Annotated in this window: 50 protein-coding genes, 2 tRNA genes and 1 other RNA gene (1 of these 53 running past the window's edge); 31 read left to right on the forward strand and 22 right to left on the reverse strand. The window is 43.9% G+C overall.

The genetic code is table 11. The annotated features are described in order from the left end of the window. Positions 1–42 precede the first annotated feature (42 nt). Positions 43–127 (reverse strand) — tRNA-Tyr (locus tag ELZ11_RS02525). Between the two features lie 90 nt (positions 128–217). After that, positions 218–302: transfer RNA gene (locus tag ELZ11_RS02530), tRNA-Tyr, on the reverse strand. Positions 303–624: 322 nt separating this feature from the next. Between ELZ11_RS02530 and ELZ11_RS02535 the strand changes: the two genes are divergently transcribed. The 3 genes from ELZ11_RS02535 to ELZ11_RS02545 all read left to right on the forward strand — a co-directional run bounded on the left by ELZ11_RS02535 (position 625) and on the right by ELZ11_RS02545 (position 5,247). After that, positions 625–1,698 carry an efflux RND transporter periplasmic adaptor subunit gene (locus tag ELZ11_RS02535; RefSeq protein ID WP_137355791.1) on the forward strand — a complete coding sequence of 358 codons (1,074 nt, stop codon included), beginning with the start codon at positions 625–627 and terminating at the stop codon, positions 1,696–1,698. After that, positions 1,698–4,811, forward strand: a complete 3,114-nt coding sequence (gene vexH, locus ELZ11_RS02540) for a vibriobactin export RND transporter permease subunit VexH (RefSeq protein ID WP_137355792.1) — start codon at positions 1,698–1,700, stop codon at positions 4,809–4,811. The genes ELZ11_RS02535 and vexH overlap by 1 nt, the downstream gene beginning before the upstream one ends. Positions 4,812–4,926: 115 nt before the next feature. After that, positions 4,927–5,247 carry a DUF1244 domain-containing protein gene (locus ELZ11_RS02545; protein WP_137355793.1) on the forward strand — a complete coding sequence of 107 codons (321 nt, stop codon included), beginning with the start codon at positions 4,927–4,929 and terminating at the stop codon, positions 5,245–5,247. Between the two features lie 60 nt (positions 5,248–5,307). Here the strand turns inward: ELZ11_RS02545 and ELZ11_RS02550 are convergent, their stop codons facing one another. Continuing rightward, positions 5,308–6,378, reverse strand: coding sequence for a PLP-dependent cysteine synthase family protein (locus ELZ11_RS02550; protein ID WP_137355794.1), 1,071 nt, complete (start codon positions 6,376–6,378; stop codon positions 5,308–5,310). 152 nt (positions 6,379–6,530) lie between these two features. Here ELZ11_RS02550 and ELZ11_RS02555 point away from each other — a divergent pair, with 152 nt between their 5' ends. The 3 genes from ELZ11_RS02555 (at position 6,531) to ELZ11_RS02565 (ending at position 8,819) form a co-directional block, all read left to right on the forward strand. Further along, a complete protein-coding gene (locus ELZ11_RS02555) occupies positions 6,531–6,986 on the forward strand; it encodes an Lrp/AsnC family transcriptional regulator (RefSeq protein ID WP_137355795.1) in 456 nt (151 codons plus the stop codon). Between the two features lie 17 nt (positions 6,987–7,003). Then, the gene (locus tag ELZ11_RS02560; RefSeq protein WP_137355796.1) at positions 7,004–7,678 is read left to right on the forward strand and encodes a hypothetical protein; all 675 of its coding nucleotides are present in this window, start codon (positions 7,004–7,006) and stop codon (positions 7,676–7,678) included. 97 nt (positions 7,679–7,775) lie between these two features. Further along, on the forward strand, positions 7,776–8,819 hold the full coding sequence (locus ELZ11_RS02565) for a YHYH protein (RefSeq protein ID WP_137355797.1): 1,044 nt from the start codon (positions 7,776–7,778) through the stop codon (positions 8,817–8,819). Positions 8,820–8,933: 114 nt separating this feature from the next. Here the strand turns inward: ELZ11_RS02565 and tesB are convergent, their stop codons facing one another. Further along, positions 8,934–9,797 (reverse strand): acyl-CoA thioesterase II, encoded by an 864-nt coding sequence (gene tesB, locus ELZ11_RS02570; RefSeq protein WP_137355798.1) that lies wholly within the window; start codon positions 9,795–9,797, stop codon positions 8,934–8,936. A gap of 166 nt (positions 9,798–9,963) precedes the next feature. Here tesB and ELZ11_RS02575 point away from each other — a divergent pair, with 166 nt between their 5' ends. After that, positions 9,964–10,395, forward strand: coding sequence for a YbaY family lipoprotein (locus ELZ11_RS02575; RefSeq protein ID WP_137355799.1), 432 nt, complete (start codon positions 9,964–9,966; stop codon positions 10,393–10,395). A 48-nt stretch (positions 10,396–10,443) separates the two neighbouring features. On the opposite strand, the gene ELZ11_RS02580 is transcribed toward ELZ11_RS02575, so the two are convergent. Beyond that, complete coding sequence (locus ELZ11_RS02580) at positions 10,444–10,746, reverse strand: MGMT family protein (RefSeq protein WP_137355800.1); 303 nt, start codon at positions 10,744–10,746, stop codon at positions 10,444–10,446. A 51-nt stretch (positions 10,747–10,797) separates the two neighbouring features. Here ELZ11_RS02580 and ELZ11_RS02585 point away from each other — a divergent pair, with 51 nt between their 5' ends. From ELZ11_RS02585 to ahpF, 6 genes are all read left to right on the forward strand, one after another. Further along, on the forward strand, positions 10,798–11,538 hold the full coding sequence (locus ELZ11_RS02585) for a VP0952 family biofilm-associated protein (RefSeq protein ID WP_137355801.1): 741 nt from the start codon (positions 10,798–10,800) through the stop codon (positions 11,536–11,538). Between the two features lie 85 nt (positions 11,539–11,623). Then, a complete protein-coding gene (locus ELZ11_RS02590; protein WP_137355802.1) occupies positions 11,624–13,675 on the forward strand; it encodes a GGDEF domain-containing protein in 2,052 nt (683 codons plus the stop codon). A 153-nt stretch (positions 13,676–13,828) separates the two neighbouring features. Further along, positions 13,829–13,925, forward strand: an RNA gene (gene ffs, locus ELZ11_RS02595) — signal recognition particle sRNA small type. A gap of 521 nt (positions 13,926–14,446) precedes the next feature. Then, on the forward strand, positions 14,447–15,994 hold the full coding sequence (locus tag ELZ11_RS02600; RefSeq protein ID WP_137355803.1) for a methyl-accepting chemotaxis protein: 1,548 nt from the start codon (positions 14,447–14,449) through the stop codon (positions 15,992–15,994). A 462-nt stretch (positions 15,995–16,456) separates the two neighbouring features. Next, positions 16,457–17,014: an alkyl hydroperoxide reductase subunit C gene (gene ahpC / locus ELZ11_RS02605; protein ID WP_008220943.1), complete on the forward strand. Its 558-nt coding sequence runs from the start codon at positions 16,457–16,459 to the stop codon at positions 17,012–17,014. 201 nt (positions 17,015–17,215) lie between these two features. Then, a complete protein-coding gene (gene ahpF, locus ELZ11_RS02610) occupies positions 17,216–18,808 on the forward strand; it encodes an alkyl hydroperoxide reductase subunit F (RefSeq protein WP_137355804.1) in 1,593 nt (530 codons plus the stop codon). 197 nt (positions 18,809–19,005) lie between these two features. Here the strand turns inward: ahpF and ELZ11_RS02615 are convergent, their stop codons facing one another. The 8 genes from ELZ11_RS02615 to ELZ11_RS02650 all read right to left on the reverse strand — a co-directional run bounded on the left by ELZ11_RS02615 (position 19,006) and on the right by ELZ11_RS02650 (position 27,524). After that, positions 19,006–20,934: a sensor histidine kinase gene (locus ELZ11_RS02615; RefSeq protein WP_137355805.1), complete on the reverse strand. Its 1,929-nt coding sequence runs from the start codon at positions 20,932–20,934 to the stop codon at positions 19,006–19,008. 6 nt (positions 20,935–20,940) lie between these two features. Beyond that, positions 20,941–21,915, reverse strand: coding sequence for a substrate-binding domain-containing protein (locus tag ELZ11_RS02620; protein WP_137355806.1), 975 nt, complete (start codon positions 21,913–21,915; stop codon positions 20,941–20,943). A gap of 118 nt (positions 21,916–22,033) precedes the next feature. Then, positions 22,034–23,143, reverse strand: a complete 1,110-nt coding sequence (locus tag ELZ11_RS02625) for a protein kinase family protein (RefSeq protein ID WP_137355807.1) — start codon at positions 23,141–23,143, stop codon at positions 22,034–22,036. A gap of 138 nt (positions 23,144–23,281) precedes the next feature. Further along, a complete protein-coding gene (locus tag ELZ11_RS02630; RefSeq protein ID WP_137355808.1) occupies positions 23,282–24,202 on the reverse strand; it encodes a DMT family transporter in 921 nt (306 codons plus the stop codon). Between the two features lie 225 nt (positions 24,203–24,427). After that, on the reverse strand, positions 24,428–25,561 hold the full coding sequence (locus ELZ11_RS02635; protein WP_137355809.1) for a BamA/TamA family outer membrane protein: 1,134 nt from the start codon (positions 25,559–25,561) through the stop codon (positions 24,428–24,430). Positions 25,562–25,765: 204 nt separating this feature from the next. Further along, on the reverse strand, positions 25,766–26,365 hold the full coding sequence (locus tag ELZ11_RS02640; RefSeq protein ID WP_137355810.1) for a thiol:disulfide interchange protein DsbA/DsbL: 600 nt from the start codon (positions 26,363–26,365) through the stop codon (positions 25,766–25,768). Between the two features lie 85 nt (positions 26,366–26,450). Next, positions 26,451–26,807, reverse strand: coding sequence for a hypothetical protein (locus tag ELZ11_RS02645; RefSeq protein WP_137355811.1), 357 nt, complete (start codon positions 26,805–26,807; stop codon positions 26,451–26,453). A 105-nt stretch (positions 26,808–26,912) separates the two neighbouring features. After that, positions 26,913–27,524 carry a TetR/AcrR family transcriptional regulator gene (locus tag ELZ11_RS02650; RefSeq protein ID WP_137355812.1) on the reverse strand — a complete coding sequence of 204 codons (612 nt, stop codon included), beginning with the start codon at positions 27,522–27,524 and terminating at the stop codon, positions 26,913–26,915. Positions 27,525–27,675: 151 nt separating this feature from the next. On the opposite strand from ELZ11_RS02650, the gene ELZ11_RS02655 reads away from it, so the two are divergent. Both ELZ11_RS02655 and ELZ11_RS02660 read left to right on the forward strand, forming a co-directional pair. Next, positions 27,676–28,158: a GNAT family N-acetyltransferase gene (locus tag ELZ11_RS02655; RefSeq protein WP_137355813.1), complete on the forward strand. Its 483-nt coding sequence runs from the start codon at positions 27,676–27,678 to the stop codon at positions 28,156–28,158. A 136-nt stretch (positions 28,159–28,294) separates the two neighbouring features. Then, on the forward strand, positions 28,295–28,645 hold the full coding sequence (locus tag ELZ11_RS02660; protein WP_137355814.1) for a helix-turn-helix domain-containing protein: 351 nt from the start codon (positions 28,295–28,297) through the stop codon (positions 28,643–28,645). A 53-nt stretch (positions 28,646–28,698) separates the two neighbouring features. Here ELZ11_RS02660 and ELZ11_RS02665 read toward each other — a convergent pair whose 3' ends face one another. After that, positions 28,699–29,694 (reverse strand): sensor domain-containing diguanylate cyclase, encoded by a 996-nt coding sequence (locus ELZ11_RS02665; RefSeq protein WP_137355815.1) that lies wholly within the window; start codon positions 29,692–29,694, stop codon positions 28,699–28,701. A gap of 261 nt (positions 29,695–29,955) precedes the next feature. On the opposite strand from ELZ11_RS02665, the gene ELZ11_RS02670 reads away from it, so the two are divergent. Continuing rightward, the gene (locus ELZ11_RS02670; RefSeq protein WP_137355816.1) at positions 29,956–30,915 is read left to right on the forward strand and encodes a glycosyl transferase family protein; all 960 of its coding nucleotides are present in this window, start codon (positions 29,956–29,958) and stop codon (positions 30,913–30,915) included. Positions 30,916–31,032: 117 nt separating this feature from the next. Continuing rightward, positions 31,033–31,248 (forward strand): nitrate/nitrite transporter NrtS, encoded by a 216-nt coding sequence (gene nrtS, locus ELZ11_RS02675; protein WP_137355817.1) that lies wholly within the window; start codon positions 31,033–31,035, stop codon positions 31,246–31,248. A gap of 42 nt (positions 31,249–31,290) precedes the next feature. Here the strand turns inward: nrtS and ELZ11_RS02680 are convergent, their stop codons facing one another. After that, a complete protein-coding gene (locus ELZ11_RS02680; RefSeq protein ID WP_137355818.1) occupies positions 31,291–32,910 on the reverse strand; it encodes a hypothetical protein in 1,620 nt (539 codons plus the stop codon). A gap of 406 nt (positions 32,911–33,316) precedes the next feature. Then, a complete protein-coding gene (locus ELZ11_RS02685) occupies positions 33,317–33,550 on the reverse strand; it encodes a hypothetical protein (RefSeq protein ID WP_137355819.1) in 234 nt (77 codons plus the stop codon). Between the two features lie 590 nt (positions 33,551–34,140). Between ELZ11_RS02685 and ELZ11_RS02690 the strand changes: the two genes are divergently transcribed. The 4 genes from ELZ11_RS02690 to udp all read left to right on the forward strand — a co-directional run bounded on the left by ELZ11_RS02690 (position 34,141) and on the right by udp (position 39,653). Beyond that, positions 34,141–34,557: a CBS domain-containing protein gene (locus ELZ11_RS02690; protein ID WP_137355820.1), complete on the forward strand. Its 417-nt coding sequence runs from the start codon at positions 34,141–34,143 to the stop codon at positions 34,555–34,557. 99 nt (positions 34,558–34,656) lie between these two features. After that, positions 34,657–36,117, forward strand: coding sequence for an MATE family efflux transporter (locus ELZ11_RS02695; protein WP_137355821.1), 1,461 nt, complete (start codon positions 34,657–34,659; stop codon positions 36,115–36,117). A 127-nt stretch (positions 36,118–36,244) separates the two neighbouring features. Further along, positions 36,245–38,560 carry a zinc/cadmium/mercury/lead-transporting ATPase gene (locus tag ELZ11_RS02700; protein ID WP_137355822.1) on the forward strand — a complete coding sequence of 772 codons (2,316 nt, stop codon included), beginning with the start codon at positions 36,245–36,247 and terminating at the stop codon, positions 38,558–38,560. Between the two features lie 334 nt (positions 38,561–38,894). After that, complete coding sequence (gene udp / locus ELZ11_RS02705; RefSeq protein WP_137355823.1) at positions 38,895–39,653, forward strand: uridine phosphorylase; 759 nt, start codon at positions 38,895–38,897, stop codon at positions 39,651–39,653. Between the two features lie 135 nt (positions 39,654–39,788). Here udp and ELZ11_RS02710 read toward each other — a convergent pair whose 3' ends face one another. Both ELZ11_RS02710 and ELZ11_RS02715 read right to left on the reverse strand, forming a co-directional pair. Continuing rightward, a complete protein-coding gene (locus tag ELZ11_RS02710) occupies positions 39,789–40,949 on the reverse strand; it encodes a DUF1887 family protein (RefSeq protein ID WP_137355824.1) in 1,161 nt (386 codons plus the stop codon). A gap of 170 nt (positions 40,950–41,119) precedes the next feature. After that, entirely contained in the window at positions 41,120–43,111 is a 1,992-nt protein-coding gene (locus tag ELZ11_RS02715) for a methyl-accepting chemotaxis protein (protein WP_137355825.1), read from the reverse strand. Between the two features lie 230 nt (positions 43,112–43,341). Between ELZ11_RS02715 and hinT the strand changes: the two genes are divergently transcribed. The 7 genes from hinT to ELZ11_RS02750 all read left to right on the forward strand — a co-directional run bounded on the left by hinT (position 43,342) and on the right by ELZ11_RS02750 (position 49,538). Beyond that, on the forward strand, positions 43,342–43,692 hold the full coding sequence (hinT, locus tag ELZ11_RS02720) for a purine nucleoside phosphoramidase (protein ID WP_137355826.1): 351 nt from the start codon (positions 43,342–43,344) through the stop codon (positions 43,690–43,692). A 139-nt stretch (positions 43,693–43,831) separates the two neighbouring features. Further along, the gene (locus ELZ11_RS02725) at positions 43,832–45,223 is read left to right on the forward strand and encodes a COG3014 family protein (protein WP_137355827.1); all 1,392 of its coding nucleotides are present in this window, start codon (positions 43,832–43,834) and stop codon (positions 45,221–45,223) included. Continuing rightward, positions 45,223–45,606, forward strand: coding sequence for a YcfL family putative periplasmic lipoprotein (locus ELZ11_RS02730; RefSeq protein WP_137355828.1), 384 nt, complete (start codon positions 45,223–45,225; stop codon positions 45,604–45,606). Before ELZ11_RS02725 ends, ELZ11_RS02730 begins: the two co-directional genes overlap by 1 nt. A gap of 105 nt (positions 45,607–45,711) precedes the next feature. Beyond that, the gene (gene lpoB, locus ELZ11_RS02735; protein WP_137355829.1) at positions 45,712–46,302 is read left to right on the forward strand and encodes a penicillin-binding protein activator LpoB; all 591 of its coding nucleotides are present in this window, start codon (positions 45,712–45,714) and stop codon (positions 46,300–46,302) included. A gap of 44 nt (positions 46,303–46,346) precedes the next feature. Next, complete coding sequence (locus ELZ11_RS02740) at positions 46,347–47,201, forward strand: phosphotransferase (protein WP_137355830.1); 855 nt, start codon at positions 46,347–46,349, stop codon at positions 47,199–47,201. Positions 47,202–47,311: 110 nt separating this feature from the next. Continuing rightward, the gene (gene ycfP, locus ELZ11_RS02745) at positions 47,312–47,851 is read left to right on the forward strand and encodes an alpha/beta hydrolase YcfP (protein WP_137355831.1); all 540 of its coding nucleotides are present in this window, start codon (positions 47,312–47,314) and stop codon (positions 47,849–47,851) included. A 397-nt stretch (positions 47,852–48,248) separates the two neighbouring features. After that, on the forward strand, positions 48,249–49,538 hold the full coding sequence (locus ELZ11_RS02750; protein WP_137355832.1) for an NAD(P)/FAD-dependent oxidoreductase: 1,290 nt from the start codon (positions 48,249–48,251) through the stop codon (positions 49,536–49,538). Positions 49,539–49,598: 60 nt separating this feature from the next. Here the strand turns inward: ELZ11_RS02750 and ELZ11_RS02755 are convergent, their stop codons facing one another. The 4 genes from ELZ11_RS02755 to ELZ11_RS02770 form a co-directional block, all read right to left on the reverse strand. After that, on the reverse strand, positions 49,599–50,135 hold the full coding sequence (locus ELZ11_RS02755) for a GNAT family N-acetyltransferase (protein WP_137355833.1): 537 nt from the start codon (positions 50,133–50,135) through the stop codon (positions 49,599–49,601). 57 nt (positions 50,136–50,192) lie between these two features. Continuing rightward, positions 50,193–50,966, reverse strand: a complete 774-nt coding sequence (locus ELZ11_RS02760; RefSeq protein ID WP_137355834.1) for a peptidoglycan binding protein CsiV — start codon at positions 50,964–50,966, stop codon at positions 50,193–50,195. Positions 50,967–51,028: 62 nt separating this feature from the next. Then, positions 51,029–54,490, reverse strand: a complete 3,462-nt coding sequence (gene mfd, locus ELZ11_RS02765) for a transcription-repair coupling factor (protein WP_137355835.1) — start codon at positions 54,488–54,490, stop codon at positions 51,029–51,031. Between the two features lie 6 nt (positions 54,491–54,496). Then, positions 54,497–55,066 carry a PilZ domain-containing protein gene (locus ELZ11_RS02770; protein WP_137355836.1) on the reverse strand — a complete coding sequence of 190 codons (570 nt, stop codon included), beginning with the start codon at positions 55,064–55,066 and terminating at the stop codon, positions 54,497–54,499. A gap of 164 nt (positions 55,067–55,230) precedes the next feature. Here ELZ11_RS02770 and lolC point away from each other — a divergent pair, with 164 nt between their 5' ends. The 3 genes in view from lolC to lolE are tightly spaced (each overlapping or abutting the next) and all read left to right on the forward strand, a layout consistent with a single transcriptional unit that may run on beyond the window. Continuing rightward, the gene (gene lolC, locus ELZ11_RS02775) at positions 55,231–56,439 is read left to right on the forward strand and encodes a lipoprotein-releasing ABC transporter permease subunit LolC (RefSeq protein ID WP_137355837.1); all 1,209 of its coding nucleotides are present in this window, start codon (positions 55,231–55,233) and stop codon (positions 56,437–56,439) included. Beyond that, complete coding sequence (lolD, locus tag ELZ11_RS02780) at positions 56,432–57,124, forward strand: lipoprotein-releasing ABC transporter ATP-binding protein LolD (RefSeq protein ID WP_137355838.1); 693 nt, start codon at positions 56,432–56,434, stop codon at positions 57,122–57,124. The genes lolC and lolD overlap by 8 nt, the downstream gene beginning before the upstream one ends. Then, positions 57,125–57,671, forward strand: the start of a protein-coding gene (lolE, locus tag ELZ11_RS02785) for a lipoprotein-releasing ABC transporter permease subunit LolE (protein WP_137355839.1). The gene runs 698 nt beyond the window's last position; only the first 547 of its 1,245 coding nucleotides appear in the window; it begins with the start codon at positions 57,125–57,127; the stop codon falls past the right edge of the window.

Below are 57,671 nucleotides of genomic sequence, written 5' to 3' on the forward strand. Positions count from 1 at the left end.
TCACTCAAGGTTTCTCATTACTCTATTGAGTAAGAGAGAATATGGTGGAGGGGGACGGATTCGAACCATCGAAGGCGGAGCCGGCAGATTTACAGTCTGCTCCCTTTGGCCACTCGGGAACCCCTCCAGGGTTTTTCCTATCTAAAATAGGCTTGAATGAAGTTTTCCCAACGATTCAATCAAGGTTTCTCATTACTCTTTTGAGTAAGAGAGAATATGGTGGAGGGGGACGGATTCGAACCATCGAAGGCGGAGCCGGCAGATTTACAGTCTGCTCCCTTTGGCCACTCGGGAACCCCTCCAGGGGTGTTTTCCTATCTCATAATGGATAGGCTTAAGAAATGTTTTTCCCAACGCATCTCTCAAGTGCGGAGCGCATCATAGCAAACCCGTTTAACCTGTAAAGCGTTTTTCTTATGATTTTGTGTTGGATGCTGCCTTTTTGGGCAAAGATGGTAGAAAGTGTGCATTTTGCGTGGTTCATAACCAGCTTTTTAATCCTTTGTTCTTACAAAAGAACTATGCTGTAGCTTATTGATTCCATTTACTCATATTTACACTTCTTGACGTTACGATGCCTCTCAATTGGTAGAATATGGCCAATTTCACTAGTAGATGTTTACCATGAAAAATAAAACAATAATCTCCTTCCTTAGTTTGTCTATTCTTATGGCTACTCCAGCGGCATTTGCTAAGCGCCAAGGACCAACGTCAGTCACTGTTGTCACAGAGCAAGTCGATATTCACCATGTTAACCAGTCTCTTTCGCTTATTGGTAAGTTAGAGGCCGAGCAATCGGTGGTTATCTCGTCAGAAGTTGCTGGGAAAGTTGACGTTATATCGGTAAAAGCCAATCAGAAAGTAGAAGAAGGCCAAGTTATCGTTCAGTTAAATGACGATAAGGCCAAAGCGTCACTTGCAGAAGCTAAAGCCTATTTAAGAGATGAAGAACGTAAATTGGCTGAGTTTGAGCGTTTAGTTAAGCGTAATGCAATTACTCAAACAGAAATCGACGCACAAAAAACCAATGTTGATATTGCTAAAGCACGTTTAGATGCAGCCAACGCTAACCTAAAAGATCTTCATATCGCAGCACCGTTTTCTGGCACGGTCGGCTTCATTGATTTTAGCCGCGGAAAAATGGTGAGTGCGGGGACTGAGTTAGTCACGCTAGATGACTTATCTGTTATGCAACTCGACCTGAAAATTCCGGAACGCTACCTTTCAAAACTATCGACAGGTATGACTGTATCTGCGCGCACTACTGCATGGGGTGAAAAAGAATTTACCGGTACGGTAGTAGGTATCGATTCTCGTATTAATGAAGAGACGCTGAACCTTAGAGTCCGCATTCATTTTGATAATGAGAGTAATCAACTGAAACCAGGCATGCTGATCGCTGCCAATATGTTATTCCCTGCGATTGAAGCGCCAATCATTCCGGTACAAGCATTGGAATACTCGGGAACTAAGCGATATGTCTATGTGGTTGGTGAAGATAACAAAGCCACACGTACAGAAGTCTTCTTAGGTGCTCGTATTGATAACCAAGTGGTGATTGATAAAGGTATTGAGATTGGGCAAAAAATTGTTGTGCAAGGGATCGTGAATATGCGCGATGGTGTGACGGTTCAAGAGCTAGATACACAAATTGCGTCAGGCAACGACAAGCAGCCGAAAGCAAAAGGTGCTAACTAATGTGGTTGTCTGATGTTTCGGTAAAAAGGCCAGTTGCAGCACTGGTATTAAGCTTGCTGTTGGTTGTTTTCGGTATTGTATCGTTCAATAAGCTTTCTGTTCGTGAAATGCCGGACATAGAAAGCCCTGTCGTTTCAATCAGTACCCGTTATGAAGGGGCATCCGCTACCATCATCGAAAGCCAAATCACTTCCGCATTGGAAGATCAGCTTTCGGGTATCAGTGGTATTGATGAAATCGAATCGACGACCCGTAATAGTATGTCGCGAATCACGATTACCTTTGAGCTCGGATACGACTTGAACACCGGTGTGAGTGATGTTCGTGACGCGGTCGCACGTGCTCAACGCTCATTGCCCGATGAAGCAGACGATCCTATCGTTTATAAGAATAACGGTAGCGGCGAAGCGTCGGTTTACATCAACTTGAGCTCGTCTGAAATGGATAGAACTCAGCTAACCGATTACACCGAACGCGTCTTAGTTGACCGTTTTAGCTTGATTACCGGTGTAAGTTCAGTAGATATCTCCGGCGGCCTATATAAAGTGATGTATGTGAAGCTGAAACCAGCCCTCATGGCAGGGCGCGGAGTTACAGCTTCAGATATCACTGACGCTTTGCAAAAAGAAAATATAGAAAGCCCTGGTGGTGAAGTTCGAAACGATGCGATTGTAATGTCAGTGCGTACGGCTCGTTCTTACAACGAAGCGGGCGACTTTGAATACTTAGTCGTGAAACGCGCGGCGGATAACACTCCAATTTACTTAAAAGATGTCGCAGATGTTTACATCGGCGCTGAGAATGAAAATTCAACTTTTAAGAGCGATGGCATTGTTAACGTCAGCATGGGGATCGTACCTCAATCAGACGCTAATCCACTTGAAGTCGCGGCTTTAGTTCATGATGAAGTTGAAAAAATTCAGAAGTTTTTGCCAGATGGCACTCGATTAGCGATCGATTATGACTCTACTGTTTTTATCGACCGTTCTATTGCAGAAGTTTATAGCACCTTATTCATTACTGGCGGCTTAGTTATTTTGGTGTTGTATGTCTTCATTGGGCAAGCTCGTGCCACTTTGATTCCGGCGGTTACGGTTCCAGTATCGTTAATTTCTTCATTCATTGCAGCTTACTACTTTGGCTTTTCGATCAACTTGATCACCTTGATGGCGTTGATCTTGTCTATTGGCCTAGTGGTCGATGATGCGATTGTGGTAGTAGAGAATATCTTCCACCACATTGAACGTGGTGAATCTCCTCTGCTTGCAGCTTATAAAGGTACACGTGAAGTTGGCTTTGCGGTTGTAGCGACCACTCTGGTACTGGTGATGGTATTCCTGCCAATTTCCTTTATGGATGGCATGGTTGGCCTGTTGTTTACAGAGTTTTCGGTGCTCCTCGCGATGTCGGTCATTTTCTCTTCGTTAGTTGCGCTTACGCTTACGCCTGTTTTAGGCAGTAAGATCTTAAAAGCGAATGTTAAGCCAAATGGTTTCAATCGTTTTGTCGAGAAAGTGTTTGGTAAGTTGGAAGGCGGTTATCGTAACGTTTTACGCCGAGCGATTTCTTGGCGCTGGGCGGCGCCGATCATCATTGTGGCGTGTATGGGCGGAAGCTATGGTCTAATGCAACAAGTTCCTGCACAGCTTACTCCTCAGGAAGACCGTGGTGTTATTTTTGCTTTTGTCCGTGGTGCTGATGCAACCAGTTATAACCGCATGTCAGCGAACATGGACATTGTCGAAGAGCGTCTGATGCCGTTACTCGGTCAAGGCTTCTTAAAATCATTTAGTATTCAATCACCTGCATTTGGTGGTAATGCGGGAGACCAAACTGGTTTTGTGATCATGATTTTGGAAGACTGGGATGAGCGTGATGTCACTGCTCAGCAAGCGTTAGGGCAAGTTCGTCAATCATTAGCGGGCATCCCTGATGTACGTGTCTTCCCATTCATGCCTGGTTTCCGAGGTGGTTCGAGCGAACCTGTTCAGTTTGTACTTGGTGGTTCAGATTACCCTGAGTTGAAGAAGTGGGCTGAAGTCTTAGAGCAAGCAGCTGAAGAGTCCCCAATGATGGAAGGCGCTGACATCAACTACTCTGAAAAAACACCTGAGCTAGTTGTAACAGTAGACAAGCAACGAGCAGCTGAACTTGGCGTGAGCGTTTCGGATATTTCAGACACACTTGAAATTATGTTAGGCGGTAAAAGTGAAACGACATTCGTTGAGCGTGGTGAAGAATACGATGTTTACCTGCGCGGTGATGAGAACAGCTTTAATAACGCTAACGATTTAAGCCAAATCTACATGCGTACTCAGTCTGGAGAATTAGTGACTTTAGATGCGCTAACTAAGATTGAAGAAGTCGCGTCATCGATTCGTTTGTCTCACTACAACAAGCAAAAGTCAGTAACGATCACAGCGAACTTGTCTGATGGATATACCTTAGGTCAAGCACTTGATTTCCTTGATCAACAAGCCATTGATCAACTTCCGGGTGATATATCGGTGAGCTACTCTGGTGAGTCGAAAGACTACAAAGAGAACCAATCCAGTATTCTGATTGTGTTTGCTTTGGCGATGTTGGTGGCATACTTGGTATTGGCCGCTCAGTTTGAAAGCTTCATTAACCCATTAGTCGTGATGTTTACCGTTCCAATGGGTGTATTTGGTGGCTTCCTAGGCTTAGTAGTGATGAGCCAAGGTCTTAACGTATATAGCCAGATCGGTATGATCATGTTGATTGGTATGGTGACGAAAAACGGTATTCTCATCGTAGAATTCGCCAACCAACTTCGTGATCGAGGTATCGAGTTCGAGAAAGCGATCATTGATGCATCGGCACGACGTTTACGTCCTATTATGATGACAGCGTTCACCACATTGGCTGGCGCGATTCCTCTCATCACTTCGACAGGTGCTGGCTACGAAAGCCGCGTAGCGGTGGGTACAGTTATCTTCTTCGGTATGGGCTTCGCTACTCTGGTTACCTTGTTCGTAATTCCAGCGATGTATCGATTGATTTCAGCGACAACACGCGCGCCAGGACATGTTGAAGCGGAACTGAATAAAGCACTGAGCCACGATACTGTGGGTCGAACGACTCATGGCTAGTTACATTTAATAATAAAAGCCTGCATTTGCTGATAGCGAATGGCAGGCTTTTTTTGTTATAAATGCTTCTATAACAAATGATTGTTAGCTTTAAGAATCAGATAAGGAAAGTAAAGTGGCTGAATTTAAATACAAAAACCTGTCTCAAGAAGAACAAGATAAGTTGGATGCAGCAACGTTTCGTCGTTTGCTTACACATCTAGATGACAATAAAGATGTGCAAAATATTGATTTAATGATCCTAGCGGGTTTCTGTCGTAACTGTTTTAGTAAGTGGTACAAAGCGGAAGCTGAAGAGCAAGGCTTAGATTTGGATATCGATGATGCACGTGAACGTGTTTACGGCATGACTTATGATGAGTGGAAACAAAACCATCAGCCTAAAGCGACACCAGAGCAATTGGCCGCTTTTGAAGCACGTCAGAAAGCCAAATAAAAGTTAGAATGCAAAATGCCCTCATTTAGGAGGGCATTTTTAATTGAGGCTTTCGATTAGCTACACCTGTAATACTCCCGTTTTTTCAAAGTCGGCAAGCTTAGATTTATACGGTTGTAAGTCACCAATATTCTCTTGGATCCAAGCGTCATCGTAGTAGGTGTCTAGGTAACGCTCTCCACTGTCACATAATAAAGTGACGATAGATCCCGTTTCCCCACGAGCCTTCATTTCACTGGCTAATTGTATTACACCATACATATTGGTACCTGTAGATGCTCCCACTTTTCTTCCCAGCACGCTTTCTAACCAGTGAGCGGTTGCTACGCTGGCTGCATCTGGAATGGTACGCATTTCATCGATCACTCCGGGTATAAAGCTCGGCTCTACGCGTGGGCGACCGATGCCTTCGATTCTGCTCCCGTTGTCGCCAGTAATATCAGGGTTACGAGTATTGAAAAACTCATGGAATACTGAATTTTCAGGGTCGACAACACACAGCTTGGTTGAGTATTGCTGGTAGCGAATAAAGCGTCCTATTGTCGCGGAAGTGCCGCCAGTTCCCGGACTCATTACGACCCAGTTTGGCTCGCAATGATCTTCCATTTTCATTTGGCTAAAGATGGAATTTGCAATGTTGTTGTTACCACGCCAATCGGTCGCTCGTTCGGCATAGGTAAATTGGTCCATGTAGTGGCCATTAAGCTCTTTCGCTAAGCGGTGAGATTCGGCGTAAATTTGATCCGAGCGATCGACCAAGTGCGCTTTACCGCCATAGAACTCAATTTGATCTATTTTGGTTTGAGCAGTCGATTTCGGCATTACGGCAATGAAGGGCAAGCCAATTAAGCGAGCAAAGTAGGCCTCTGAAACCGCTGTACTGCCTGATGAAGATTCGATCACCGTTGTTTCGGGACCAATCCAGCCATTACAAATGGCATATAAAAACAGCGAGCGCGCAAGGCGGTGTTTTAAAGAGCCCGTAGGATGGGTACTTTCATCTTTTAGATAAACATCAATGCCTTTAATAGAGGGTAAGTCTAGTTTGATGAGATGCGTATCGGCTGAGCGTTGGAAGTCTGCTTCGATTTTGCGGATGGCGTTGTTTATCCAGTGATGATCAGTACACATAGTTAGCTCCATTTTATTTATGGGTTGGCTGAATCGGCACGTTTTGTCGATATACCTATAATTTATCTATCTCGACTGAGAAAAACTTTGCTAAATTTGCTCTTCTTTACATATATTGTAGAAAAATTTTCTACGTAAGTTCAGGTGAAAGCGTGCTCGATTCAACCGATAAAAAAATTCTCAGCTTGTTGCAACAAGACAGCACCGTGTCACTTAACGACATCGCAGAAGCAGTCAACTTAACCACAACGCCTTGCTGGAAAAGGCTTAAACGGCTTGAAGAGACAGGGATCATTGAAAAACGTGTCGCATTACTTAATCCTGAAAAGCTAGAGCTATCGTTCACTGCTTTTGTAATGATTAAGACTAGCGACCATTCTCATGAATGGTATAGCCATTTTGTGGATACGGTTTCTGAGTTTCCTGAAGTGATGGAGTTTTATCGAATGGCTGGCGAATACGATTACATGATGAAAGTATTGGTTAAAGACATGAAATGTTTCGACGAGTTTTACAAGCGGTTGGTGAATAGCGTTGATGGTATTTCTAACGTTACTTCAACGTTTGCCATGGAACCACTTAAATACACGACTGCTCTTCCTATTTAACAAGATAAGGATTATCTATGTTTGCTCGAATTTCAGCAGGGATTCAACTTACGCTCGCTGTCGCTATTTTCTATTTGGGCTATAGCATTCACACGTTTACGTCGAAGGTTGGTGAGGTAGTCGACACTTATCCTCAAGTTATCGCCGATTTCGCCACGTTAACTGACGATCTTAAAGTTGAAGAGTGGTTGGTGTTTGCAGCAACGATAGAAGAACTCGCTCCTCAGATGCTCAACTCAGTAGAGGAAGTGCGTAAGACGGTAGAACAGGTGAACCAAACGGTCGCATCTGTTGACCAAAAAATCCCGCGATTTCTTGATGAGGTCGAAGGGATTAGAACGGTGACCTTACCTGAGTTACTAGACGAGGTTGAGAAAGTCAGAACAGGTGTCATTCCTCCGACACTTGCTGAAATGAAGCGCTACCGTTTAGATGTTATCCCTCCAACTCTCGTAGAAAGTAAGGCATATCGAACTCAAGTCATTCCAGCAGCATTACAAGAATCTGCTCATTTAAGAGAAGATGTACCGGTCATTTTGGCAAAAGCAGATCAGGTTGTTGAAAAGAGTAAAGTGCTAGCTCAACAAGCGACGCAAGGAGCGGTAGAAGGAACGGTCAAAGGGGTCGTACTGTCGCCTATCAACCTCTTACGCGATGCTGGAAATGAGCTGAAATCAAAAGTACAAGAATAAGTTGATTGAACTGGTGAATGTAAAACTAGGTAAATCGTCTGATATGTGAATGAAATGTTTCTATGATTAGTGGAAACACAAAACATGGATGATTCAAATGCAGCGGACTCTCATTGGTTCAAATACCGTCAAGTTTAGTATGTTGGTGGCTATTCTTTCCCTTGTAGGCTGCAATAGCAGCTCTGAAGACACGACGAGTACTGATACCAGTAGCTCTGATATTACCGGTACAATGTTGACCAATACGTCGGGTGACTGCGAGGAGTATCTTGGAAGCTTCACGGCGTCTGCAAACGATGTCCAGCGTGATTTACTGTTTACAGGGCAGCTTACTGTGACGTCGAGTGGTTTCAAGTGCGTTATCGAGTCTAATGCGATTCCGAACCATGACTTTAACGATAACAGTGCTTCGTTTGCGACTAATGTGACAGAACAAACAACTTACTATGAGTTTGACGCCACCCCTTCGCAAGCGGCTTCGAATACAGAACTGAGTTTAAGTGTTTCGGAAGTCATACTTCTGAATGGAGTAAAAATCGATCTCTTGGCTGCGGCCTGCTATGGCGTTGGTTCTGAACCATTAGGGCAGGAAAAAATAGGGTGTGGCGAGGATCAAATTAATAACCCTTGGCGCTATGACCCGATGTCTTCCCTGAATACTTTTGGTACTGACCAACACAATGCTCATGTTCAGCCGACGGGTGAATACCACTACCACGGCAATCCTATGGCTTTGTTTATCCAAAATTGTGCCGGCAATGAAGCTTCGCCAGTGATTGGCTTTGCGGCTGATGGCTTTCCGGTTTATGGGAGTTGCTACTTAGATCCTGCAGATGGCGTGGTAAAAGAAGCGACATCTAGTTATCAGCTTAAAACGGGGGCTAGGCAAAGTGTTACTGGCTATACGACGCCTGTAAGTGGCGTAGGTACGGTAGCGAGTACTAACTACGATGGTCAGTTCCGAGGTGATTGGGAGTATACGGTCGCGCTAGGAACCTTGGACGAATGTAATGGTATGACCGTTAGTGGACAATATGGCTATTACGTGACGAATCAATTCCCTTGGGTGGTGAATTGCTTTAAAGGAGAGGTCGATACTTCTTTTAGCGCGTTGTCAGCGACGCGCTCGCATAGTCATTAGTTGTGTTACTCGGTCCTCCCAATAAAAAAGGCTCTGCATGACAGAGCCTTTTTTATTCAATGTTTCTTACCTATGCTAATGACCTTAAGGCCACTGAAGGTACGCTAATTTCGCCTATTTGTTGGTGTAGCGCATTACCCCTTCTTGGACTGCAGAAGCCACCATCTCGCCTTTTTGATTGAATATCTCCCCGCGGACTAGCCCCCGAGTGTTACTGGCGGTTGGGCTTTCTATTGCGTAAAGCAACCACTCATCCATACGAAACGGGCGATGGAACCAAATAGAGTGATCTATCGTCGCGACTTGGAAGTTTGGCGTCATGATCGAGACTTCATGTGGATGCAAAGCGGTCACTAAGAACCCCCAATCAGAAGCGTACGCTAATAGGTATTGGTGGATGAGTTGGTTATCCGGCATTTCACCGTTTGCGCGTACCCACAAGTACTGTTTAGGCTCGGCTTTCTTCGGTTTTAAAGGATTTACCACCGTCACTGGGCGCATTTCTATCGACTTCTCTCCACAAAAGGTTTTTCGCAACTTTTCGGGTAGAAATTCAGCAATATGACTAGCAAGTTCGGTCTCTGAAGCGAAGTTTTCGGGGCCTGGGATATCTGGCATTACATTCTGATGTTCAAAACCTGGCGAGCCGCCGTGATAAGAGGCAGTTAAGTAGAAGATTGGACGACCATTTTGAATCGCCTTGACTCGACGGGTACTAAAGCTTTTCCCATCACGCAAGTTTTCCACATCGTAGATGATGGCTTTTTCAGGATCGCCCGGGTACAGAAAATAGCTGTGGAATGAGTGCACACTGCGGTCTTCATCTACGGTATACCTTGCAGCTGATAGTGCTTGCCCGAGCACTTGTCCGCCATACACTTGCGGCAATCCTAGGTTTTCGCTTTGCCCTCTAAAGAGGCCTTCTTCAAGCTTTTCGAGTTGCAGTAAACTTAATAATTCTTGTAATGGCTTACTCATTGCCTGACCCTCTGATGAAAAAATAAGTATAGATTAAATTGTCGTTTTTCTAACTTAGTCAAAGATTTGTCAATAAATCATAGGGTTTCAAGACAGATTAATAAAGCGCTCTTATACTTAGCGTGAATTATTCACATGACTTGAATTACTATTGAAGAGAGATTTTATGAGAAAGGCACTGATCTTAATGATGTCCGCTATTATCGGCAGTATTGCACTCGTTGGATGTCAATCGGCCCCAGAGCCACAGCTTCAAGTAAACAGCACTCAGTCTATTTCGGGTACCGTTAGTTATCGTGAGCGTATTGCCCTACCTGAGGGTGCGATGGTGACAATTGTATTGGAAGATGTGTCTTTAGCTGATGCTCCTGCCAAAGTGATTGCGAAACACCGCTTCGAAACGAATGGTCAGCAGGTTCCGCTATCTTTTGACCTGGCTTATGATTCAAGAAAGATTCAAGAGCGTCATCGCTACAATGTTCGAGCAAAGATTGAAGTGAATGGAAGACTTCGTTTTACTACAGACACCATTGTGCCTGTAGTGACTGATAGCGATGCAACTCAACATGTCGATTTGCGCTTAGTCGGTGTTCGCTAAACCCTCATTCTTGCTTTTAAAATCAATGAAGATCTTCAAATGGCAGCATTATGGCTGCCATTTGTACATTTTTAGCTTAATCTTTCCTGCATCACTTACCACTATTTCTTCTTTTTCTAATAGGCGCTTTTGTCTGTCAAACGCTTCGCCTTTTAATGAAATCTCCCCTTTACTGTTAATAACGCGAAACCAGGGTAATTTGCTGCCTTCAGGTAAGTTTCCTAACGCTTTACCTACGTGTCGCGCATAGCCAGGAAAACCTGAAAAACGTGCGATATCTCCATAGGTTGAGACTTTTCCATATGGAATTTGGTGAATTACAGCAAAGATTTGAGACAGAAATTGGTCCATACTAAAACGTCCTAGTTCATAAGTGCCAAGGAATGGTAGAAGGAGAGAGCTATGGTATTTTCAACATTTCAGTTTCTGATCACAACTCTCTTAGCGGTGGTTTGTGCTCGAGCTATTAGTTTAAGCGAAGGGGATATCCCGGTGCTTGCACTTGTTATTCCTGCATTATGGATTCTTCCGCAAGGGGGGATTGCAGGGTTAGCACTACTTGCCGCAATGACAGTGTATGGACTCACGCTGCCTTTGCAACCTATCACTCTGTCTGTCAGCGTTTGGGTGTTATTCCCATTATTGATGGTGGTCTTTTCAAAGCGCAGTAGTGTTAGCGTGCTGCTCATTTCTAGTTTGATCGTATTGACGTTACAAGTTGGAATTATGGTCACGCAATCGGCAGGAAAACTCGGAGGCACGCCTTGGGTTACGATTTTGCAAATTGTTGCTGTCGTCGCTATTTGGTGGTCAGCCACTCACTTAAAACCGACAAGTCGCCATAGCTGGTGGTCGTTGGGTTTGATTCTCCCGTTGTGGATTGCGGACTTGCCTTATGCGGCTTTGATCGCCTTGAGTATCACGGGGATCATGGCGTCTATGGAAGCGCTGACTAAGCTTAAGACTTTTCGATGGAATAAATTATTGTGTTGGACGTTGCCAACCGTGGCGTTTGCTGCACTTGTCGTCACCCCAAGCATTGAAGTGCCGAGCCCTGTATTTGTAGTCTGGTTATGTTTACTTGGTACAGCATGGATGACAGACTACATAATTCGTGCAGAAGATGAACAAAACACGAATTAAAAAATACGAATAAATGCGTAGTAGTGGTGGTGCCGGCTTAGCACCGAGTTCGTTGACCGATAAATACAATTAAAGAGAGTCACCCTTGCGTCAAATAGTTAGGCTAATCTGGCTGGCAATCAGTGTTATTGCTTGTAGCGCTGTTTTTGCAGCCAGTAATAAAAATGAGTCCTATATCGTTGCCACCGAAGCTGACGATATAGTGACTAGAGTTCTTTTCGATTCCATTTCGAAAAAGTTTAACGTAGATATTGTTTACCGAGAGTTTGACAGCTTCGACGCGATTCTACGTTCTGTTGAACTTGGGCAAAGCGATTTTGCGGCGAATGTTACACATACCAAAGACCGTGAAAAACGCTTTGACTATTCTCACCCTACCAATATCGAATATACCTTTCTTTTTAGCTATTCAGGTGCTCAGTTATCTCAAGTGGATACCGTTGGTGTTCCTAAAAACACCATTTATGGAGGACTGATTAAAGCGCTATACCCTAATATCACTCTAGTTTCTTACCAAGGTCACGAAGAAGCCAAAGCATTGCTTGAGTCACGAAAAGTTGATGGTGTCGTTGATGCGATCAACCAATTGAAGCCGATGCTGATGTCCGGGCTAAGTTCCCAGCTGCTCAACGATACGATTGCGATAAAACCGGTCTCAATTGTTGCACCGAAAGGAAAGTATGCACGACAGCTAAAAGAGTTTACCGATTATATTCATACGGAAGATATTCAACGATTATTACGTGAAAGCGTGAGCGAGTATCAGTATGAATTAAGAAGAGATGCTCTGCGAACGACAGTGGTTGAAAGTGGTTTGAATCTCGATGCACCAGTGACGGTAAAGTTGGAGCATAATTTCCCTTATGTTCAATACGATGCCGACGGAAAGCCTTATGGGTTAAGCGCCGAAACGGTTTTTGAAGCTTGTGAATTACTGACGATCAATTGTCAACTCGTCAGTACCGAGAATGAAACTTGGGAGAGTATGTTCCATGAATTTGTCGTTCAAAATGTCGATATTATCGCGCCATTAGTGGTTTCTGAGCCGAGAAAAGCGATCGCGTATTTTACACCTCCTCACTTTGTCTCCGAGTCGATTTTGGTGAAACGCGTCGGTTACAAGGATAATGTCTACAAAAACATTTCGGAATTGATCGCGGAGCGAATTGGTGTCGTAAAAGACGATTTCTTTGATGAATTGCTCAGCCAACTGCTGCCCAATAAAAAGCTGGTGTATTTTGATAGTCGTCAGCAATTGATAGCGGGCTTGCTCAACCATGAGATTGATTACTTCCCAATTGGTACTTCTGGTTTGAGTAATACATTTCAGGAGAAAGGCTTGCTGCCAATCACCCAAGATTATGCGATAGGCAGTATTCACAAATCCGATATAGCGATAGGAATTGTAAAGAATGAACGTGGAGCGATACTAGCGCCGCTGTTTGAGCGTGCGTTACAAATGATTGATACGCAAAGAATTAATAATAAGTACGTTCAACTGCCAGATTGGCGGGAAACGTTGGAAGTGGAGCAAAGATTCGCCAAACGAATTCAAAGTATCTTGATGTTAGTTCTAGGGTTTCTTGTGGTTGTGGCGATGTTCCTTAACACTCAATCCAGAACGGACAGTCTGACCAAATTGCGTAACCGACGTAGCTTGCAGCACAAATATCGACGTAAGATCAAACCTTGGCATACGGTTATTTCCTTGGATATGAATCACTTTAAGCAGATCAATGATACTTATGGCCATGAAGTCGGGGATTTAGTTTTACAGCGTTATGCGTCTCGAATTTCTGCGTTATGGAGAGGAAGAAGCTATCGAGTCGGGGGCGATGAATTTGTTCTGATTGGTGAAGTTAGTGAAAAAGCTTTAGCCAATATTGTGGAACAGTTGAGCCAATTTACGTTTGTTAGCGAACAGCATCAGCTCTATCTAACGATTACCGTGTCGGTTGGTGTGTCGACGGATAGAAAAGTCGAGCGACACCTAAGAGATGTTCTTTCCAACACCGATTACGCCATGTATCAATCGAAAAAAGATATGGGACGAATATGTACTTTTGTTGATGAATCGGGGAATTGCACGCCAAGTATGACGCGAATGGAAGTACAAGAATGCAGTCAGATAGCGTAGTGATGGTGGTTCGCTAAGCAAATCGTTTGAATAATCAACGCTTGAACAAAAAAATGTTCATTACTAAGTTCAAGCCCTTGCAATAACCTAAGGTATGCTTGATAATCCAATCACTCTTTGAGGCGAGCCTCATTGAAACAGAATCTATGGAGGCCTTGGTCCTCCCGCAACACTAACTTGTGAACTCGGTCAGGCCCGGAAGGGAGCAGCCGCAGCAGGCGACGTGTGTGCCGGGATGTGGCTGGGGTCTCCGCCCTTTAAAAAAGCCGCTCTAAATGAGCGGCTTTTTGCTATCTGAAATTCCAAATATTAAGACATAATTTTTCTTGGATGCATTGTGACTCTTTAACCTGTTTTCTAGTAAGAAAAGCTTAGCTGTTTAGAAAAGTCACGACACTCGGTTTTATCTAGTTGGATCTACACGAGGTCTTTGAACTTCCTAAAGCGACAATTTAGGGAATTGAGCACAATCATCAGTTGTTGAATGCGTTAGCCCAAAGCTTGTTTAAACAATAAGTTAAGTTGTACTCATAAAGGGGGAACTATTTCGACAATTATTGATTGTCCAATAGCAACCAATTAACGATCATTTCTAGATGTTGGTTCAAGTATTCATAAATAGCCAAAGAGCGAGAATGGTGAACAGTAAGCCTTTCGTTCATTATTACGCGGATTATTGAGAATCAATATCACATAACCAGATCACATTAGTGACGATGAATAATAATAACCTTCTTCCTTATATCCTACTGAATTTAAAGGGTTCTAGTCATGCCTAAACGCCAGCGCTCAACGACCAATGTCGAGCGAACATTTACTGCCGATCAAAAAATAATATCAACCACAGACCTTAAAGGCCGTATCTTATCGGTGAACGATGAGTTTGTTGCGATTTCGGGTTACACGCGTGAAGAGCTAATTAATCACGGGCACAATATTGTTCGACATCCAGATATGCCAAGTGCAGCTTTTGAGTTGATGTGGAATACCATCAAGCAAGGAGAAGGGTGGCTAGGGATCGTAAAGAATCGCTGTAAAAACGGCGATCACTATTGGGTAAAAGCTTATGTGACTCCTATGCTGGAACATGGCCAGATTATAGGATATGAGTCGGTTCGAACTCTGCCTTCTAGGGCTGAAATTAAGCGAGCAGAAAGCGAATATGCTCAACTAAATACTCCCTCGAGAGCTTGGCTACGTAAGCCGAATATTCGTGTTCATGACACTCTAAGTATCAGCAGTATTCTTGTGGCGAGCATACTGTTCTTTAATGGTTTACCTAGTCTCGCGACCATCCTGTTGATTCTCCAAATTGGTCTATTAACACTGAGTCATAGACAGGCGCTTAAAAGAATTAACTTCGCTCAACGAAAAGTGTCGCTTCACCCAGTGACTACGGCAACTCTGACTGCGTCATCAGGGCTTGAAGCCGATGTTATCGTTGGGGTGATGCATGATGCCGCTCGGTTAGACACAATTCTGACTCGGATTGAAGACGCTTCTGCGCAGGTTGCTAAACATGCCAATAGTATTGCGTCTGAAATGACGGAAGCTCAGGTCCAACTGAATGCGCAAACTACGAAAACGGAGTTAGTCGCTACGGCATCAACAGAGATGACTTCTACCACTCAAGAAATATCTCAATCTGTTACTAAAACGGCAGCAGCATCGCAGCAGGCAGAAAGCTTGGTAACAACGGGTAACGAAACCGCTCACCAAGGTAAAACCATGGTCATGAAGTTACATCAAACGGTGGAGGATGTGACAGGAGCGGTTAACGAGGTGGCTAAGCAATGTGAGGCGATTGGGCAAACTGTCGACTTGATTGCTCAAATTGCTGATCAAACTAACTTGTTGGCATTGAATGCGGCCATTGAATCGGCAAGAGCGGGTGAACACGGGCGAGGTTTTTCCGTTGTTGCAGATGAGGTACGAACATTAGCGAGCCGGACTCAAGCCTCGACTCACCAGATCCATGAAACGATAGCGGCGCTAACCAGTAAAGCTAATCAAGCAGCTGCATTGGCAAATCAAGGTCTAAACCAAGCTCTTAGTGGAGTGGAGCAAGTAGAACGTACTGAGCAAGATCTAAATGGGGTATCTCAGTCTATGGGAACCATGACTGATATGACGATGCAAATAGCAGCAGCTGTTGAAGAACAGTCCCAAGTAATGGAAGACATCAACCAACAAATAGTTAGCATCGCAGAGCAAACACAGCGAACGAGCGAAGTAACCGAAAATGCAGGAGTCAGCGTACTTGACCTGTCTAAACAAGCGCGAGAGCTGCAAGATTTGGTGGGCCGTTTTAAACACTAATAAAAGGCTGAAACAAATCTTAACAGGTGGCTTATACGCGGATAATATAATTTGGTAGTTAGGCGCAATTACCTAGTTATTAGATGTGGTTATATTCTTATAAGGCCTGCGACTTTGTCGTGGGCTTTCTATATTCTTGCTTCCAACCTTCGAGATTATCGCCGCTGGGTCATGGTTTTTGAATTGTATAGGAGGGTGGTTTCCTCTTTATCTAGTATGCTGCCTTCACACTTTGTGAGTGTTGTTTATACATAGTATCTTTTTACGCTCTTTCCTTACCCCATAGCTATCAAACTACAGACCTTTCATTGCCTCTTCCTATTATCAAGATTTCATTAAGATAGATTTTGCCTATTGAATCTATAGAAATGTCCGATTTCACTAATTTTCGGTGCGAATGCAATATATCTCCATCGACGCGAGATAGCGTTAAACACTACAAATTAGAAAGAGAGTCCAAACATGATCAACACAGAAATCAAACCATTCAACGCAACGGCATTCAAAAACGGCGAATTCGTAGAAATCACTGAGCAAGACGTTAAAGGCAAGTGGGCTGTATTCTTCTTCTACCCAGCAGACTTCACTTTTGTATGTCCAACTGAGCTAGTTGATCTACAAGAAAAATACGCAGAGCTTCAATCTCGCGGTGTAGAAGTTTACTCAGTATCAACTGACACCCACTTCTCTCACAAAGCATGGCACGATACTTCTGACAAAATCGGCACTATCGAATACTTCATGGTAGGCGACCAAACAGGCACTATCACAAACAACTTCAACGTAATGCGTGAAGGTCAAGGCCTAGCGGACCGTGCTACGTTCCTAATCGACCCAGAAGGCGTTATCCAAGCAATGGAAATCACTGCTGAAGGTATCGGTCGTGACGCTGAAGACCTACTACGTAAGGTTAAAGCAGCACAATACGTAGCGGCTAACCCAGGTGAAGTTTGCCCAGCTAAATGGAAAGAAGGCGAAGAGACACTAGCACCATCTCTAGACCTAGTAGGTAAGATTTAATCTAAGCCTATCTAACAAGAACAAATAAAACAGTTCTACAGGCGCGCTTCGGCCTCCCTCCTAAAGGGCAGTTGCGCGCCACCCTTTCAAAGCAGCAACACCACATTCAATTTGCCGACTTGCGCCCCCTTTTTATTTTCCTTTTTCAGCAAGAAGGTATTGGTCAATACCAAGACACAGAATTTAAGAGCAGGCACGATTATGTTAGATCAAGCAATGAAGCAGCAGCTAAAAGCATACCTAGAAAACTTAAAAACCAATGTTCAGTTAGTGCTGAGCCTAGATGACAGCGATACCGCACACAAACTCCAAGACCTAGCGAACGATATCGCGTCTTTAACCGATAAAATTGAAGTAACTCGCGATGATAGCGCAAGTACGCGCAGCCCTATCATGCAGGTAGTGAACCAAGAGAAAGGCACTGCGATTGGTTTTGCCGGTTTACCGATGGGTCACGAGTTCACGTCACTGGTACTAGCACTGCTTCACAGTGCTGGTCACCCTATCAAGCTTGAAGCTGACATAATCGAGCAAATTAAAGAATTAGATCAAGAGCTTAATGTAGAGATTTTCATCTCGCTATCGTGCCAAAACTGTCCAGAAGTGGTTCAGGCATTCAATATGATGTCAGCGATTAACCCGCTGATTAAGACCACTATGATTGATGGCGCAGCATTCCAAGAGGAAGTGAAGTCTCGCGATATCATGGCAGTACCAAGCGTGTTCATTAATGGTGAACTATTCGGTCAAGGCCGTATGTCACTGGCTGAGATCCTAAATAAAGTAGACTCAGGCGCAGCGGAAAAGAAAGCGGCAAACCTAAATCAACAAGCACCATTTGATGTACTTGTTGTCGGTGGTGGTCCTGCTGGTTCTTCAGCAGCTATCTACGCAGCACGTAAAGGCATTCGCACCGGTGTTGTTGCTGACCGCTTTGGTGGCCAAGTAATGGATACCATGGCGATTGAGAACTTTATCTCAGTGAAAGCGACGACGGGTCCTAAGTTAGTTGCTAGCCTAGAAGAGCACGTAAAAGAGTACGGCGTAGAAGTAATGACTGAGCAGCGTGCCGCCAACATCATTGCTGCAGAAGACACGAACGACGGCTACATCCACGTTGAATTAGAGAGTGGCGCAACACTACGAGCTCGCTCTGTTATCACAAGTACAGGTGCACGCTGGCGTGAAATGAACGTTCCGGGTGAGCAAGAATACCGCAATAAAGGCGTGGCTTATTGCCCACACTGTGACGGTCCACTGTTCAAAGGTAAGAAAACAGCGGTTATCGGTGGCGGTAACTCAGGTATCGAAGCAGCTATCGACCTAGCAGGTATTGTGGAACATGTAACCGTGCTTGAATTTGCAGACACGCTACGCGCTGACCAAGTACTTATCGATAAAGCAAACGCAACGCCAAACATCGAAATCATCAAAATGGCTCAAACGACACAAGTGTTGGGTGATGGAAATCGCGTAACGGGTCTGGAATACAAAGACCGTAACACTGAAGAGCTGAAACAGATCGAACTCGCGGGTATCTTCGTTCAAATCGGTCTAATGCCGAACAGCGAATGGTTGAAAGGTTCGAAGGTTGAGCTTTCACCACGCGGTGAGATTGAGATTAACGCTCATGGCGCAACATCAATGAAAGGTGTGTTTGCAGCAGGCGATGTAACAACAGTACCTTACAAACAGATCATCATTGCGATGGGTGAAGGTGCGAAAGCAAGTCTAGGCGCATTTGACCACCTAATTCGCAACCCAGCTCCAGTTAAAGAAGTTGAAACTGCATAACCTTTTGAAGAGTTAAACTCTATCGTCCTAAGTGTTCTTGTTAACTTGATACGTTACTGTTAACTACTTTGTCGGACATTCGACGCCACTCCTGAGTCATTGGGAGTGGTTTTTTGTATTGTCATAGGGACATTTCAATATTAGGGAGCTGAGTTGGTTAGTATATCTAAACTCTTAGTTTTTAACGGTGGGAGTTGCTATACGCGGTTTTCGATTCGCTGCGGGAGAGTAATTGTAAACTCGGTACCGACATCGACTTCGCTAACACAAGAAATGGTGCCGTTGAGCTTTTGGGTAATTAAGTTATAAACGATGTGCATGCCAAGCCCTGTACCACCGGCCTCTCGTTTGGTGGTATAAAATGGCAGAAAGATGTTGTCCTTCTCTTCATTCCCCATACCACAGCCATCATCTTTATAGACGATAATGACGTCATTGTCTTTGAGCGTCGTGACTATGCTAATCGTTCCAGAATGTGCCTCTGCATAGCCATGAATGAGAGAGTTCATCACGAGGTTTGAGAACACCTGCCATAAGACCCCAGGGTAATTGTGAAGCATAATTTCATCGTCACAGTGCCATTCTATCAATACGTTTTTTTGCTTGAGCTTAGGTTGTAAGCTAAGCACGGTGTTTTCTATATATTCGTTGAATGAGAAAGCTTGAGGCTCTTCAATATGCTGGTCTGTCGCGACGGTTTTAAATGTCTTCACGAGTTTGGAAACTCGATTTAGGTTATTCAAAGACATCTCAATGCCTTGCTTATTGGTTTCTATAAACTGTTCGAAATCTGCACGTGTCATCGCATTGTTGGTAAACAGGTTTTCCAATTCGTTTAGTTGCTCTTTGGTAAAGGTTAATGAAGTCAGGCTTATTCCAAGCGGAGTGTTGATCTCATGGGCGACTCCCGCAACCAGTTTACCCAAAGCAGCCATTTTTTCGCTTTCGATAAGCTGATCTTGCGTTCGTTGTAGATCTTCATAGGCTTCTCGCAGCTGAACCGCTTGCTGGTCTCGGTGTTTTACGATTTCAACATATTTGTTGTACCAGTAGATTAACTCTCGTATTTCTTTTAGCTCGAACTTCCCTTGGTACCCACTGACGCTCGGCTCGTTGTCTTGCATTGCGATACTCAGAGACTGAAGGGGTAGCAGAACGCGGCGTCTCATGTTGATCCAAGCAAACAAAATAACGATCAAGGAAAGGAGTACAAGGCCACCTGCGATAGATAAGGTTTGATACATGCCTTGGAAGATCTGTTTTTCAGGGATCATAACGATAAAACGCCAATTCGAAATATTCGAACTATGGCTGACAAGAAAATAAGATTCACCATCCATGCTTGCACTATAAGGTGAGTCATCGACTGGCGGTAAAAGGCTTGGATCGACGGATTGGCCTGCCATTGTATAGTCGTCACTGAATACCACTCGATTCGTATTATCGAGCACCATTAAAGGCATTTTGTCATCGCTCTCTTGCTCTAGCATGCTTTGATAGGCAAGAGGAGAAAATGCCATGTATATATAACCGACATGTTCATCTTCCATTGACGTTTCGTTTAGACGGTATATCTTTCTCACAGCGGGTATGACTAAAGTGTGCCTTGAACTTTGATTAATATTGGATTGAATACCAGGCCAACAGATTTGATTGCCTGCTAGATTAGGGCAGCGGTCTACTTGGGATTGAAAAAGTGTCGGATTAATGCTGTTAACCTCGACCTCGATGCTTAACGAATAACTACGACCGTCATTGAGGATCAGCGAAATGGCAGTCAAACCATCCAAACTAAAATAGTGGGCAAGGTTATCTTCAATCAGCGCGTTGATTCTAATTTCATTGATAGCGGAGTGAGATGAACTCTCAAACAGCGCATCGAGCATATTGGAATCAGAAGCAATGTGGTTGCTCACGGAGACCACTGGCTTTTGTAAGTTGATGACGGATTGGGCTTTTTCTTGGACCAAATCACGGGCAAAACGGGTAGCTTGTTCTTGAACGTAATATGCACTAATGAATGCGGTTGACCCGCCAAGCAGGGCAACAGGAACTAAACTGCCGACCAGCCAGAAAAAGACTAGCCGACCGTTCAGGCTGTTAAACCATTTAGTGAATAAGTTCATTGAACGCTAATCGCGATATAGGATCAATTCAGGAGACACCCAACTTTCGGCCTCAACACTTTCTCCATTGAGGAGTTTAACCGCGGTTTGCACGCCTATCTCACCTTGCTGATAAGACTGCTGATCGAGCGTCGCTTCCATTTTACCTTGTTGCACTAAGGATTTTGCTTCAGGGATCGCGTCATAACCGATGACTTTTACATCGGTTCGGCCTTTGTCTTGAAGCTGCTGCGTGATCGCAAGTGCCATGACATCGTTGGCGCAAAAGAACGCGTCGATATCAGGGTATTCTCGCAGTAACCTTTCGCTCAGTTCATACGCTTCTACATATTGCCAATTTGCGGTTTCTTCACCTAAGAGCTGGCGTTGATGTTTTTGTAATGCAGCTCTAAAGCCATTGGCTCTCGCGTGAGAAACCGAAGAGGACTGAGGGCCTAAAATAATATAGGCAGAGGCAATGTCTGGGTTATTGTTCAGTACACGTTCCGCGAGTTCTTGCGCGGCGGCTTGGTTATCAATGCCAACGAACGGTATAGGCTCTAATCCAACTTTCTGACCTTGTTCCGAGTTAATCTGATCATCTAAATTCACCAAAACCATACCTTGCTCTTGCACTTGCTTTAAAATTGGCAGTAATTGAGCCGTTTTCGACGGCACAAAAACTATGGCGTCAAACTCTTCGTCGACTGCTCCCAGTAACATTTTTTTCTGAAGTGCCACGTAAGTTTCATTTGGTGTCCCTTTCGCGATTAGAGTGACACCAAGTTCATCTGCAGCTTTACGAGCACCTTGCTCCATCATTACGTAGTAGGGATTACTTTGAGACTTGGTCATCAAAAGAATTTTGACCGTATCTTCTGAGGCCTCGCTTGACTCTGGTGGAGGTACTACTGGGCTTGGCTCCTTGGGTTCTGGCGAACAACCGAGCAGAAAGATCACAACAAATGAACAAACAGAAATAACCAAACGCTTAAAAGCCACAGTATCTTCCTCATTTTATGAGTATTCATTTGATACTAGGTTAGCCTCCGTACATACGCCAGTGATGAGAAGAGGCTAACTGAATGCTCGGTTGTCGCTTTGTTGTTGCTAACTTTGCTCAAATCGAAGTATCAGAACGGATTTGAAAATCCAATGCGGATTGCTTAAGTGCAGTGTATTTGTTGATTAACTCGGCTTGAGTGAGGGACTCATCCCCAAAAAAGAAACCTTGTTTTTGTTTCAATAACTCGTAATGCAGTTCTATGCGTTCGACGACAAAATCTGCCTTTTGTAGAGTGTATTGAGAACAAGATTTTCCATGGATGTCATCAAGGAGATCGAGAACGTTAGAGCGAAACTGCTCAACTAACATTAGGTCTTGCAAGGCGTCGTCAGATTCAAGAGCGTGTTGCCATGTTTGGATAATGGTTTGGTGGTGGGTTAGCACGACAGAATTGGCATTCATTTGTTTAAGCTTCTCAAGTTTCGTTAAGTAAGCATCCAGCGCACAGGTCTTTTCTAATCGATACAAGTCGAATTGCTGTTGGACATTTAGAACTTGCGACTGCTTAAGGAGATAGTCGAAGAAGAAGCGAGTTTCAAAGCGTTCTACCCCGTGAAACAAAGGAGTATCGGTGCCATTACTATTAAAATGTTGCGTGGGATCGAATTGATACATGTAGCCAAAATCAAACAGCCTGACTTGTTGCTGTGGCGTCAACAGAATATTGCCCGGGCAGAAATCCCATTCGAATAATCCACTCAGCTCCAGATTGACAATAGTGGCGAAAACTTGCTCAAAAATATTCTTAGTCAGCTGCTGTAGCGGTTCGCCAACAATCCATGGTGAGAGAATAATGCCATCTCGAAATGACGCATACTGAGTATCCACAATGTGTTTGAAAAGCTTTGGGTTATTTTGTTTGTGTAAATTGAGATCGCGCCTACGCTGAACTTCATTGAGAAAAGATGTTTCTCCATCTACATTCTTAACCAAACTTTGCGGGCGTTGGCATTTAAGTGTCCAATCTACACCATCGACGTGTAGATGATAGACAATAGCGGTAAGCCCAGAGCTAAAGGTTTCGACCACATAAGGTGAATTTGCAGTGGTGTTTTTTAGCTCATCCAGCGTGAGTGGGATGGCTTCTAAGGAACCACATACGATGTTTTGGTCGCTTTGCTGGAATTGAAGTTGCGCGGACTGACGTTGCTGTTCTAGGTTCACGATGAGCACTCGGTTAATGATAAGTGCTGTGAATGTTATATAGACCTGACGCCTACATACTGTGATTGGATTGGAGTTTATAAAATTATCAAAAGAAAAAGCTCGCTATGGCACGAAACCGTAACGAGCATTTTTTATTTAGTCGTTTGCTTTTACTGTTGGTAATGTCGCGCGAAGTTTGAAAAAGCTTTTTGGAGTCTTGGTAAGTAGGATACCGCCCAACAGGGGTAGCATCAGAACTAAAGACTGTTGCGATAACATTTCGTTGTTAATAAATGCCGAAATCGCGAGCGCCACCACCGGGAAAATTAAAAAACAGATAGATGCTTGGAACGGTGTGGAAACTTGCCCCAATTTAAAGTAAGCAACAATGCCGCCCACGCTAGCCACTAAACCTAGATAAACCACCGCAGAGATTGAGTCCCATGTAAATGCGTGGATATTTACGTTCTCGCCAAATGCTGAAACGGCAAACAGAAACAAAGATGCGATGAAACATGGAACGGCATTGTAGGTCAGTACCTGAATATCTTTGCAGTGCTTTTGTACTAACACATACATTACAGCATGAATGGCTACAGCTAGACCAAGCGCTACAGTACCGACAAGGTAATCTTCGCCACCCATTTGCATTTCATTACCAAGAATTAGGCATAAGCTGATCACCGCTGCGATAAGGCCGAAGATCTGGTGCTTAGCGAGTCTTAGTCCAAGGAATAACCCTGACATCAACATAACGGCTACTGGCATGTTAGCGAAAATGATTGATGCTAATCCAGAAGAGATGTACTGCTCGCCATAAATCATCAACGTAAACGGTATCGCGAAATACATTAATGCGACGATGAAAATCCAGTGTCGTTTACCTCTTGGGAACAGCAGCGGTTGTTTAAAAGCTTTTGCTAAAACAACGAGTAGCGGAGCAGCTAGGAAAAAGCGTAATGCGGTAGCAAAAATGGGCGGGATAGAATGAAGCGCTACTTCCATAGCAAACCAAGTGGTGCCCCAAATTAGGCAAACCGATACAAACAGCAAGAAAGTTAGAGACTTTGCATTCATGTGACTACTCATTATTAATTATTGTAATTCAGAGGCTTAGTGAGCCGAAATAATGTGCCACAGTATAAGTAAGCTATCGGAGAAAATGTTTTCTTTGTTATTTGTTAATACGGTGTTTTGTGGGAAAATTTACTTTGTGTTTATTATTTTGTGGAATTATTTTCTTCTTTTTTGCGATCTTGTAAAGACCTTGTTCTGTTTGTGGTTTAAAGTGAACAGCGTAATCTATATGTTTTCCCCTAAACTAAAGTAGGCCAATACTTCATTCTCGTTATTGTAAGTAATGTCCATTCGTACGTTGATTCTCTCCTGGCGCATGAGGCGGTATCGCAGCCCCAGCCCTACCATGGATAGAGTGTCACTTTCAGAAAAACTTTTATCTGGGCCGACAATTTGCTTGCCAAATACTTTCCCCACCCCAGCTAGCGTGACAATTGATAGGTTGTTCAATATCTGGCTCGACGTATCTTTGATGGAATAGCGGTACTCAAGTTCAAGGTTAGTCATGTGTGAAGCGACATAATCTCCAACAACAAATCCTCTTTGTACATCACGCCCTTGACGACCATATGTGGTGTAGGCACTACTTGGGGCGTTTTCCGCATCTAGCAAATAGCGAGCAACCCACTTGCTGGCAAGGATGTGATTATCATCTTGGCTAATGCTGTGAAACAGACGGTAGTCAGAAAACAGTGAAGAATAGGCCGCGTCAGCGTCGTTGCCTAACCAGCTAGCGTGATCTTCATAAGACAGTTCAAATAAAAAGCCATGGTAAGGGTAGTAATAGTGCTCTCGTGCATCCCACAAGAAGGACAGCTTGGCGCCAGTATCAGATTCATATTCGTTGTTGAAACCAAGTATTCGAAGTAAGGCTTTGTCGATACGCTTTTCGGCATTAAAACGGCTGGAGCTGTAGTTCAAGCCAAGCCCTAAGAACATATTGTCATGGATCTTAAAATAGCTACTGCCATCAAAGGTAATGTCTTCTTGAATGGTGTCTATCGTGTTAAGCAGTTCGAAGTTCGTGTAGGAATAACCGAACTCACTGACAAACCGAATAGAGTCCCCGTTAAGTAAAAGGTCGGTGTTGCCCTTGAAGTAGTAGCTGTCGTTTCGGGTGTAGGTCAGGGTAGCGGAAAGAGTCGATGAGGTATCGCTCGTGTCATCGGCGTAGAAGCTGTAAATCGGGACAATGGATAAGCCAGCGTCAACACTTGGGTCATAAAAAGGGATTGCAATCACTCGCCATTGGCTTTGCTTATCTTCTTCAGATTTCTTTTTGGCTTCAACATCGAATGCTAATGAGGCAAAAGGGATGAACATCAGCAAGCATACGCCGACAAAAGAGAGTGTGTTCATCAAGTGATATCCGTTTGTGATGAGTGCTATTCCATTTATCCGGATTATAGGACAGATTTAATGACGGGTATATCACACTTTGATGGTCTGATTACATTTATATCGATAGGCTAAATGTTTGAAGGCGTTGGACTGTTCTCGAAACCCTTCACATACAAAAAAGCCCTATGTAAATAGGGCTTAGAGTTCGTATTAGTAGCTGGTTTACAGTGTCAGTAAGTAATTCACTAACTGGTTGTATTCCTCGTAGCTCTTAATGTTATCTGGTTTCACAATGTATTTATTGTTAACTAATACCCCTGGTACGCCAGTTAACGTGCTTGCTTCGAATTGCTTATCAAAACGCTTCTGCATTGAGTTCACCGCAAAGCTGTTGTATGCCGCATCAAATTTCTTTGCTTCTACGCCATTATCGAGAAAGAGTTGGCGAAGCGCCGCTTCATCTTTTGGCGTTTGGCGTAGCTGGTGGATTTGATTAAACATAGTAGGGATCATTTTCTCTTCTACATCTAAAGCAATCATCGTCGCGTAAGATTTTGCCATTGGTACTGCCATATCGTTCCCCATGAAGGCAACGTGTACTTTTTCAAAGCTAGCGTTGTCTGGTAGCGATGGTTTCAGATTTTCAACAACGGCTTCAAACTTAAAGCAGTGTGGGCAGTAAAATGAGAAGAACTCAGTAACCGTTGGCTTCTTCGCTTTTTCAACTTCAAGAACCTTGTAGTGAGTGCCTTCTTCGAACTGCGCAGCCTGAGCGGCAACGCTTAAAATTAGCGCGCTAAAAAGAGTAAATAGCTTTTTCATGTGTGTTATTCCATATTTTCAAAATGTATAAATGCGCGTTTAGCTAGGTAGCCAACGCTTATGTGCAGTGATAAATGTTTGAAGATTATGAAATAGGAGGACGGTATAGGAGCTGAGCCCGAATAATGGGTTTAGAAATGGTATCGGTTTGGATGAGCGCTAATGATTGCGGCTGTTCGATTGGATTGATGATGGAACGAACCGAAGCCATTTTAAGTAGGCAGACTGAGCCAGAACAATGGGGCTCTACCTTTACTTGCTCAGATTCTTGTTCAGGGCAATTTTGATGAAGGGATAAATCAGCATGTTGAGCAGAAGACTGCGATTGAATGATCTTTTGTTGCGCCTTACTGTTTGCTTCAGCACTCACCATAAAGCTTGTTCCGAGCATCGCGAACAAGGTGAAAGCTGTAATCCAAATTGTACTTATCAATTTAGGCATTGCGCATTACATCAAATTTGAAGAGTTCGTATCATACAACAAAACAATGGCTTTTCCCTTGGGTGAAACTGAAAAAGTTTGAAGCCGTCGACAAGGCACCCCTCGTTAGTTGGCTTTATATTGGTTTAAGAACATTTCCACTGCTGACTCAACGATTTTGTTTTGCTCCTCTTTGTTAGGAAAAGGAGCGTGGCCCATTACTTGTGGCCAAAATGCGAACGCTTTGATTAGAGAGATAAACTGCATCGCGGTGAAATCAGGGCACACCTGCTTAAGTTTGTTTGCCTCGATGGCCGCTTTGATCCAGCGGTTGAGGCCACTCTCAGCTTGAGCAAACTTTTCCATCGCCTGCTGGGCAAGTTGCTCGTTGTTGAAATACTCAGCAAGTAATACTCTTGAAAGGCTTAGAAAGCCTTCAGAACTAAGCAACTTAAGCTCTTGAAAGGCGATTTCTGTAAGTTGCTCTTCTAGCGGCAATTCTGCATTGAACGCATATTCGGTCGCAGCGAGCCCTTTCTTCCATAGTTCGGTTAGTATGCTATTGAAAAGCGCGTCTTTACTTTCGAAGTGATTGTAAACAGTACGTTTAGACACTGAGGCTCGTGTGGAAATTTTATCCATACTGGTTGCTTGAAAGCCATTGTCTTTGAATTCCGCAATTGCAGCTTCGATGATGGCTTCACGCTTTTTTTGGCTTAGTGTCTTTTTAACTGTCATGGAGTGGCTCGGAAGTAAAACGATTTAAAGGTATTTTACACCAATGAGTTTACTTATGACCATCTTTGGATGGTATTCAGGGTAACTAATCTCACTCAACATAGTTAGGTGGCTAACTTACTAAGCGAAATGATAAAGATAAGGAGATCATGTGATTACGATTCGTTCATACCAAGCAAGTGATGCGCCGCATCTATGGGAAGTATTTTTCCATACAGTAAGAAACATCAATCTCGGTGATTACACAAGTAAGCAGGTTAAGGCTTGGGCACCGGATTTTATTACCCCAGAGCTTTGGAAATCTCGTACTGATCGCATTAAACCGTTTATTGCCGAGATAGATGGGGTGATTGCAGGATATGCGGATTTACAGCCAGATGGCATGATCGACCACTTTTTCTGTCACCACTTATACCAAGGTAAAGGAGTCGCAAGGGCTTTGATGGCTCACATTCATGAACAAGCTAAGCAGCGCAGTATCTCGCGACTGTACTCAGAGGTCAGCATTACCGCTAGGCCATTTTACGAGCACAGTGGCTTTCGTGTTGTGAATGAGCAGACGATCGAAATCAGAGGCCAGAAGCTGAACAACTTTGTCATGGAGAAGTTACTTTCTGACGTTTCCGATAAATGAGTAGGTAGAAATGTATTGACGATTGATTATCGAGCTGAATAGTTTTCCGCAAGCCGACATAAAAATCACGTATGTCTGACATCTGGCTATTGGCGCTTATCCGACAATATCGGCAAGTAAATTAGAGGATAAGATTATGGAATTCACCGATCTGGATCGTGAAGCACTTTACGAAATATGGATGTCCCAAAAAGCCAAAATGCACATGACTCAAATGGAAATGGCCAAAAAAATGGGCATGACTCAAGTGGAATTTTCGGATTTGATCAGAGGAGATGCACCACTAACTATGGGGTTTGTCGCAGAGTTCTCTCGGTTAATGAGAATTGAAGCCGCGCATTATTTACCGTCTTTGATGAGAAATGCTTCTGGCGCCCCACAAGTCGTGTATTTGAGAAATCGCGTTGCGGTCGACGGTGAGATTCAACATGTTTACATTGAAGGCAATCAAGTGATCATCGAATACGTGCATGCTTTGCAAGCTTAGCTCGTTGTTTGAATACGGCCGGCCGTAACCGATATTTCGAAACTATCGGTGGGTTACTGGGTGGCTTTGATTGTCGGACTTTGGTTTGGGCGCGGATCTAGAATATGCACCGTGCCTCGCTCCAGCTTTTTAGCGTGGAACAACGCTTGATCCGCCAGCGCTATAAATTGCTCAATACACATGTTCTCAGGGATCACTTGGTTATGCTCGATCCCTATGGTGATCGATAGCCGATCACCCACTGTTGAGCTTACATTGGGGATATTTAATTCTTTAATGGCATCCGTAAGCTTGAGTGCTTCACTGATACATTCCTCTCGCGTTAATTCTGCTCTGTAGACGAGAAATTCATCTCCGCCAAATCGAAAACAGAGCCCTTCTAAACAGCACCAATCCAATATAGCTTGCGAAACTTGCTTTAGCGCCTCATCTCCCATCAGGTGTCCATAGTGGTCATTGAGGTTCTTGAAGCAGTCGATATCAATCATAAACAAGCAGGCGCTATGTTTCTTTTCCTGAGCTTTACGTAATACGTGAGGTAACCGTTTCTCAAGAGCAAAGCGATTGTACGTTTGAGTCAAGTGGTCGATGGTACTGAGTTTCTCTAGCCTCTTTTGTTGGTCGGCGAGCGCAAGCTGTGCAAGCTTATATTCGGTAATATTCCTTACTGTCCAAAGTACGTGTTTATAGCCAGCAAGCGGTATTACAAAGGCGCTGAAATACTGAATTTCTTTTGGGCCTTGGATATCTTTAAAGCACGACATGTCATCGGGGTCGAGTTCGTATTCCAATTCACAAGGTTGATGGCTAACCAGTACTTCTTGAATGATTTTTTCAAACCAAACCGCTTTATCAGGAGGAAGTATTTGGGTGATGTGTTGGCCAACAAGTGAAACAGGGTTGTGGTGCCGCTTGGTGTCAGTGCCACCCCACGCTTCCACATAATAGCCTTGGTCATTGATCAAAAAAGTCGGCTCAGGCAGAGACTCAAAAACCGTAGAGATGATTTCTGGATGCTTAGTTATCGCTTTGAAAAAGATAGAATCCAAAATTCAAACCTGTAATTGACTTATTTATCATTACTTATAGATATAGCGCATATATGGCCGTTCAGCATAAAATGGGTGGTGTAATGGCCTAATCTTGGCGAGCGAGTGATATTTATTTGCTTTGGAAATTGGCTAAATGCATAGTGTTTGTAAACCAAATTACAGATAGGCATGGCAGAGAATGGAAGTAGCGAAGGAATTCGCTAACCTACTGTTTTCTGCGGTTCATAGAAATGCCAACTAGGAAGAGAGTAATCGTTAATGAGTAGTATTTTAGATTGTATTCGCACAGTGGGTCGTGGTGAGCGTGGCCGTAAGCCGCTCACATTTGATCAAGCTAATCAAATCATGGATGAATATTTGGATGGGCAAGTGGGCGATGACCAAATGGCAATGCTACTGATGCTTATTCGAGTCCAGAACGAAACCAATGAAGAAATCGCAGGTTTCGTTAAAGCGTTTCAATCTCGAGTTCCAGATCTTGGTGCCGACATCGATTGGCCATGCTATGCAGGTAAGCGTAACGACAAAAGCAGCGGTAAGCCATGGAACTTGTTAGCGGCTAGGATTTTGGCGGATAAAGGTTACAAAATCCTGATGCACGGCTACATGGATAAGCCGAGCGGCCGAGAGCATGTAGAAAGCTACTTAGAGCAAGTTGGAGTGCGTCGCGCCGATAACGCCGAGCATGCTAAGCATATTATGGAAACAGATGGCATTGCTTATCTGCCTCTAGCTAATTTTGCCCCTGAAGCAAAAACCATGATTGGCTGGAAAGCGCGTTATGGCTTAAGAACACCGATTAATACGGTTGTGCGCGCGTTGAACCCTGGGGGAGGACGTTTAGGTTTACGTGGCAGTTTCCACCCAGGTTTTCCTCAGCTTCATGCTGAAGTTGAGCATGTGATCGGCGAAAAATCCCATTCGGTTATTTCATTTAAAGGGCAATCTGGAGAATCTGAATACAATCCTAAAGTAAGCCAAACTGTTTGGATGAGCACGCCAGACAAAGTGGAGTCTTTCTATTGGGAAGGAACAATGAATAGCGATTTACCTCTGCCAGAAACTTGTATTTTGGGGACACCAGAAGATGAGAATGAACTAATGGCTAATAGCGTGGTGGATACCATGACCGCTATTTTGTTTACTGAAACTCACGACAAAGACCAAGCTTATCAACGAGCGTATACCTATTGGCAAGAGTATTGTTCTGCTCATTAGTCGGTTACTTTGAAGGCCAGCAGTTGCTGGCCTTTTTTATTGGCGTGGAATATTAGTAGGACGTGTCGGAGCATTTGCGTCCATAATCAATAATTAGCTTTCTGGGTACTCGTAATAATGATGAATAAAACTTTGGTGAAAAGAGCCGCCGTTATTGCGGTGATTGTTGGTTCTTTACTTAATGTGATTAATCAATATGAAGCGATATTTGGTGGCGATACCATCGAGTGGCTAAAAGCAGCTCTTACATTCTGTGTTCCGTTCGTGGTGTCTTTGGTAAGCAGTTATATAACGTTGCGCGATGTTAAGCGAAACCAAAGAGAGTCACGGTAGTCACTCTCTTTAGGGAAGCTCACTGCTAGGTGTAATAGGCCTTTATAACGAAGAAATTAAGACTTCTTGATCCGTAAACTTAATCTTCTCCATGTTATGTAAGATGTCATCGTTGGTATTCGGGCAGCTTACGACGACGAATAGCGGTGATGCCGTTATCGTACATTCCGATTTCTCATTATTGATGATGTAGGTATCGGTGCCGTCTAACCCATTGATCAAATTGGGTTGATTATTTCCTTCTAGGATATTGTCTTCATTATTAGCGATTAAACTCATTGGCTTGTCGCCGATAATTTTCGCGTTTAGATAGTATTGAGATTTAAAGGTGTAGGCATCAACTGGTGGAGCAACTTGGTAGGCGTTCATTACAAAACGAGACTCTAGATTGCCTTGCTGAGTATGGTAATCAGCAACACCATTGGAATCGATTCTGACCGTTGTTTGCATCATGTCATGGAACATACCTGTGATGAAATCGAGCCCACTATCGTCATTAATCCCATTATCACCAGTTACCATCTTGTCACGACTTGTCAGTTTGTAACCGTCTAGCCCTGTATTCTGGTGCTGCCACATGCCCATGTAAGCTTCAAATACTGAGGCTAAGTATTCATGGGAATAGCTTTGCCCGATCTCTGGGTTCACATCATCGTTTTCCCAATCTTGCCAACTGCTTTGAGTTGGGTTCCACGCCACAGAACCACCATTGGTCATGTCGGTATATTGGCGCAGAGCCTCGGCACGCACGAGCTCTTGATAGGGTTTAGTGGAATCGTTCGGGGCAATGCCTTGAGCTTGTACTAAATGAAGGATTTCTTCGAACGCGGCATCACGATCGGCCTCGTGACCATCACTATTAGTTCCTAACGAAACGCACGAGTTTGGGATGTCGAAATTGGTCATGTAGTGACAATCACCAACAACCGCGAGTTCGCGATAATACAAACCTTGGCTATTAAGAATCCATTTAGGAAAACCAGCAACGTTAGGTAATTGGGTGAAAAAGGCTTCAATGATTTTCTCTTGATCTTCTTCTTCAAGGTTTAGGAAATCGTCGCGAAATGCAATGAGTTCACTGGTATCAATAGAGGCTGGGTCTTGTAGGTTGGCGTTATCTACTAAATCTCGTAACACTCCGAGTTTTATAGCGTTATCGGCGAACAGACCTAATAGTAAGGCAGAATTTTCATCTTCGTTTTTTGTGAGCATTAGCGTTGCTTCGCGGCTAGCTAAGGTGGTCGCGATGGATGATTTGTCTGCGCCGTATTTAGAACCTGTGTTATTCGTTAACAAGTGTCCCAGAATATTAGCGGCTCTTAGTATCTTTTCTCCATTCGCATTGTCATCGGTTGCAATGATTCGAATTTTGCTATTTTGGGAGGCATTAATGCTTGAACGTGCACTCTGGTTATCCGTGATGGTTAGCTCTAGGTAGTGTTCAAAGCCGACATTTTTTGCTGACTGAAATTCCGCCGGGAATTGATTCGACACTTCGCCATCAAACTCTAGGTTTTGGCCTTGTGCGTAGTTGTTTACCTTATTGGTTGAATTGGTGCTGCCTGAACTCGCTCCCGTTGAAGTCGTGTTCGTTGACTCACTTCCACAGCCCGCTAAAGCAAGCGCTAGGGTTGGGATTACCCATGTTAAAACTCGAATCATGTCTGCTACTCAGTAAAATGGTTTATTTCATCTGTGATGGGTTAAAGGTGATAGGAGAGGACTCGATAGCACTTAGGTAATTTCGATCTATGACTATCTGTATTCACCAAATCAATGGGATGGTACTTGTTTGTGTTTTTGAGTCTATGAGTCGAATGTTGGGGAACTTGAATGTAAGTGCGTTTGTAAGAAGGGGGAGCGGTATTTACTTACAAAGGTACTGCTAAGGTGCTGTTTTTGAATGGTAATCAATCGGTTTAATTCGTATTCGAACTCAGAGGTGTGTTTTGTAAGCTCGGGTAAGGGGTGTGCAGCAATAAGGGCATGGTTATGCGTGGACTGTCTGTTGCTGGAAACGTTCATCGCTCCCAGCGACTGGTTAAACAAGGAGGGTGCAAAGTTAGGGTTATTTTAGGAAGTAACCAAAATCAATGTCCTGAATTTTTTGATATTTCGCCAACTTTACTTTCACATTGTTCTGCGCTGCGAGATCGATGGCCAAACTCGACATGGCTTCTATGTCCGCTACACAATGAGCGATCAACGGTTGTACTTTGTTGTTTATTTTGGCTGTGATCACATTTTCTTTACCGTCTTCAGCAATGAAAATAAAAGCGTACATTTCAAGGTTATCGTTCATTAATCTTAATTTCTCTATCGTGTTCAAAAAGTCTAAGCGAGTTAGCGCCTGCAATATTATTCCCCAATTGACCTTGTGAATGGTTCCTCGAATTGCAAGCTATGTGGATAATACTTAGTGCATGAGCCACATCCAGCCCAGAGCCTACGGCGGATTATTTTGTAAGGCCTATGTAATGATAATTGTGTTTTTGAGAGGTTGGTTTTGTTTGTATTTGATTGAATTTTAAGAACTTCCTAAATAGTGGAGAGCTTTGCTTTGATTCTGAGATGAGTACACCAGTTTTGTAATACGATGTAAGGCAAGATTAATGGCATTGAAAATGCTTGGTTTTCAATATACATGGAGCGAAATCTCAAAATGAGAAATGGAAAGAAAGCGTTTACGTTCTAAAGCCAAATTATTTTGGCGCAAAAGTAGAAAAATATCTAAGTGCCAAGCCTTTCTCTACCTAGCTTTCACTCTATTTAAGGTTTTACCTATCAATAAAATTGTTGAAATCCATTTAGTAAAATCAAGATTTTAGACAACAATTAACTTATAGGCATAACCAAGATTTCGCAGTAGTTCAAAAGTTTAGGGAGAATGTTATGGAATCACTCAAAGTTAAAGATTATATGACACATCACGCAGTAACATTTACCGTGGATATGCCATTGAGTGCGGCTCTGGATAGAGTGATGAAAAGCCATCATATGGGCGGCCCTGTGATTAACGATCAAGAAGAAGTCATCGGGTTTTTATCAGAGCAGGATTTGCTCGATAAACTTGTCAAGGTGAGTTACTTCTGTCAAGACACCCATGTAGTAGGCGATTGTATGCACCCGGATGTACTCGCGGTAAGCCCAGAGTTGTCGATTATTGAACTGGCAGACATGATGAAAGTCGGTAAGCCAAAAGCTTATCCTGTTATTGATAACAAGAAGTTAGTCGGCATTATTACACGAACTGATGTACTGAAAGCGATCGGTAAAAACCTCGATGATTGCTTCAAACACCCTGTATAAAATTTTGTAACTAATTGTTATAGTTATTTTCAACAGTAAACTTAAAAGGCGCATCAGCGCCTTTTGTTGTTTTACCCCTTAAGAGTTTTGGAGATAAAGATGACAGCACCAACCGCAAAGTTTGTTGAAGGTTCAACAATGCGTCATATACTCGTGATGTCGGGCGCTGGCTCTGTAGGCTTGATGGCACTGTTTGTGGTCGACCTACTGGATATGCTGTTCATCAGTATGCTTGGGCAAGTGGAACTAGCGGCAGCCGTTGGGTTTGCAGGAACGCTCACGTTCTTCTCAACTTCTGTTTCGATCGGTACTTCGATTGCAATGGGGGCTTTAGTCTCAAAAGCCATTGGAGCAAAGCAAAAGCTTACCGCCCAACAATTAAGTAGTAGCATTATGATGACTGCATTTGTCATCAGCTCAATTGTTACCACAGGTATGTTCATTCACATACCGGAGTTACTTGCAGCTATTGGTGCTCAAGGAGTAGCGGCAGAGCGTGCAGAAGCGTATTTGCAGATTCTGCTACCAAGTGGTCCTATTCTGGCACTAGCAATGGCTGCGGGTGCCGGCTTAAGAGCGGCTGGTGATGCTAAACGTTCAATGTGGGCGACGTTATCAGGGGGAATTGTTAATGCGATCCTCGACCCTTTATTTATCTTTGGCTTCGGCTGGAATGTAGAAGGTGCGGCGTTCGCCTCTGTGCTTGCACGATGCACGGTTCTATTTTTCTCTATCTATCCTTTGATTCGAATTCACCAGCTGGTGGCAAGACCATCGCTGTCCATTTGGCAGAATAATATTCGTTCTATTTTAAAAATTGCATTGCCAGCGATTATTACCAATGCCGCTACACCAATAGGTAACGCCATAGTCACGACTGGTATTGCGCAATATGGTGAAGATTTTGTAGCAGGCTTTGCGGTAGTCGGTCGCTTAACACCAGTGTGTTTTGCTGTGATCTTTGCGCTTTCCGGAGCGGTGGGGCCGATAATCGGTCAAAACTTCGGTGCAGAGCGAATGGATCGCGTAAAAGAAACGTTGAACAATTCATTATTAGTCACGACCATTTACACCATTGCCGTCTGTATTATTTTGTACTTCTTACAAGATTACATCGTATTAGGTTTCAGCTTGGAAGGTGACGCCGCGATACTAGTCGGTGCCTTTTGTACTTACGTAGCCATTACGTTCATTTTCAATGGCGCGCTATTTGTGGCTAACACTTCTTTTAACAACCTGGGTAAACCGCTTTACTCGACAGCTTTGAATCTAAGTAAAGCGACCTTGGGTACATTGCCATTTGTTTACTTTGGTTCTCAATGGTTTGGTGCGCTAGGCGTTATTTATGGGCAAGCTTTAGGTAATGTGATTTTCGGCGTGCTGGGCGTCTTGGTTTTGCGTCATCATATTGCCGAGCTTATGGCCGGTAGCGAAGTTGAACTTGAAGAAGAAGATGTATCAATGACCAGCTTGAATACCCAGCCATTTTGTTCTCATGATGCGGTTTTGATTGATGATGTGCCAAAAGGGCATGAAGAAACGCCTAATCAAAAAGCATAAATTTGAATTATCTTCTTGACCTTGGAGTTACCTCCAAGGTTTATACTTTTTACATATTCGGTAGTAGTGAGAGTCGAGCTCACTCAATTCAGAAAATTCGAATATGAGAATTTCAAGGAGATAATTTATGTGTGCAAAACATACAGCGTGCCGCTCAAACAAAACAAACATGCAGCCAGCGAGCACTGATAGCTGCTCAAGTCCTAAAATCACTAGCATTAAAGCAGCAGGCGCTACCAGTTGTGGAAGTTCTTCTGACGCTTCTGGCGGGGATAGCTGTTGTAGTAGTGCTGACGTTGGGGAAGAAGACAGTCCCGGCTTAGCCGAACTTTCGACAGATACGCTTACCCAAAGTTGGCAAGTCAGTGGTATGGACTGCCCTGCATGTGCTAAAAAAATTGAAAATGCGATTCGTAGTATCGATGGCGTGATTCAAGCTAAAGTTCTGTTTGCGACCGAAAAACTGGTGGTGAACTTTAATGACCAAGCACTTTCCGAGTCGATAGAGCAAGTTGCGAAGAAAACTGGTTTCCCGTTATCTTCAACAACATCAAAAGCTAAGGCTCCACAGCCAACTGGCTGGATCCCTGTAATTCGTTCCAATCTTCAAATCATTGCCATCTCATCAGCGATGTTAGTGGCAGCATTGATTAAATCTCCTTTCCCTGAAGTCAGTGAAATTTTATTTACGCTAACGTGCTTACTTGGTTTATATCCAGTTGCGAAAAAAGCCGTTCAGTTAGCGAAATCCGGTACTCCATTTGCCATTGAAACCTTGATGAGTGTAGCCGCTCTAGGTGCTTTGTATTTAGGCGAAACCATCGAAGCGGCGATGGTATTACTCTTGTTCTTGATCGGCGAAAGGCTGGAAGCATTCGCTTCATCTAGAGCGCGTAGCGGCGTTCAAGCATTGATGGCGTTGGTGCCGGAAACGGCAATTAAAATTGTCGATGGTGAGCGTGTAGAGTGCTCTGCTAGCGAGTTAGCACCGGGTGATGTTATCGAAGTTTCACCAGGCTCACGTTTACCTGCGGATGGTCAACTGATTTCTGTGTCGGCTACTTTTGATGAGAGTGCATTGACAGGTGAATCTGTACCGGTTGAGCATACAAAAGGTAATGGCGTGATGGCGGGTGCCGTGGTGGTTGATCAAGTTGTGCAACTGACGATCACCTCAAAGCAAGGCGAGAACGCGATCGACCGTATTCTGCATTTGATTGAAGAAGCTGAATCTCGTAAAGCGCCATTGGAGCGTTTCTTAGATAAGTTCAGTCGCTGGTACACACCGTTAATGATGTTGGTTGCACTACTAGTGATCATTACTCCACCGCTATTGTTTGCTCAACCTTGGGAAACTTGGGTATATCGTGGACTTGCGTTACTTCTTATTGCTTGCCCTTGTGCACTGGTTATCTCTACTCCAGCAGCCATTACTTCCGGCCTTGCTGCAGCAGCGAGACGAGGCGCCTTGATTAAAGGTGGAGCGGCGTTAGAGCAGCTTGGAAAAATCGAGACTATCGCGTTTGATAAAACGGGTACTTTGACCAAAGGTAAACCTCAAGTCACGGACATTGAACCGTTATCTGGTTGGGATACCAATGAAATGCTACGTGTAGTCGGTGCGATTGAAGTCGGATCAAATCACCCATTGGCTAAATCCTTGGTTGAAAAGATCGAAATGATGAATGTCGCGATCCCAGAAGCGCAAGACAAAAAAGCGCTTATCGGTAGTGGCGTTGAAGGCTTAGTCGATGGGGTGAAGTACCAAGTATTAGCGCCATCAAAAATTGAGTTTGAGTTAGCTTCACAAGTTACTGACTCCATTCTTGCGCTTGAAGGGCAAGGTAAAACTGTAGTTGTTGCGTGTCAGGGCCAGCAGGCTATTGGCCTAATTGCTTGGCAGGACACCTTGCGTGAAGATGCCAAACAAGCTGTAGATAGTCTATCTAAGCTAGGTATTAGCGCGATTATGTTAACGGGTGATAATCCACGTAGTGCAGCGGCGATCAGCGGCAAGATTGGCATTCAATACAAAGCGAGTTTGCTGCCTAGCGATAAGGTTACTTATGTCGAGGAATTGTCTCAGCAGTCTCACGTAGCCATGGTTGGTGATGGTATTAACGATGCGCCAGCTATGAAGACCGCGAATGTGGGTATTGCTATGGGCGGCGGTACAGATGTAGCGTTGGAAACCGCAGACTCAGCATTGACGCATAACCGTCTAACCGAATTACCAGCAATGATTGAACTGTCGCGCGCGACGATGACTAATATTCGCCAAAACGTAACCTTGGCGCTTGGCCTGAAAGGAGTGTTCTTAGTCACGAGCCTATTCGGTATTACTGGACTGTGGGTAGCGGTTTTAGCTGACAGTGGTGCAACAGCATTAGTGACATTGAACGCGTTAAGGCTTTTGAAATTTAAACCTAAAACGACCAAGTAACCTATGCAATATATTGAGGTGACCCGTTTCTCGAAATAATGAGTAACTGAAACAATGCTTATCAATATAGTGTGATGTAATTCAAATAAACGCTTCAAGTGCACGGTTGCTTGAGGCGTTTTTTGTCTCACTGATATGCAACAGAAATGTAAAATGTGCTCGGTTTTGTGATGGCAACCGATTTTTTGTGCAAATTTATGATACACGACATTGTTCAGTGTGAGGTTGATCACTTCATTGCGATGTTAGGTTCGATAAAGTGCTCCTGTACCCCACAATTTTACTTTGAGCTTATTTAAGGGCGAAGACCCACTAAGCCAACAAGGAGCAACATATGTCTCAAGCTGTTTTTCATTTAGGTATTACTGAAGCTGATCTTAACGGCGCTACGTTAGCGATCATTCCTGGTGATCCTGCTCGCGTACAAAAGATCGCAGAAATTATGGAAAACCCAGTGTTCTTAGCAAGTCACCGTGAGTACACACTTTACCGTGCTGAGTTAGATGGTAAGCCTGTTGTTGTTTGTTCTACTGGTATTGGTGGTCCATCTACATCTATTGCAGTGGAAGAGCTAGCTCAGCTTGGCGTACGCACTTTCCTACGTGTTGGTACAACTGGCGCAATCCAACCTCACGTAAATGTTGGTGATATGATTGTTTCGACTGGTTCTGTTCGTCTAGACGGTGCAAGCCTACACTTCGCGCCAATGGAATTCCCGGCGGTTGCGGATTTTGAAGTAGCAACAGCGATGAAGGCAGCAGTAGAAGAGTCTGGTGCAACAGTTCACACAGGTGTGACTGCTTCAAGCGATACTTTCTACCCAGGTCAAGAGCGTTACGATACTTTCTCTGGCCGTGTTGTTAAGCGCTTCCAAGGTTCTATGCAAGAATGGCAAGATATGGGTGTGCTGAACTTTGAAATGGAGTCTGCAACTCTACTGACAATGTGTGCAAGTTCTGGTCTAAAAGCAGGTTGTGTAGCTGGCGTTATCATCAACCGTACGCAGAAAGAGATCCCAGATCACGATACGCTAAAAGAAACAGAAGCACGTTCAATTAAAGTAGTAGTAGAAGCTGCGCGTAAAATGCTGTAACTGATTCTTTATAAAGAATAATAAAAACGCCCGCATCCATGATGCGGGCGTTTTGTATTTAGCTTATTGAAAAGGTTTGAAAGCAAGAAGCCAAACTAATACGTTATTAGATAACGAAAGCTTGGCGCACTGTGTTTACAGCTCTTCGTGGCCACCGGCTGCTGTGAACCAGGCTTTTAGGTGCGTCTTAAGATCTTTTAGTTCATCAGGGCCAATTAATGCCAGCCCTAAATCTTCAGCACGAGTAATATCGTTATGGCGCAGCGGGCGGAAGCTGACTAGCATTGCGCGTGCTTGTAGGCCACCCAATAAGTCTCTTAAAGACTCAAGCTTATAAAGTGTGTCATCACCATCATCACGCATACCTTTTGTCTTACACTCGATGATGTGTAGCTTATTATTCACCACTGAAGCGACATCGAGTTCGTTCCGCACTTCGCGTTCACCTAGCTGACGATATACTTGCACGTTTAAAGAGCGATCTTGAATGGTTGGTAAGTCGTCTTGGATTTGCTTAACCGTGCTGTGTACTAAAGTCTCCAGCCATTCTCCGTTAGAAAAACGACGTGCATCTTCATTCGCAAATGTCAGGATACCGTTTTCATAAGTCGCAATCTGAACTTCAACCAGATCAGAGATAAGCATATTGAGTTCGCGGTAACCTTGTTGTTTTTCAGACAGCGCGACATCTAACTTCTGTTCTTTTCGGCAAGTTGTTGCAAGGTAGTTCAAAGTCGCAAGACCAGGTCCTAATTCTAATGCGTTACTCGCCCAACGCTCTCCGAGGGTATATAACTTTTCATCTAACTGAGGGGATACTTCGTATTCGCTAAACTCTCCACGAGCGCCAAATACGGTAAGGTAATCAGAGATTGTAATGCGATCTTGAACTTGCGCGTCTTCTTTTTCATTCGGGTATAGCCAGCATAGTTTGTCGCTGTTTGGTTCAACGACAAAAATTGGCCAATGGTAGGTTCTGAATACTTCGTAGACAGACAACAAACGGTGACGCAGGCCACAGCTTGCGTTGAGTTTTACTTCTTCGCCACGGGCTTTTAAGTCTTGTGCTAGAGTTTCAATTGACTGCTTAATCAAGCGAGTGTTTGCCGCTGTAGGGATCTCAAAAAATTCTGTGGTGATATCGCGTTTCGCGAGTACCGAATGTAAACGTAAGTACATAGTTTCTTGGGTGCTGTCCCCAATGAAGACGATATGAGTACTAATAGTGCGGTTATCCAACAAGGGAGTCACTAAGCGAATCGGGTCTTGATCGATAATTCCGACATGAACAGCCATATAGTTTCCTTAAAAAACGGCTTACTCAAAAGGGAAGATAAACGGAAAAACAGCAAGCCTTAATAACCATATAATGACAGCGCCCACAAAAAACAAGGGCAACTTCCTATAAAAGTCGCCCTTATTCAATTATTTGTATTTTCCTGAGTGCATATTACTCAGCTTTGTTGTTAAAGCTTAAATCGATGTACCAGCTCACCTTGCTGATTTGCAAGGGCAGTTAGGCTTTCGCTCGCACTCGCAATAGAGGACATCGCTTGATAGCTCGCATCTGCAATGTGGTTGATGTCTTCAATGTTACGGGCAATATCACCAGAAGTTTCACTTTGCTCAGCCGCGGCTTGAGAAATGTGAGTACTCATGTGACTGATTTCTAGAATCAACGCTTGGATTTCTTCCATCGCACTATTGGCATTCGATGCTTGTTGTACCGACATGTCCATATCGTTCATACAGCTCTCAATCACATTACCCGCCGTCTTAGAGCTCGACTGTAGGTTGCTGATCATGGTTTCAATCTCAGAGGTGGAATGTGTTGTCTTCTGAGCGAGAACGCGAACCTCGTCTGCTACCACAGCGAAGCCTCGGCCTTGTTCACCCGCACGTGCTGCTTCGATAGCGGCATTCAGTGCAAGTAGGTTGGTTTGTTCTGCGATACCACGAATTACATCAAGGATTGAGCCAATCTGGCTGCTCATCTGTTGCAGTTCACCCACAGCGACAACCGACTCATTGAGGCGAGTCTCTAGTTGATTGATGGTACTGATGTTGGTGTTCATGATCTGACGGCCAGATTCAGACGCGGTTTCGACTTGTTGAACCATTTGCAGAGAGCTTTGCGCACTTTGTGCGACCTCTTGCACCGAATGCGACATTTGCGTCATTGCGGTCGCTACGTTAGCGGTTTGTTCACGTTGAGAACTCAACTGTGATTGGGTCTGATTTGATGTCTTTTGGTTGTTACTCGCGGTATCGGTGAGATCATCCGACGCGTCGTTAAGCTTAACAAGAATGTTGTGTAGGCTATCGGCGAGTGTATTGATGTGGCCACTTACACGGCTGAATTCATTGTTGTATCGGATGTCGATACGCTGTGTCATGTCGCCTTCAGTGAGGCCTTCTAGAGTTGATAGGATTCGAGTAAGTGGTTCGCGAACGCTATGGGCAATATGGTAACCAATCGCAGCCGCAAACAGCGCCATTACCACACCAATTGTAATCGCGTTAACAAGGCCTTGGTCGTATACATCACCGGCTTCCACCAATGAAATGTTTAACTGCTCGCCAGCGGACGTGTTGAATGAATCTAACACGGCCATCGCGTTATCGACCTCTACTGCAAGGTTCGCGATATTTACGTAAAGCGCCGCTTTGGCTTGAAGGTAGTTGTTGTGTTTGTCCAATACCCCACCTTTTTGACCAACGTCTTTACTGAACTTCTGTACGGAGTCATCAAAGACTTTCTTTAGCGGAGGTAGCTGTGCAGATAGACCACGGTAAGCGTAGTTTAAATGAGTAACCGCTTTTTTGTTTTTGTTTACGGCTTGTTGAACAAACTCCATGTCTGAACTGGCCAGAGCGTCAGAAGTGATCATTTCTGCGTCTTTTAGTTTAATGAAGTAGCTTTTTGCCATCACCTTAACGGAAATGCTCGACTGATCGTCGACGTATTCTTTCATGCCTATGCTTAGCTCTGAGTGTAAGCGTTGGAAATCTCGTGAGGCTTTTTGGACTTGAGCTTGTGCAACGAACATCGCTTCATAGTTGTTCATGGCATCAGCGGCTTCAGAGAAGTAGCGCTGTTCCATCTCTTTCAGTTCTGTAATTCGGTCAAGTAACTCTGCGTGGTTTGTACTTGCAGATTCAAGCTGAGAGAGGGTAGCGGTAAAACGTTCTTGAGAAGCCTTGAATTCATCACGCATGGCTGCCATGCGTTCACTGCTTTGAGTGGTGAGGAAATCTTTAAAGGATTTATCTGCAGAGAGAAGTTGAACGCTAGTTTGGTTTGAAAGAGAGACCAAGGGGAGTGAAGTATTAGAGACGCTTTCAAAGTTTTTGTGTATCTGGCTCATGCTATTCATCATGATAGTTATCGTGATGGCGAACATGACGATGATCAGTGTAAATCCTGCGTACATACGCTTAATCACTGAACCCTTCATAGTACTCTCCCTGTAAAATATAGTTTTACTGCGTGTCTTAAGAAATTAACAAAAGTATCAGGATTGTATTGACTTTGTGGTGCACATTTTATGACGCACTCTGCAAAAATAACTTGGGGGCTAAGCCAGTATGATGTTCATGGGAAGTGAACAGTGTTTTTTATTGAGCTTTTTAGTTGCATAGCGCATACTCTCTACACGCCAAATAATACGTTTCAGTGGAGAAGAAAATGGCTGAAGAAACCATCTTTACTAAGATTATCAACAAAGAAATTCCTACCGACTTGCTATACCAAGATGATTTAGTAACGGCTTTTCGTGATATTAACCCGCGTGCGCCAAGTCACATTCTTATCATTCCAAATAAGCTGATCCCTACAACGAATGACGTTGAAGCTGAAGATGAAGCAATGATGGGCCGTTTGTTCACTGTTGCAAGAAAGCTTGCGAAAGAAGAAGGCATTGATGAAGACGGATACCGTTTGATTGTTAACTGTAACTCTCACGGTGGACAAGAGGTGTACCATATTCACATGCATTTAGTTGGTGGCCGTCCTCTAGGGCCAATGGTAATGAGCTAATTCACCTTAAATTAAGGTGATTTACGATTGGCTATCCAACTTTTTTATAAGTTCGTTGTCATAAGTGGCAGTTATTTACTGGATAGCCGAGTTTACTTATTTGGATGACTCGGAATTATTCAATGCATGGAGAGAGTGGGTGAAGCGACAAGTAAGATTAGCTTCCATTGCGATGTTGTCAGCCATAGTGACTGGTTGTGCAAGTATATCTGCGGGTAATTTATTCAGTCATTACAGTGCTCAAAATCAAGCTGTGTATCAAGCCGTAAAATCAGGGCAATACAGCGATGCACAACAAGCCCTACCGGACTACGCGGCTGGCGATATCTTAGATAATTTTGAAAAAGGCCGTGTGAACTTTTTGGATCAGCAATACCCAGAAAGTAAGTCAGCGCTTGAAGTAGCCGATAAAGCAGTCTCGGTTCAGCAAGATAAAGCGGTGATTTCTATTTCAGATAGTGCGACGAGTGTTGGTGCGCTGGCAGTTAACGACAACATTACAGAATACACCCCAGCTGACTACGAGTTAGGTTTTCTACACTTGTATTTAGGTCTGAACTACTTAAAGAAAAATGATTTGGAAGGAGCGGTGATTGAAATGCGCCGCGCCAATCAGGTTCAAGAAAGAGCAAAGCAAGCGCGTGAACAAGAGTTACGTTCTGCTGAAAAAGACATTCAATCCAAAGGGCTGTCGGCCAATTTAGGAAGTGTACTTTCTAACTACCCAGATGCGGGTAAAAAGCTGCAAGCGGTACAAAATGCCTACTTGATGTACCTGTCTGGCTTACTGTATGAAGCGCAAAACGACCCAAATAGCGCTTATGTCGATTATCGACGTGCGTTAGCGGTTATGCCGGATAATCAGCAAATCGTTGAACGAACGATGGCGGTGGCGAAACGCTTGGGAATGCGACAGGATTTATCTAAGCTAGAGAAACGTTACGGTAAGCAAGATGAATCCCTATCGGGTAAAGGCCGCGTGATTGTGTTGCAAGAACAAGGTGTAGTAGAGGCGATGAATAGCTGGCGCTTAGACTTACCTTTGTATGACAGCAGAGGACAAGGAGCGATTTATTCTTTAGCTCTGCCTTATTATGAAAATAAAGCTGCGCCAGCGTTTACGCCATTGAGATTAGATGGCAAGGCGTTACCCTCTGATTTATTGACCGATGTAAACATTATGGCAAGTAACGACTTATCGGAGCGTCTGCCTAGCATAGTGATTAGACAAGCGCTACGCGTATACGCAAAAGATAGGATTCGTAAAGAGACAGCGAACGGTGATGATGTGGGTAACATACTGTTGAATGTGTGGAATACACTGACTGAACAGCCTGATACTCGCAGTTGGCAATCGTTACCTGGCAAAGTGTATAGCAGCAGTTATATCGCAGGTACTGGCAAACACACCCTGGAAGCGGGTGAGCAACACTATGAATTTGAAGTGAGAGAGAACCAAACAACCTTGGTTTGGATTTCTCGCCAAGGTCAAAATGCGACCATGTGGCATAAACAGCTTGGGAGATTGTAATGAAAAAATGGTTATTGGGCTTAGTCGCGATTTTTATGCTTGCGGGCTGTGCGGAAAATACGGCAGGTGTGCGAGTTGATAGTTTGACGCAAAAGGTGATCTTTGGTGACAAAGTACTGGGCAGCCGATTGCTTATCGACGACATTTCAACGGATCAGGTTGATGGGCATACCCGTGGCATCGTGCGTTTAAATAGCAACTATAAAGCGAACCAAAATATACTTTACCGCTTCTATTGGTACGATGATGCGGGGCTTGAAGTGAACAATAAGCAAGGCCCTTGGCGCCAAGCAATTGTCTATGGCTTTGAAAGTATCGCTATTTCTGAAGTATCAGTGAATCCGAAAGGCACTCAATTTAGAGTCCAGATTCGCGAAGAATAAGCGTCAACAATTGAAACGGCGTCGCTTGTTAAGTGCGCCCTAATTTAAGCTAGCTGTGACTTCGAACTGTTTGAGTAAATTCGAGTTACGAAGTGAGGAAGAAAAATGAAAAAGAGTGTAATTGCATTATTAGGTCTTGCTGTGATCTTAGGTGGTTGTTCTAACAAAGTTAGTTACGGCGATGCGCAAGCTGTTGAAACCACGACAATCGACTTCGGTTCTACAGACCTACAGCGAATTGCTGGCGAGATGGTTGATAGCATGATGGCATCAGGCTCTGTCGCATACATTACTCGTGAACAGCGCCCGATTGTATTCGTAGAGCGTATTAAGAACAAAACCAGTGAGCACATTGATACTGAATCTATCACTGACTCTATCAGCACTAAGATGCTGAATTCTGGTAAGTTCCGCTTCGTAGATATGGATCGTGTTGAGTCTGTACGTGAGCAGCTAAACTTCCAAAACAATGATGAGCTAGTAAATCAAAGCTCAGCAATTCAGTTCGGTAAGATGGTCGGCGCGCAGTACATGCTTTACGGTAACCTATCAAGCATTGTGAAGAATGATGGCAGCGATCAAGATGTTTACTACAAAATGACTATGCGTTTAATGGATCTAGAAACTGGGTTGATTGAATGGGCGGACGAGACTGAAATCCGTAAGCAAAAATCTAAGAGCCTTCTTGGCCTATAGATTGCTTTGAAATAGAAAGTTAACGCATCACGAGGAGTCATCACATGGCGATATTTGCCTGGTCGGAAGCCAAACAGCTCGATAACAGCTTGTGCTCTCTTGATGACTTTTTTGATGTGCCCCCCGTGAGTGTGCAAACACTTACGGGTGGGTTAACGAATCGCTGTTGGAAGTTAATTTCAGCAGAAGGTCATGCCTATGTATGGCGGCCGACCACTCCAATCACTCAGGCGTTCTCAATTAGTCGTTTCCAAGAATACCAAATTCTTTCCGCTATAGAGCCATTAAAGCTAGGGCCAAAACCGATTACCGTTAATGAAATGGGTTTATTGGTTGAGTGGATTGAAGGAGAAACCCTATACGATGGTTTGGATTTAGATAATCTTTTGCGTACGGCAATTTCTGTCCACCATATTAATACTGCACGGTTACCATTAACGCCTTTCAGTTATACCGCGAGAGTTGATCATTATTGGTTCCAGCTAGATGAATCACATCGAACTAAAGACTATTTAGAACTCTACCAAGAATGGCGATCATCACCGAATATTAAAGATGTAGGTTTAGCATTATGCCACTTTGATTTAGGTGGCTATAACCTTGTGCGCAATGAACAGGGTATAAAAATTATTGATTGGGAATACGCGTCTCTTGCAGACCCGAGATTAGATTTAACGCTATCCATAGGCGCATCTCAGGAACCGGTTTTACAGTCGGTTTATCGATACTGCCAGCTTAAAGGGATAGAAGATGTTGATACTTGGGTTGAAGGCGTTCAAGCTTGGCTGCCGCGAAGTAAAATGATGGCAATGTTGTGGTATTTATTGGCTCACCAGCTTTGGGGAGACGAAAATTATTTGCAGGAAGCAGAGGCACTTAAGTCAACATTCTGTAGTTAGGATCACTGTTTCACGACTCGATTGTGTAATTTCACAACTCCCACCTTTAAAACCTTAGTATTCGTGTTAGATTTAATGAATACGTACCAGCATTCAATAAGGGAGGTACAATGATTATTTATCTACATGGCTTTGATTCCACAAGCCCTGGTAACCACGAAAAAATACTGCAGTTGCAATTCATAGATGATGATGTTCGTTTCATTAACTACAGTACATTACACCCAAAGCATGACATGCAGCATTTGCTAAAAGAAGTGCATAAAGTCATTGAGCAATCTGACGACCCGCATCCAGTTATTTGCGGTGTGGGCCTTGGCGGTTATTGGTCTGAAAGGATTGGATTTTTGTGCGGAATAAAGCAAGTGGTCTTTAATCCAAATCTGCACCCTGAAGATAATATGATTGGTCGAATCGACAGGCCTGAAGAATACGAAGATATTGCGACTAAATGTGTCGAACAATATCGAATGAAAAATAAAGGGCGTTGCTTGGTTGTATTGTCTCGTGAAGACGAGATCCACGACAACCGTAAAACTGCGGAAGCGTTAGAAGATTATTACGATGTGATTTGGGATGAAAAAGAATCCCATAAATTTAAGAAAATCTCTCAGCATTTACAGGCGATGAAAGCGTTTAAAGACGCATAGTTGTCCATAATCTAAACGGCTTGGCTATCGCGTGTTCACGTGTATAGGCGAGCCGTTTTTTTGTGCTTCAAATAGAGCGCTGCATTAAGCACCGAAACCTCAATATGTATAAGGATTTTAGTTGCGGACATTAAATAGCTCTATATAATGTTCGATAACAAAATATTTTGATAAATATCAAAAAAAATTGAGAGCGAGTCGATAACTTGCCCAAAACTTGCGCGTAATCTCTCAAGTATCGCGCCTTAAACTGAATAACGTGTATTGAACTTAGGCGATTTCTTAAGTTTCTAAGCCCCTCTCACTGTCTATGAGCAAAGGCAGTTTATAAAAGAATTTATCGGTTGGAGTGATCGAGCCGAACCCCATTTATTCATTTTTGTAGAGGATTGTCATTGTGACAAAAATTATCGTTGTAGGCGGTGGTGCTGGTGGTCTTGAGCTAGCTACCAAACTAGGCCGCACTCTCGGGCGTAAAAATCGCGCTCAAATTACTCTTGTCGATCGAAAAGCGAGCCATCTTTGGAAACCATTGCTACATGAAGTGGCGACGGGTTCACTTGATGAAGGTGTTGATGCATTAAGCTACCGTGCACACGCGAAAAACCATCAGTTTGATTTCCAAATGGGCAGCCTTCAAGATATTGATCGCGAGCGCAAAGTGATTGTGTTGAGCGAGCTTAAAGACGAAGCGGGTGAGTTGTTGATGCCAAGCCGTGAGCTTGAGTACGATATTTTAGTGCTAGCGATCGGTTCTACTTCGAACGACTTCAACACACCAGGCGTTCGTGAAAACTGCATTTTCCTAGATAGCCCAGAGCAAGCCCATCGTTTCCGTACTGAAATGAACAACCAATTCCTTAAACTTCACGCGAAGAACGGTCACGGTACTGTTGATATAGCAATTGTTGGCGCGGGTGCAACGGGTGTTGAGCTTTCTGCTGAGCTTCACAACGCGGTTAAAGAATTACGCACTTATGGCTTTGGTGATCTAGATTCTAGCAAGCTAAACGTAAGTTTAGTTGAAGCTGGTGAACGTATTCTTCCTGCACTTCCTCCACGTATTTCAAGCGCTGCACATTCAGAGCTAACGAAACTTGGTGTGAATGTTCGTACTGCGACTATGGTGACGCAAGCGGATGCAGACGGCCTAACTACTAAAGATGGTGAGAAAGTACCAGCTCAAATTATGGTTTGGGCGGCAGGCATTAAAGCGCCTGACTTCATGAAAGATATCGGCGGCCTTGAAAGCAACCGTATTAATCAGCTCGTTGTCAAAGACACGCTGCAAGCTACACGTGATGATGACATTTTTGTTATTGGTGATTTGGCTCAATGTACCCAAGCCGATGGTTCATTTGTTCCACCACGTGCACAAGCGGCACACCAAATGGCAAGCTGTGCTTTTAGTAATATTATCTCTAAGTTGAACGGTCGTGATCTAAAACCGTATATCTATAAAGATAAAGGTTCTTTGGTCTCACTAAGCCGATTCTCAACAGTTGGCAGCTTGATGGGCAACCTAACGAAAGGCTCCATGATGGTTGAAGGGCGTATTGCTCGCGTGGTTTACATATCATTGTACCGAATGCACCAAATGGCGCTGCATGGTGTGATTAAAACTGCTTTGATGATGTTAGTGGGCCGAATCAACCGTGTGTTAAGGCCAAATCTAAAACTGCACTAATATATGATGAGAAAAGGGCTCTGTTTAGAGCCCTTTTTTATCGCTGATAGATCGTGTTCTTTAGGGGATAATGGAGAACACGACACCGTCTTTGGGCTTTCCATTAAATACAAATCGGTTTCTAGCTAAGGCTTCTTTTACACCACCACAGCGTTCAATTAAGTGCTGACTCGGCAGATTATCGAGATCGCAGACGATTTCGAGTCGAGTGAGTTTTAGTTGAGCAAAGCTGAACTCAATCAGCGCGTTCATTGCTTCTTTAGCGATCCCTTTTCTTTGGTATTCATCACCAACCCAATAGCCTAAGCTTGCCATGTTGAAGGTATGGTAAAGCTCATTAATGGCAACCATCCCAAGTAGTTTTCCACTTGTTCGATCAAAAATACCAAAACCAAATGCTTCTGCTTTTACCCAGTTTAATCGAGTTGCGAGGATAAATTTGTTCGCTTCTTCAATGTCATAGTCTGAGTGGCACCAGTCAATCCACTCATATAATGAAGTTGATTGTTTTATGAGTTGCGTAAACTCTGGCGCGTGCTCTGGCTCGATAATTCTTAGCGCGAGCCGTTGAGTAAGGATCTGAAAGTCTGGGCTCATCTTAGCTCCTATAAAAACGCCCTCATAGTGAGGGCGAACATCATTTTTAGGTGGGCGCTACTCCTGTGCGACTCGGCGTACTTGGACCACAATGCCAAGTAGCGGGTGGTCTAGGTAATGAGTTTCAGTACTACGCATGCGTCGCTTCTGGTCCATTCGGTAATTCTTCAAGAACTCTTGAACTTCAATTGTTGGAGATACTTCAGTTAGATTACCAATTTGAACGGTGCTTTCTGCATCACTTACTGGTGAGTCTAGTTCAATAGTTTGATCTTGCAGCGTGATTTCTCGAACACTTGGGGCTTTTAAGTCTAAAGTGGTTTCTGCATACAGGTAATGCTGAACATATATCTGTAACTTACCATCCAGTTCATACAGCGGTGCATCAATGGTTTCTTCAGAAATTGAATCAGCTGGAACATTATCTGTGATTTCAACTTTTTCTGAACCGTCGGCATTGAATTTAGAAGAGTAGTCTTTGCCTCCTTGAATGTGGAATACAGGGGCAGATGCTTTCCCTTCATCGCCTTGTCTCCAAGCTGTATGCAAAAGGACTTTAAAGCCCGCATGTTTCTGTAATGATTCCTTTTGCTCGGTTAGGTGATACTCCGAGTAAGGCAACATTTTAACGTTCTTCTTTTCGCGATATTCAGCATCTTGGAATGAGCCTACCTTTTCCATATTGATTTCTGGAAGGGTGTTTGGCCACGACTCGTTAACCTGCTCTGCGTCGACTGCACGCTTAAAAATGATCACTTCGATATCAAATTGTCGTTGTGCCAAACTTGGCATCGATACCATCAATAAAAGAAGCGGGATCAGCTTTTTCATTTTGACTCCATGTTCTGGCTAACAAACCGTAGCCAGATTAATTATGTTCGATACGGAATTGATTAACTCGCAGGTAATAAATTCTGTCTAAATTCGTTGATAAGGTCACTAACAAATTGAATTCGTTTACGACGATCCACCAATGGTACCGTAAACTTAAATTTGGTTGGACCTTCCATCGCAAATTTTTGTGGTTGAGACTGCAATAGTTTAACCAGATAGGTTGGGTTAATGTCAGCGTCTGGGTAAAACTCTAAGAAACCACCTTTGTCGTGCGCTTCTATTTTCTTTGCTTTAATACTGGCGGCGGCCAATTTAAGCTCAGAAACGGAGATAAGGTTTTTAGTCGCATCAGGTAGCACGCCAAAGCGGTCAATGAGTTCTACTTTGAGTTCTGCTAATTCGTCTTTATCGCCGACACTCGCGATACGTTTGTACATAGACAAACGAGTGTTGATATCAGGAATATAGTCATCTGGCAGCAATGCAGGTAAACGCATTTCAATTTCGGTTTGTTCACGAAGAAGATCATCAAGAGAGGGTTCCTTGCCTTCTTTTAATGCTTCTACAGCTTGTTCGAGCATTTCCATGTAAAGCGTAAAACCGACCGATTGAATCTGACCACTTTGTTCATCACCTAGCAGTTCACCGGCACCACGAATTTCTAAATCGTGCGTTGCAAGCGTAAAGCCAGCTCCGAGATCTTCGAGTGACGCAATGGCGTCTAAACGTTTGATTGCATCCTTAGTCATTGCCTTTGGATGTGGTGTGAGCAAGTAAGCGTATGCTTGGTGATGTGAACGGCCAACACGGCCACGCAATTGATGCAGTTGAGCCAAACCGAGGTTGTCCGCGCGATCCATGATGATGGTATTCGCAGTTGGAACATCAATACCTGTTTCAATAATGGTAGTACACACCAACAAGTTGAAGCGTTGGTGATAAAAGTCATTCATGATGCGTTCTAGCTCGCGTTCACGCATCTGACCATGTGCCACGGTAACACGCGCTTCTGGAATCAACTTTTCTAAATCAGCTGCAACCTTTTCTATGGTGTCGACTTGATTGTGCAAGAAGTACACTTGGCCACCACGCATAATTTCACGTAGCACAGCTTCACGAACAACGGCATCATCTCGCTCACGGACAAACGTTTTAATTGCCAAGCGACGGGCTGGTGGGGTAGCGATGATTGATAAATCGCGCATCCCACTCATTGCCATATTTAAGGTTCTAGGGATAGGCGTCGCGGTTAGCGTTAGGATATCGACATCAGCACGCATCGCCTTCACTTTTTCTTTCTGGCGAACACCAAAACGGTGCTCTTCATCGACAATTAATAGTCCAAGATCTTTGAATTTAATATCGCTCGATAGAAGCTTGTGTGTGCCGACGACAATATCGACTTTACCATCAGCAACATCTTGTAAGATTGCTTTTTGTTCTTTCGCGGATTTAAATCGAGAAAGTACTTCGACACGAATCGGTAGGTTCGCGAAACGGTCGCGGAAGTTTTCAAAGTGTTGCTGCGCGAGCAATGTCGTTGGGACAAGTACCGCAACCTGTTTGCTGTTGTCGGTACAAACAAACGCCGCACGCATTGCTACTTCTGTTTTACCGAAACCTACATCACCACAGACCAAACGATCCATCGCTTTAGGTTGGCACATGTCGGACATTACCGCATTGATTGCCATGGCTTGATCTTCAGTTTCATCAAATGGGAAACCAGACTTAAACGTAGCGTACTGGCCACGGTCGAGTGCAAACTTATAGCCAGGTTTGAGCTCACGTTTGGCGTAGACATCAAGCAACTCAGCCGCTACGTCACGGACTTTCTCTGCTGCGCGTTTACGTGCTTTCTGCCACGCTTCTCCACCAAGCTTATGCAGTGGTGCGGACTCTTCAGCGCCGCCAGAGTAACGGCCAATTAAATTCAACGAAGCAACTGGGACGTATAGCTTGGCATCGTTTTGATACTCAAGGGTTACGTATTCGGTTTTCATGCCGCCAGCTTCTAGGGTTTGCAAGCCGATATAACGGCCAATACCATGGTCAATGTGAACGACTGGCTGCCCAGGTTTTAGTTCGGCGAGGTGACGGATAACGGTGTCACTGTTGACACTCTTCTTGTCTTTTTTGCGGCGCTGAACGACACGATCGCCTAGCAGATCACTTTCACAGATAAAGGCGATGTTTTGTTGAGTGTGAATAAAGCCGTGTTCTGCTGAGCCAAGCACCAATAAGAATTTGTCTTTCGCGGTCAATGCGTCTTGCAGACAATTGATTTCGAGAGGGCGTACTTTGATGGCTTGTAGCAATTCAGTGAGTGCTTCACGGCGGCCTTCAGATTCCACCGAAAAGACAACTTTTCCGTTAAAGCCTTCAGTGAATTTACGTAAATTGGCTAACGGCTCTTTGTTCTGATGTTGAGCCCCTAGCTCCGGTAGTGCTTCTACAGGTAGGTTTGCGCGCCCTTGTTTTTCTTCAATGGCATCGGTACTGAGTTGTATTTGAGGCTTTTGCTTAAAGTGCGAAAATAGCTCATCTTTCTTTAACCAAAGTTGCTCTGGTGGTAGTAATGGACGCAGTGGATCGACTTTCCGTTGATCATAACGGTGAGCAACGTCTGAAAGGAAGGTATCTACCGCGGACTCTACGTCACCAAGCACTAAAATTTGTGTATCGTCTGTGACGTAATCAAACAGGGTTTCAGTTTGTTCAAAGAACAGTGGCTGCCAATATTCGATACCTGCAGGCCAAGTTCCTTTAGATACTTGCATGTAGACAGATTCAGGTTCACGACGAGCATCGAATTGTTGGCGCCAACGAATGCGAAAATCTTCGATAGCGGATTCAGAGGTTGGGAACTCATGCGCTGGCAGTAAACGGATCTCTGCGATGTCTTCGATAGAACGTTGGTTCTCTGGATCGAATGTACGGATGGTGTCGATCTCGTCGTCAAAAAAGTCGATTCGATACGGATCATTACTACCCATAGGAAAGAGGTCTAAAATCGAACCTCGACTTGCGTATTCACCCGGTCCAAATACTTGATCAACGTAACGATAACCAGACTTTTCGAGTTGTAAGCGCAGTTTTTCTAGGGAAAAGTTATCACCGGTTTTTACCATCAGAGTATGTTGCATCAAGAAGTCTCTAGGGGACTGTCTTTGCAGTAAAGTACTGATAGGTACTATGGTAATTCCACTATTCAGTGTCGGTAACGCATACAAACGAGCAATACGGTCAGAAATGATTTCCTGGTGGGGTGAGAAGCTATCGTATGGCAACGTTTCCCAATCAGGAAAAAGCGCGACTTCTTGAGTAGTAAATTGCTCGATTTCCGCTTGGAGCTTTAATGCGATTTGCGGGTCTGGAACCGCCAGTAACGTATGGCTTGAATGCTGTGAGGATAATTCAGCAATAGACAATGCTAATGAAGAGCCTACTAGGTTTCCTAGCGATTTTTTGTCGCCAGCGCCCGATGGCTTTGGCAAAGTCAGAATAGTGGTATTGGTCATGATATGTTATTTGCTGTCGCGTTCGATCGAGCGTTGACGTAGTAATTTTTGTTGTTGATGGAGAGCGGCTTTTATGAGTAGATCTTGGTCAGCATCTCTAAGTAGCAAGTACTTTAGGCTCACTTCAAAATCGGTATCTTTTTCATTACATTCAGTGACTTCTGCATAGCAGTAAATAGCCGCTGCTGGGTATTCTAAAAAAAGCTTCGCACGTACAAGGTCGCCTGCTTTCATCAGATCTTTAGAACGATAAGAGAATTGGCTCGCACCGAAAGTGAAGGTGTGTGTTCTGAAATTCACATCATCTTGCTGAGCTAGCATAAAACTTAACAGTAGATTGAGTTTAGAGTTCTGCGTGTCCAACAGGTTGATAACGTGTTTTAAGTCGCTGTTCTTGAGCTCAAGCCTGGCGCTATCGGCCATTAAATCAAGTTGGCTAAACTCACTTGCGACAATAAATGGTGCGGGAATTTCGGCTTCAAATTGCTGTTGTGCAGGCAAAACAAAGTCTTGTGCTAAAGGCTCAATGTTTACAGTTAGACTATGGTGAACGGTGAAAAACTCTTGCTCTGTCATGCTTTGGTTCCTTAGACATTTATATTGATTATCGTCATGTGGGCTGAGTAATCAAGGTTAGTCGCACTAATTGACTTATTTGACTGGATATTTTCAATTAAACTCTACAAAGTGATTAGAATTCTCGTTACATTAGGTCGCATCCCAATTTCTTGGTTTTGAACATGTTTCATCCTATTTCTATCTATGTCGGAATTCGCTATTTAAAAGGTCGCTCTGGCGACCGTTTCAGCCGTTTCGTCTCTTATATGTCTACTGCGGGTATCACCATTGGTGTGCTGTCTTTAGTGACCGTACTTTCTGTTATGAATGGCTTCGAAGCACAGTTGAAAGAGCGCATCTTAGGGGTATTACCTCAAGCTGTTGTTTCTATGGATTCAGGAAAGACTCCTTTCTCCGATCAAGCTCCTGACTTCATTCAAAATTTATCTTTGAATGGTAAGGTTGAGCCTATCGTTCGAAGCGAAGCCGTTATCCAAAGTTCAGCGCAACTTGCAGCAGGTTTGCTTATTGGTATAGAGCCTAATGAACATGACCCGATTCAAGACCATTTAATTGCAGGCCGCTTATCTTCACTTGAGGCCGGTCAATATCAAGTTTTCTTAGGCCACACGTTAGCGAGAAACCTTAAAGTATCAGTTGGTGATAAAGTTCGCTTAATGGTGACCAGCGCGAGTCAGTACACGCCACTTGGCCGTATACCCAGCCAAAGGAACTTTACTGTTGCTGGGATCTACAACACTGGTTCAGATATTGATGCGCAACTCATGGTGACAAACATTCAAGACGCTGGGCGATTGATGCGATTCAAACCGGATACGATTTCTGGATGGCGACTATTTTTTGAGGACCCATTTGTGGTCGCAGATTTAGCCAGTTCGAAATTGCCGACAGGTTGGCAATGGAGTGATTGGCGAGATCAGCGTGGTGAACTTTTTCAAGCCGTTCGTATGGAAAAAAATATGATGGGACTGATGCTTGGCTTAATCATTGGCGTTGCGGCATTTAATATTATCTCTGCTCTGATCATGGTTGTGATGGAGAAACAATCAGAAGTCGCGATTTTGAAAACCCAAGGTATGAGTGACAAACAAGTCATGGGGATCTTTATGGTTCAAGGTGCAAGTAGTGGTGTGATTGGCTCGGTTGTCGGTGGTGCTCTGGGGGTCCTATTAGCTAATAACTTAAATCTAATACTTGAAACTCTTGGTGTAGCACTGTTTTCTTTTGGCGGGCAACTTCCAATTCTTATTGACCCGATGCAAATTGTTATTGTTGTTGTGCTGGCTATTGCACTAAGCCTGGTTGCGACCCTTTTCCCTTCTTATCGTGCATCTTCTGTAAAACCTGCTGAGGCACTTCGCTATGAATAAATTTTTACACTGTCACGATGTTAAGAAAACTTATCGTGAGGGAAATCTTGATACGGAAGTGTTGAAAGGAGTGAGCTTTTCTATTTCGAAGGGAGAGTTGGTATCGATTATCGGCACTTCAGGTTCAGGAAAAAGTACGCTATTACACATTTTAGGCGCTTTAGATGACGCTTCGCATGGCAAAGTACACTTCTTAGAACAGGACCTAGCGACGCTTAGCTCCAATAAGCAGGCGAAGCTGCGTAACCGTCATTTAGGTTTCGTCTATCAATTTCATCACTTATTGGCTGATTTCTCAGCGCTTGAAAACGTAGCTATGCCATTGCTGATTGGTGGTGAAAAGCCATCAGTCGCGAAAGAGGCCGCGAGAGAGTTATTGGACAAAGTCGGTTTGTCTCACCGAGTCGATCATCGCCCGTCTGAGTTGTCTGGTGGTGAGCGTCAGCGTGTCGCAATTGCGCGCGCTTTAGTTAATAAACCCGACCTTGTACTTGCAGATGAACCGACAGGTAACTTAGACCACAATACCGCTTTGTCGATTTACGATTTGATGCGTGAGTTAAACCAAGAGTCGGGAACGGCATTTTTGGTGGTGACTCACGATGGAGAACTGGCCCGGAAAATGGACCGTCAGCTGCATATGCAAGACGGTTTGCTCGTCAACGTTAATCAAGAGGTGAGTTAAGTGTTTGCCTCGTTATCTTTGTTAATCGGTGGGCGTTTTAGTCGCGCAAAACAGCGAGATAAAATGGTCTCCTTTATTTCGCTTTCGTCGACGATTGGTATTGCGATCGGTGTGGCAGTGATCATTATTGGTTTGTCTGCCATGAATGGTTTTGAGAGAGAGCTAGAATCAAGAGTGCTCTCAGTCATTCCACATGGTGAGTTTGAGGGTGTTAACGAACCTATTACTTTATGGTCGCAAGTTGTCAAGCAAGCAGAGAAGCACGACAAAGTGGTAGCTGCAGCGCCATATGTCAGGTTAACCGCGTTAGCTGAAAAAGGTAAAGAACTTAAAGCTATCGAAGTGCGGGGCATTGACCCAGTTCAAGAGCAGCGAGTGTCTAGCCTTTCGAGCTTTATCGATCAGGATGTATGGCGAACGTTTCATGCGGGTGAGCAGCAGATTATTTTAGGTTCAGGGGCAGCGAAAGCGATTGGAGTTGAAGTCGGTGAATATCTTACTTTGATGATACCGACAACAGGTGTCTCATCCAAAGTTCAAGCTCCGA

Source organism: Vibrio profundi, from assembly GCF_005281835.1.
GTDB lineage: Bacteria > Pseudomonadota > Gammaproteobacteria > Enterobacterales > Vibrionaceae > Vibrio > Vibrio profundi.

Coding starts and splice junctions, on each gene's coding strand:
- lolC (WP_137355837.1), top strand. CDS start 55,231: ATGTTTCATCCTATTTCTATCTATGTCGGAATTCGCTATTTAAAAGGT.
- ELZ11_RS02715 (WP_137355825.1), bottom strand. CDS start 43,111: ATGAAGGGTTCAGTGATTAAGCGTATGTACGCAGGATTTACACTGATC.
- ELZ11_RS02740 (WP_137355830.1), top strand. CDS start 46,347: ATGGCGATATTTGCCTGGTCGGAAGCCAAACAGCTCGATAACAGCTTG.
- ELZ11_RS02635 (WP_137355809.1), bottom strand. CDS start 25,561: ATGAACACACTCTCTTTTGTCGGCGTATGCTTGCTGATGTTCATCCCT.
- ELZ11_RS02535 (WP_137355791.1), top strand. CDS start 625: ATGAAAAATAAAACAATAATCTCCTTCCTTAGTTTGTCTATTCTTATG.
- ELZ11_RS02615 (WP_137355805.1), bottom strand. CDS start 20,934: ATGAACTTATTCACTAAATGGTTTAACAGCCTGAACGGTCGGCTAGTC.
- ELZ11_RS02680 (WP_137355818.1), bottom strand. CDS start 32,910: ATGATTCGAGTTTTAACATGGGTAATCCCAACCCTAGCGCTTGCTTTA.
- ahpF (WP_137355804.1), top strand. CDS start 17,216: ATGTTAGATCAAGCAATGAAGCAGCAGCTAAAAGCATACCTAGAAAAC.
- ELZ11_RS02630 (WP_137355808.1), bottom strand. CDS start 24,202: ATGAATGCAAAGTCTCTAACTTTCTTGCTGTTTGTATCGGTTTGCCTA.
- ELZ11_RS02600 (WP_137355803.1), top strand. CDS start 14,447: ATGCCTAAACGCCAGCGCTCAACGACCAATGTCGAGCGAACATTTACT.
- ELZ11_RS02660 (WP_137355814.1), top strand. CDS start 28,295: ATGGAATTCACCGATCTGGATCGTGAAGCACTTTACGAAATATGGATG.
- tesB (WP_137355798.1), bottom strand. CDS start 9,797: ATGAGTAAGCCATTACAAGAATTATTAAGTTTACTGCAACTCGAAAAG.
- ELZ11_RS02755 (WP_137355833.1), bottom strand. CDS start 50,135: ATGAGCCCAGACTTTCAGATCCTTACTCAACGGCTCGCGCTAAGAATT.
- ELZ11_RS02760 (WP_137355834.1), bottom strand. CDS start 50,966: ATGAAAAAGCTGATCCCGCTTCTTTTATTGATGGTATCGATGCCAAGT.
- ELZ11_RS02645 (WP_137355811.1), bottom strand. CDS start 26,807: ATGCCTAAATTGATAAGTACAATTTGGATTACAGCTTTCACCTTGTTC.
- mfd (WP_137355835.1), bottom strand. CDS start 54,490: ATGACCAATACCACTATTCTGACTTTGCCAAAGCCATCGGGCGCTGGC.
- ELZ11_RS02640 (WP_137355810.1), bottom strand. CDS start 26,365: ATGAAAAAGCTATTTACTCTTTTTAGCGCGCTAATTTTAAGCGTTGCC.
- ELZ11_RS02695 (WP_137355821.1), top strand. CDS start 34,657: ATGACAGCACCAACCGCAAAGTTTGTTGAAGGTTCAACAATGCGTCAT.
- hinT (WP_137355826.1), top strand. CDS start 43,342: ATGGCTGAAGAAACCATCTTTACTAAGATTATCAACAAAGAAATTCCT.
- vexH (WP_137355792.1), top strand. CDS start 1,698: ATGTGGTTGTCTGATGTTTCGGTAAAAAGGCCAGTTGCAGCACTGGTA.
- ycfP (WP_137355831.1), top strand. CDS start 47,312: ATGATTATTTATCTACATGGCTTTGATTCCACAAGCCCTGGTAACCAC.
- ELZ11_RS02575 (WP_137355799.1), top strand. CDS start 9,964: ATGAGAAAGGCACTGATCTTAATGATGTCCGCTATTATCGGCAGTATT.
- lolD (WP_137355838.1), top strand. CDS start 56,432: ATGAATAAATTTTTACACTGTCACGATGTTAAGAAAACTTATCGTGAG.
- ELZ11_RS02580 (WP_137355800.1), bottom strand. CDS start 10,746: ATGGACCAATTTCTGTCTCAAATCTTTGCTGTAATTCACCAAATTCCA.
- nrtS (WP_137355817.1), top strand. CDS start 31,033: ATGATGAATAAAACTTTGGTGAAAAGAGCCGCCGTTATTGCGGTGATT.
- ELZ11_RS02670 (WP_137355816.1), top strand. CDS start 29,956: ATGAGTAGTATTTTAGATTGTATTCGCACAGTGGGTCGTGGTGAGCGT.
- ELZ11_RS02700 (WP_137355822.1), top strand. CDS start 36,245: ATGTGTGCAAAACATACAGCGTGCCGCTCAAACAAAACAAACATGCAG.
- ELZ11_RS02650 (WP_137355812.1), bottom strand. CDS start 27,524: ATGACAGTTAAAAAGACACTAAGCCAAAAAAAGCGTGAAGCCATCATC.
- ELZ11_RS02565 (WP_137355797.1), top strand. CDS start 7,776: ATGCAGCGGACTCTCATTGGTTCAAATACCGTCAAGTTTAGTATGTTG.
- ELZ11_RS02685 (WP_137355819.1), bottom strand. CDS start 33,550: ATGAACGATAACCTTGAAATGTACGCTTTTATTTTCATTGCTGAAGAC.
- ELZ11_RS02770 (WP_137355836.1), bottom strand. CDS start 55,066: ATGACAGAGCAAGAGTTTTTCACCGTTCACCATAGTCTAACTGTAAAC.
- ELZ11_RS02560 (WP_137355796.1), top strand. CDS start 7,004: ATGTTTGCTCGAATTTCAGCAGGGATTCAACTTACGCTCGCTGTCGCT.
- udp (WP_137355823.1), top strand. CDS start 38,895: ATGTCTCAAGCTGTTTTTCATTTAGGTATTACTGAAGCTGATCTTAAC.
- ELZ11_RS02550 (WP_137355794.1), bottom strand. CDS start 6,378: ATGTGTACTGATCATCACTGGATAAACAACGCCATCCGCAAAATCGAA.
- lpoB (WP_137355829.1), top strand. CDS start 45,712: ATGAAAAAGAGTGTAATTGCATTATTAGGTCTTGCTGTGATCTTAGGT.
- ELZ11_RS02730 (WP_137355828.1), top strand. CDS start 45,223: ATGAAAAAATGGTTATTGGGCTTAGTCGCGATTTTTATGCTTGCGGGC.
- ELZ11_RS02585 (WP_137355801.1), top strand. CDS start 10,798: ATGGTATTTTCAACATTTCAGTTTCTGATCACAACTCTCTTAGCGGTG.
- ELZ11_RS02710 (WP_137355824.1), bottom strand. CDS start 40,949: ATGGCTGTTCATGTCGGAATTATCGATCAAGACCCGATTCGCTTAGTG.
- ahpC (WP_008220943.1), top strand. CDS start 16,457: ATGATCAACACAGAAATCAAACCATTCAACGCAACGGCATTCAAAAAC.
- ELZ11_RS02690 (WP_137355820.1), top strand. CDS start 34,141: ATGGAATCACTCAAAGTTAAAGATTATATGACACATCACGCAGTAACA.